The organism is Acidovorax sp. (assembly GCF_046291265.1).
In the GTDB taxonomy this organism is placed as follows: Bacteria; Pseudomonadota; Gammaproteobacteria; order Burkholderiales; family Burkholderiaceae_C; genus Acidovorax.
On the sequence record NZ_JBKBTV010000006.1, the window covers coordinates 56,808 to 112,752 of the forward strand.

The 55,945-nt window shown below is 62.6% G+C and carries 51 protein-coding genes and 2 tRNA genes (1 of these 53 running past the window's edge); 28 read left to right on the forward strand and 25 right to left on the reverse strand.

What is annotated here, in order from left to right; genetic code table 11:
- Positions 1-37 precede the first annotated feature (37 nt).
- A complete protein-coding gene (locus ACK41V_RS04025) occupies positions 38-643 on the reverse strand; it encodes a chromate transporter (RefSeq protein ID WP_409778147.1) in 606 nt (201 codons plus the stop codon).
- A complete protein-coding gene (locus ACK41V_RS04030) occupies positions 640-1,239 on the reverse strand; it encodes a chromate transporter (protein ID WP_409778150.1) in 600 nt (199 codons plus the stop codon). Before ACK41V_RS04030 ends, ACK41V_RS04025 begins: the two co-directional genes overlap by 4 nt.
- Before the next feature lie 466 nt (positions 1,240-1,705).
- On the opposite strand from ACK41V_RS04030, the gene ACK41V_RS04035 reads away from it, so the two are divergent.
- Entirely contained in the window at positions 1,706-2,551 is an 846-nt protein-coding gene (locus tag ACK41V_RS04035) for a fumarylacetoacetate hydrolase family protein (protein WP_409778153.1), read from the forward strand.
- Positions 2,552-2,581: 30 nt separating this feature from the next.
- On the opposite strand, the gene ACK41V_RS04040 is transcribed toward ACK41V_RS04035, so the two are convergent.
- The 4 genes from ACK41V_RS04040 to ACK41V_RS04055 form a co-directional block, all read right to left on the reverse strand.
- Complete coding sequence (locus ACK41V_RS04040) at positions 2,582-2,866, reverse strand: DUF6150 family protein (RefSeq protein ID WP_409778156.1); 285 nt, start codon at positions 2,864-2,866, stop codon at positions 2,582-2,584.
- A 337-nt stretch (positions 2,867-3,203) separates the two neighbouring features.
- Entirely contained in the window at positions 3,204-4,289 is a 1,086-nt protein-coding gene (locus tag ACK41V_RS04045) for a diguanylate cyclase (protein ID WP_409778158.1), read from the reverse strand.
- Between the two features lie 99 nt (positions 4,290-4,388).
- Positions 4,389-5,720 (reverse strand): type II toxin-antitoxin system HipA family toxin, encoded by a 1,332-nt coding sequence (locus tag ACK41V_RS04050; protein ID WP_409778161.1) that lies wholly within the window; start codon positions 5,718-5,720, stop codon positions 4,389-4,391.
- A gap of 15 nt (positions 5,721-5,735) precedes the next feature.
- Positions 5,736-6,038 carry a helix-turn-helix transcriptional regulator gene (locus ACK41V_RS04055; RefSeq protein WP_010458494.1) on the reverse strand — a complete coding sequence of 101 codons (303 nt, stop codon included), beginning with the start codon at positions 6,036-6,038 and terminating at the stop codon, positions 5,736-5,738.
- A 637-nt stretch (positions 6,039-6,675) separates the two neighbouring features.
- Between ACK41V_RS04055 and ACK41V_RS04060 the strand changes: the two genes are divergently transcribed.
- Positions 6,676-7,266, forward strand: coding sequence for a hypothetical protein (locus ACK41V_RS04060; protein WP_409778165.1), 591 nt, complete (start codon positions 6,676-6,678; stop codon positions 7,264-7,266).
- Between the two features lie 310 nt (positions 7,267-7,576).
- Here ACK41V_RS04060 and ACK41V_RS04065 read toward each other — a convergent pair whose 3' ends face one another.
- The 4 genes from ACK41V_RS04065 to ACK41V_RS04080 form a co-directional block, all read right to left on the reverse strand.
- The gene (locus ACK41V_RS04065) at positions 7,577-7,963 is read right to left on the reverse strand and encodes a DUF5071 domain-containing protein (protein ID WP_409778168.1); all 387 of its coding nucleotides are present in this window, start codon (positions 7,961-7,963) and stop codon (positions 7,577-7,579) included.
- Between the two features lie 554 nt (positions 7,964-8,517).
- Positions 8,518-8,727 carry a hypothetical protein gene (locus tag ACK41V_RS04070; protein ID WP_409778171.1) on the reverse strand — a complete coding sequence of 70 codons (210 nt, stop codon included), beginning with the start codon at positions 8,725-8,727 and terminating at the stop codon, positions 8,518-8,520.
- Between the two features lie 26 nt (positions 8,728-8,753).
- Positions 8,754-9,173, reverse strand: coding sequence for a hypothetical protein (locus ACK41V_RS04075; protein ID WP_409778174.1), 420 nt, complete (start codon positions 9,171-9,173; stop codon positions 8,754-8,756).
- A gap of 580 nt (positions 9,174-9,753) precedes the next feature.
- Positions 9,754-10,716, reverse strand: a complete 963-nt coding sequence (locus tag ACK41V_RS04080; protein WP_409778177.1) for a LysR substrate-binding domain-containing protein — start codon at positions 10,714-10,716, stop codon at positions 9,754-9,756.
- 96 nt (positions 10,717-10,812) lie between these two features.
- On the opposite strand from ACK41V_RS04080, the gene ACK41V_RS04085 reads away from it, so the two are divergent.
- Genes ACK41V_RS04085 through ACK41V_RS04100 form a run of 4 tightly spaced genes read left to right on the forward strand, consistent with a single transcriptional unit; the run spans position 10,813 to position 15,992 of the window.
- Positions 10,813-12,177 (forward strand): D-serine ammonia-lyase, encoded by a 1,365-nt coding sequence (locus ACK41V_RS04085; protein ID WP_409778180.1) that lies wholly within the window; start codon positions 10,813-10,815, stop codon positions 12,175-12,177.
- A gap of 59 nt (positions 12,178-12,236) precedes the next feature.
- Positions 12,237-13,223, forward strand: a complete 987-nt coding sequence (locus ACK41V_RS04090) for a Bug family tripartite tricarboxylate transporter substrate binding protein (protein WP_409778183.1) — start codon at positions 12,237-12,239, stop codon at positions 13,221-13,223.
- A 43-nt stretch (positions 13,224-13,266) separates the two neighbouring features.
- A complete protein-coding gene (locus ACK41V_RS04095) occupies positions 13,267-14,826 on the forward strand; it encodes an amidase (RefSeq protein WP_409778186.1) in 1,560 nt (519 codons plus the stop codon).
- Positions 14,827-14,846: 20 nt separating this feature from the next.
- Positions 14,847-15,992, forward strand: a complete 1,146-nt coding sequence (locus ACK41V_RS04100; RefSeq protein WP_409778189.1) for an NAD(P)/FAD-dependent oxidoreductase — start codon at positions 14,847-14,849, stop codon at positions 15,990-15,992.
- Positions 15,993-16,040: 48 nt separating this feature from the next.
- Here the strand turns inward: ACK41V_RS04100 and ACK41V_RS04105 are convergent, their stop codons facing one another.
- The 3 genes from ACK41V_RS04105 to ACK41V_RS04115 all read right to left on the reverse strand — a co-directional run bounded on the left by ACK41V_RS04105 (position 16,041) and on the right by ACK41V_RS04115 (position 18,485).
- Positions 16,041-16,256 carry a YjfB family protein gene (locus tag ACK41V_RS04105; RefSeq protein WP_409778192.1) on the reverse strand — a complete coding sequence of 72 codons (216 nt, stop codon included), beginning with the start codon at positions 16,254-16,256 and terminating at the stop codon, positions 16,041-16,043.
- A gap of 91 nt (positions 16,257-16,347) precedes the next feature.
- Positions 16,348-17,763: a dihydrolipoyl dehydrogenase gene (locus ACK41V_RS04110; protein ID WP_409778195.1), complete on the reverse strand. Its 1,416-nt coding sequence runs from the start codon at positions 17,761-17,763 to the stop codon at positions 16,348-16,350.
- 119 nt (positions 17,764-17,882) lie between these two features.
- A complete protein-coding gene (locus ACK41V_RS04115; protein WP_409778198.1) occupies positions 17,883-18,485 on the reverse strand; it encodes an IMPACT family protein in 603 nt (200 codons plus the stop codon).
- Positions 18,486-18,700: 215 nt separating this feature from the next.
- Between ACK41V_RS04115 and ACK41V_RS04120 the strand changes: the two genes are divergently transcribed.
- Entirely contained in the window at positions 18,701-18,889 is a 189-nt protein-coding gene (locus tag ACK41V_RS04120; RefSeq protein ID WP_409778201.1) for a hypothetical protein, read from the forward strand.
- Positions 18,890-19,150: 261 nt separating this feature from the next.
- Here the strand turns inward: ACK41V_RS04120 and ACK41V_RS04125 are convergent, their stop codons facing one another.
- Positions 19,151-20,101: a GNAT family N-acetyltransferase gene (locus ACK41V_RS04125; RefSeq protein ID WP_409778204.1), complete on the reverse strand. Its 951-nt coding sequence runs from the start codon at positions 20,099-20,101 to the stop codon at positions 19,151-19,153.
- A 191-nt stretch (positions 20,102-20,292) separates the two neighbouring features.
- Here ACK41V_RS04125 and ACK41V_RS04130 point away from each other — a divergent pair, with 191 nt between their 5' ends.
- Positions 20,293-22,716, forward strand: coding sequence for a YgiQ family radical SAM protein (locus ACK41V_RS04130; protein WP_409778207.1), 2,424 nt, complete (start codon positions 20,293-20,295; stop codon positions 22,714-22,716).
- A gap of 136 nt (positions 22,717-22,852) precedes the next feature.
- Here ACK41V_RS04130 and ACK41V_RS04135 read toward each other — a convergent pair whose 3' ends face one another.
- The 4 genes from ACK41V_RS04135 to ACK41V_RS04150 form a co-directional block, all read right to left on the reverse strand.
- Positions 22,853-25,285: an EAL domain-containing protein gene (locus ACK41V_RS04135; RefSeq protein ID WP_409778210.1), complete on the reverse strand. Its 2,433-nt coding sequence runs from the start codon at positions 25,283-25,285 to the stop codon at positions 22,853-22,855.
- 344 nt (positions 25,286-25,629) lie between these two features.
- Positions 25,630-26,091, reverse strand: coding sequence for a hypothetical protein (locus ACK41V_RS04140; protein WP_409778213.1), 462 nt, complete (start codon positions 26,089-26,091; stop codon positions 25,630-25,632).
- A gap of 197 nt (positions 26,092-26,288) precedes the next feature.
- Positions 26,289-26,981, reverse strand: a complete 693-nt coding sequence (locus ACK41V_RS04145) for a DUF1294 domain-containing protein (RefSeq protein WP_409778216.1) — start codon at positions 26,979-26,981, stop codon at positions 26,289-26,291.
- Between the two features lie 19 nt (positions 26,982-27,000).
- Positions 27,001-27,891: a CoA transferase gene (locus ACK41V_RS04150; RefSeq protein WP_409778219.1), complete on the reverse strand. Its 891-nt coding sequence runs from the start codon at positions 27,889-27,891 to the stop codon at positions 27,001-27,003.
- 178 nt (positions 27,892-28,069) lie between these two features.
- Between ACK41V_RS04150 and ygiD the strand changes: the two genes are divergently transcribed.
- Positions 28,070-28,933 carry a 4,5-DOPA dioxygenase extradiol gene (gene ygiD / locus ACK41V_RS04155; RefSeq protein WP_409778222.1) on the forward strand — a complete coding sequence of 288 codons (864 nt, stop codon included), beginning with the start codon at positions 28,070-28,072 and terminating at the stop codon, positions 28,931-28,933.
- Between the two features lie 107 nt (positions 28,934-29,040).
- Here ygiD and ACK41V_RS04160 read toward each other — a convergent pair whose 3' ends face one another.
- Positions 29,041-30,237: an amino acid aminotransferase gene (locus ACK41V_RS04160; RefSeq protein ID WP_409778225.1), complete on the reverse strand. Its 1,197-nt coding sequence runs from the start codon at positions 30,235-30,237 to the stop codon at positions 29,041-29,043.
- A 105-nt stretch (positions 30,238-30,342) separates the two neighbouring features.
- On the opposite strand from ACK41V_RS04160, the gene uvrB reads away from it, so the two are divergent.
- The 16 genes from uvrB (at position 30,343) to ACK41V_RS04240 (ending at position 42,848) form a co-directional block, all read left to right on the forward strand.
- On the forward strand, positions 30,343-32,433 hold the full coding sequence (gene uvrB / locus ACK41V_RS04165; protein WP_409778228.1) for an excinuclease ABC subunit UvrB: 2,091 nt from the start codon (positions 30,343-30,345) through the stop codon (positions 32,431-32,433).
- A 242-nt stretch (positions 32,434-32,675) separates the two neighbouring features.
- Complete coding sequence (gene iscR / locus ACK41V_RS04170) at positions 32,676-33,212, forward strand: Fe-S cluster assembly transcriptional regulator IscR (RefSeq protein WP_409778231.1); 537 nt, start codon at positions 32,676-32,678, stop codon at positions 33,210-33,212.
- A 108-nt stretch (positions 33,213-33,320) separates the two neighbouring features.
- Positions 33,321-34,541 (forward strand): IscS subfamily cysteine desulfurase, encoded by a 1,221-nt coding sequence (locus ACK41V_RS04175; RefSeq protein ID WP_409778234.1) that lies wholly within the window; start codon positions 33,321-33,323, stop codon positions 34,539-34,541.
- Positions 34,542-34,580: 39 nt separating this feature from the next.
- Positions 34,581-34,991, forward strand: a complete 411-nt coding sequence (iscU, locus tag ACK41V_RS04180; RefSeq protein WP_409778237.1) for a Fe-S cluster assembly scaffold IscU — start codon at positions 34,581-34,583, stop codon at positions 34,989-34,991.
- A 5-nt stretch (positions 34,992-34,996) separates the two neighbouring features.
- Positions 34,997-35,320, forward strand: coding sequence for an iron-sulfur cluster assembly protein IscA (gene iscA, locus ACK41V_RS04185; RefSeq protein ID WP_056168867.1), 324 nt, complete (start codon positions 34,997-34,999; stop codon positions 35,318-35,320).
- 94 nt (positions 35,321-35,414) lie between these two features.
- The gene (gene hscB / locus ACK41V_RS04190) at positions 35,415-35,933 is read left to right on the forward strand and encodes a Fe-S protein assembly co-chaperone HscB (RefSeq protein WP_409778240.1); all 519 of its coding nucleotides are present in this window, start codon (positions 35,415-35,417) and stop codon (positions 35,931-35,933) included.
- 73 nt (positions 35,934-36,006) lie between these two features.
- Entirely contained in the window at positions 36,007-37,878 is a 1,872-nt protein-coding gene (hscA, locus tag ACK41V_RS04195; RefSeq protein WP_409778241.1) for a Fe-S protein assembly chaperone HscA, read from the forward strand.
- 55 nt (positions 37,879-37,933) lie between these two features.
- A complete protein-coding gene (fdx, locus tag ACK41V_RS04200; RefSeq protein ID WP_409778244.1) occupies positions 37,934-38,272 on the forward strand; it encodes an ISC system 2Fe-2S type ferredoxin in 339 nt (112 codons plus the stop codon).
- An 86-nt stretch (positions 38,273-38,358) separates the two neighbouring features.
- The gene (gene dnaQ / locus ACK41V_RS04205) at positions 38,359-39,072 is read left to right on the forward strand and encodes a DNA polymerase III subunit epsilon (protein ID WP_409778246.1); all 714 of its coding nucleotides are present in this window, start codon (positions 38,359-38,361) and stop codon (positions 39,070-39,072) included.
- A gap of 36 nt (positions 39,073-39,108) precedes the next feature.
- Positions 39,109-39,183, forward strand: a tRNA-Val gene (locus tag ACK41V_RS04210).
- A 50-nt stretch (positions 39,184-39,233) separates the two neighbouring features.
- A tRNA-Val gene (locus tag ACK41V_RS04215) sits at positions 39,234-39,308 on the forward strand.
- A 186-nt stretch (positions 39,309-39,494) separates the two neighbouring features.
- Positions 39,495-40,541 (forward strand): histone deacetylase family protein, encoded by a 1,047-nt coding sequence (locus ACK41V_RS04220; RefSeq protein WP_409778249.1) that lies wholly within the window; start codon positions 39,495-39,497, stop codon positions 40,539-40,541.
- Positions 40,538-41,635, forward strand: coding sequence for an NAD(P)/FAD-dependent oxidoreductase (locus ACK41V_RS04225; protein WP_409778251.1), 1,098 nt, complete (start codon positions 40,538-40,540; stop codon positions 41,633-41,635). The genes ACK41V_RS04220 and ACK41V_RS04225 overlap by 4 nt, the downstream gene beginning before the upstream one ends.
- 140 nt (positions 41,636-41,775) lie before the next feature.
- The gene (locus ACK41V_RS04230) at positions 41,776-42,075 is read left to right on the forward strand and encodes a DUF883 family protein (RefSeq protein ID WP_409778254.1); all 300 of its coding nucleotides are present in this window, start codon (positions 41,776-41,778) and stop codon (positions 42,073-42,075) included.
- A gap of 45 nt (positions 42,076-42,120) precedes the next feature.
- On the forward strand, positions 42,121-42,516 hold the full coding sequence (locus tag ACK41V_RS04235; protein WP_409778257.1) for a phage holin family protein: 396 nt from the start codon (positions 42,121-42,123) through the stop codon (positions 42,514-42,516).
- The gene (locus tag ACK41V_RS04240; protein WP_409778260.1) at positions 42,513-42,848 is read left to right on the forward strand and encodes a hypothetical protein; all 336 of its coding nucleotides are present in this window, start codon (positions 42,513-42,515) and stop codon (positions 42,846-42,848) included. Before ACK41V_RS04235 ends, ACK41V_RS04240 begins: the two co-directional genes overlap by 4 nt.
- A gap of 123 nt (positions 42,849-42,971) precedes the next feature.
- Here the strand turns inward: ACK41V_RS04240 and ACK41V_RS04245 are convergent, their stop codons facing one another.
- Positions 42,972-44,024 carry a quinone-dependent dihydroorotate dehydrogenase gene (locus tag ACK41V_RS04245; RefSeq protein ID WP_409778263.1) on the reverse strand — a complete coding sequence of 351 codons (1,053 nt, stop codon included), beginning with the start codon at positions 44,022-44,024 and terminating at the stop codon, positions 42,972-42,974.
- Positions 44,025-44,061: 37 nt separating this feature from the next.
- Here ACK41V_RS04245 and rpiA point away from each other — a divergent pair, with 37 nt between their 5' ends.
- Positions 44,062-44,751, forward strand: coding sequence for a ribose-5-phosphate isomerase RpiA (gene rpiA / locus ACK41V_RS04250; RefSeq protein ID WP_409778266.1), 690 nt, complete (start codon positions 44,062-44,064; stop codon positions 44,749-44,751).
- A gap of 103 nt (positions 44,752-44,854) precedes the next feature.
- Here the strand turns inward: rpiA and ACK41V_RS04255 are convergent, their stop codons facing one another.
- From ACK41V_RS04255 to ACK41V_RS04275, 5 genes are all read right to left on the reverse strand, one after another.
- Positions 44,855-45,496, reverse strand: coding sequence for a glutaredoxin domain-containing protein (locus ACK41V_RS04255; RefSeq protein ID WP_409778269.1), 642 nt, complete (start codon positions 45,494-45,496; stop codon positions 44,855-44,857).
- Positions 45,497-45,574: 78 nt separating this feature from the next.
- Positions 45,575-47,623 carry a M3 family metallopeptidase gene (locus tag ACK41V_RS04260; protein ID WP_409778272.1) on the reverse strand — a complete coding sequence of 683 codons (2,049 nt, stop codon included), beginning with the start codon at positions 47,621-47,623 and terminating at the stop codon, positions 45,575-45,577.
- 67 nt (positions 47,624-47,690) lie between these two features.
- The gene (gene folD, locus ACK41V_RS04265; protein ID WP_409778275.1) at positions 47,691-48,545 is read right to left on the reverse strand and encodes a bifunctional methylenetetrahydrofolate dehydrogenase/methenyltetrahydrofolate cyclohydrolase FolD; all 855 of its coding nucleotides are present in this window, start codon (positions 48,543-48,545) and stop codon (positions 47,691-47,693) included.
- A gap of 72 nt (positions 48,546-48,617) precedes the next feature.
- Positions 48,618-49,244 (reverse strand): response regulator transcription factor, encoded by a 627-nt coding sequence (locus tag ACK41V_RS04270; RefSeq protein WP_409778277.1) that lies wholly within the window; start codon positions 49,242-49,244, stop codon positions 48,618-48,620.
- Positions 49,241-51,802: a PAS domain S-box protein gene (locus ACK41V_RS04275; RefSeq protein ID WP_409778280.1), complete on the reverse strand. Its 2,562-nt coding sequence runs from the start codon at positions 51,800-51,802 to the stop codon at positions 49,241-49,243. The genes ACK41V_RS04270 and ACK41V_RS04275 overlap by 4 nt, the downstream gene beginning before the upstream one ends.
- Positions 51,803-51,969: 167 nt before the next feature.
- On the opposite strand from ACK41V_RS04275, the gene aceE reads away from it, so the two are divergent.
- Both aceE and aceF read left to right on the forward strand, forming a co-directional pair.
- On the forward strand, positions 51,970-54,693 hold the full coding sequence (gene aceE, locus ACK41V_RS04280; RefSeq protein WP_409778283.1) for a pyruvate dehydrogenase (acetyl-transferring), homodimeric type: 2,724 nt from the start codon (positions 51,970-51,972) through the stop codon (positions 54,691-54,693).
- Between the two features lie 17 nt (positions 54,694-54,710).
- Positions 54,711-55,945, forward strand: partial view of a dihydrolipoyllysine-residue acetyltransferase gene (gene aceF / locus ACK41V_RS04285; RefSeq protein ID WP_409778286.1) — the 5' portion only. It continues 442 nt past the right edge of the window; only the first 1,235 of its 1,677 coding nucleotides appear in the window; its start codon is at positions 54,711-54,713; the stop codon falls past the right edge of the window.

The following is a 55,945-nucleotide window of genomic DNA, read 5'->3' on the forward strand; positions in this document are numbered from 1 at the left end:
ACGGACCGGTATCAGTGCCCCAAGCGCTGTGCGGCTTTCACACCAACCCCAGCGCCCCCAGCACCGCCCCGGCGCCCAGCATCCACAGCAGGTGCAGTTTGGTACGCCACACCAGCACCATGGTGGCGGCGGTCAGCAGCCACAGCGGCCAGTCTTGCGCGGGGTCGCCATGCGCGCGGGCCAGCACCCAGGATGTGGCCAGAAGCAGGCCAATCACCACGGGCGCCATGCCTTGCTTGAAGGCACGCACCGCGCGCCGCTCGCGGTTGCGGTGGCCCCAGCGGGTCGCAGTCCAGGTCAGCAGGCTGCTGGGCAGCATCACGCCCAGCATGCAAACCGCCATGCCCAACGCGCCCAGCAGCCAGCCTGCCGCGCCGGGGCCGCCTGCGTTCAGGCCCACGTTCCAGCCCAGCAGCGCCACAAACAGCACATTGGGGCCCGGGGCCGCCTGGGCAATGGCGATGGAGGCGCTGAACTGCGGGTCGGTCAGCCAGGCCTGGCGCTCGACCAGAAAACGGTGCATGTCAGGCGCGGTGGCAATGGCGCCGCCCACGGCCAGCAGCGACAACGACATGTAGTACAGAAACAGGTTGAGCCAATCGGCGACACCGAGGGCGGCCACGTGTTGCGCTGCGTCGGTCATGGTTTGATCTTTCTGAAAGTCAGCACGCAGGCCGCGCCGCCCAACACCGGCAAGATCCAGAACAGCGGCAGCCGCAGCACCGCCATGGCCACAATGGTCAGCCCCGCCAGCGCCACACACAGCGGTCGCCCCAGCGGGTGGTTCTTGATGGACACAAACAGCTTGATGCCCACGCCCGCAATCAGCCCCGCGGCCACCGCGCCCATGCCACGCAACGCGCCCGCCACGGCAGGGTGGCTGGCAAACTGGGCATACACCACCGCCAGCGTCAGCACCAGCATGAGCGGAAACGTGAGCATGCCCGCCAGCGCCGCAAACGCACCGCGCAGACCAAAGTAGCGGTCGCCAATCATGATGCTCAGGTTGACCACGTTGGGCCCCGGCATGATCTGCGCCACCGCCCAGTCCTCGACAAACTCTTCGTTCGTCATCCAGCGCTTTTTCTCTACCAGCTCGCGCTGCACCACGGCCAGCACGCCGCCAAAACCTTGCAGCGCCAGCCAGGTGAAGGACCAGAACAGATCGGTCGGGTTGCGGGGCTGGGGCCGCTGCATGGCCAGCGGGTCAGGGGAGGGGGGAAGGGCGTCGTCGGCCATATCAAAATATTGGTCAAAAGTGCCTCTAGCGCTTGATGTATAAGCGCTAGCAGCTATCAATTCAGGAATTTGCGTGAATGCGCTTCGGGTGATGTCACCAGGTCGCGGGCGCTGAGCACACCGCAGGATGTTACGCCGCTGGCCCGCATCCGCTTGGGTCGGCAGGCGTCGTGATGCGGCACGGCACCAGTGCCGTGTTTCGCGCTATCTGGCACATAAAAAGGCGTCTTTTCGCCCTCGGCGGCGTTGCCAATCCTCGCGATACCCGGTATCGCTCCGGTTTGCGCCTTGCCAGTGTCAAAAATCCATCCTTTTTATTGGTGCCATCCAGCGTGAAACACTGCACGAGCGTTTGGCGTCTGCGCGGAGGCGCTGCGGTCGGTATGCTGCGCGCTTTGCGCGACCGGTATTCGCAACCTGTCTGTGCCACCTCTCTGCGCCATAGCTTCACCCCTCAAGGATTTCCATGAAACTCATCCGCTACGGTCAGCCCGGTGCCGAGCGCCCCGGGCTGGTCGATGCCCAGGGCACCCTGCGCGACTTGTCCATGCTGCTGCCCGACATCGGCCCCGCCCAGCTCAACCCCCGCACCCTGGCCGCATTGGCCGCCATCGACGCCTCCCGCTTGCCCGCGGTGGAGGGCTCGCCCCGCCTGGGCAGCCCAGTGGGTGGTGTGGGCAAGATCGTGTGTGTGGGCCTGAATTACGCAGACCACGCCAAGGAGGCCGGCATGCAGCCGCCCGCCGAGCCCGTACTGTTCATGAAAGCAGTCACCGCGCTCAGCGGCCCCAACGACGACGTGCGCATTCCGCCTGGCGCGCTCAAGACCGATTGGGAGGTCGAGCTGGGCATCGTCATCGGCACCCGCGCCAGCCACGTGACCGAGGCCGACGCGCTGGCGCATGTGGCCGGGTATGTGCTGGCCAACGATGTGTCAGAACGCGCCTGGCAGATGGAGCGCGGCGGCCAGTGGGACAAAGGCAAAAGCTACGACACCTTTGCCCCCATCGGCCCCTTGCTGGCCACGGCCGACGAGGTCCCGGACCCGCATGCCATCGACCTGTGGCTGGAGGTGAACGGCCAGCGCGTGCAAAACGGCAGCACCCGCAACTTCATCTTTGGTGTGCCCACGGTGGTGTCGTACATCAGCCAGTTCATGACGCTGGAGCCCGGTGACCTGATCCTGACCGGCACGCCCGCAGGCGTAGGCCTGGGTCAGAAACCCGCGCCGTGGTTTTTGAAGGCGGGCGATGTGGTGCGGTTGGGCGCTACGGGGCTGGGGGAGCAGGTGCAGACGTTGGTGGGTGGGTGAGCAGCAACCTTGTTGTCTAAACGCGAGAGGTCACCCCAGCTTGCCCTTGAGCGCATGCCCCGTGGTGCGCCAGCCCGCCTGTTCGGGGTACTTCACCCTGAAGACTTTCAGGTCTGCCTGGGTTTCGTACTTCACTTTGAAGATCCGAAAGCTGGCCTGCTTCTCGTACGCAACAAAGAACCAGGCGATATCGCCGACGGCCTGGGTGTCGTAGGCCACTTCGTGGAAGCACAGGTCGGCCTGGCTCTCGTAGGCCACTTCGCAGACGCGGGCTTGGGCCTGGTTTTCGTATTTCACTTCCAAGATCTTGGCCACAGGGCTCCCTTTCTGGCGGTTGCGCGATGAGGGTGGGTGATGACCGGTCCAGCGGACCGGTCGCACAAACGCTCTGAGGTTATCCAAAAACGCGGTCTGCGGGCTGGCTAGGGTGCTTGTGAATGTAAGTTTTTGAGCCAAATTGGCCTCTAGCGCTTGGTGGATAAGCGCTAGTAGCTATCAATTTTCATAATTTAGTGCCCTCCAAGGATGCGCGGCCACGCGTTTGATGTCGCAATACTTTTATTGCGACATCAACCGATGCATCGCGCCGAATCGGCTGCGCCCCAGCGAGTTGGATGCCTGGCGACGCGGGTGGAACTGACATGACCGTCGTCTACCCCATCACCACCCGGTTTCGCCCCTTCGCCTTCGCGTCGTACAGCGCGGCATCTGCGCGCGAATAAAGGCGGCTCGCAGATTCCTTGATCTGCAGGGTGGCAACGCCAATGCTGATCGTCGCCGGGTTCGCGAGCCACTTGGCCTGGGCCACTGTGGTGCGCATGCGTTCGGCGACCTCCAGCGCGCCGTCGGCGTCGGTGTTGGGCAGGATGACCGCGAACTCCTCGCCACCCACCCGGGCCACCACATCGACCACCCGGGCGCAGCCGTTCAGCATCTGGGCGATGGCGATCAGCACCTTGTCGCCCGCGTCATGGCCGAACTGGTCGTTGATGCGCTTGAAATGGTCCACGTCCAGCATCAGCAGGCTCAGGGGCGTATTTCTGCGCTCCACAATGGCCATCTCCAATTGCAGGCCGTGATCGAATGCCCGTCGATTGTTCAGACCCGTCAACGCGTCGGTGGTGGCCAGTTCGCCAAGCTCCCGGTTCAACTCATCCACCCGCTTGACCTGCTCCAGCAGCTGCTGGTTCAGTGCCTCGGCCTTCTGAAGTGCCTGGCGCAGCCGGATCTCGCGCAGAGCGGAGTGGGCCAGCTCCACGAGGATTTCAATATCCCGCTCGCTCCACTGTTTGGGTTTGAAATCCACCGCGCAGAAGCTGCCCAGCACTTCTCCTTCTTCTGTTTTGAGGGGGATGCCCGCATACGCCCTGATCCCCAACGATGCCACCGTGGGCACGTCCTGAAACACCGGAAGTTGCGTGGCATCTTCGAGAATCAGTGCGCCCCCAGACACCAGGGCGTAGTGGCAAAAGGTGCGCCCATTCAACTCGCGGGCGGTGGACAAGGGCTCGCCCATGCCAAAGGTGCTTTTGTAGAAGTCCCGGTTTGCATCCACCAGCGATACGAAGGTGACCGGCGCCCCGGTCAGCTTGGCCGCCAGGCGGGTCAGCCGGTCAAAACTTTCTTCGGGCGGGGTGTCCAGCAGACCGGTACTGAACACTGCAGCCAGACGCTGCGGGTCCGCCAACGCAGTCTGGACGAGTGCCTCATCGGCCGGGATCGGGGGCTGTGATTCCATGGCGCATCGTATCCATGTGTAAAAAACCCTTTGCGGGCGCAGAACGAATCCGCAGCCAGGCAGCGTCGCTGGCCTTGAACCCGTCAGCGCGTCAATGCGTCAGCGGCCCAGAGCAACGCCCCCTGCCAACCTTTGCGTTACAACGCTGCGCACGGATTGCGGCGCATCTTGCAGCAGCGCAGGCCAATCGGCTTGCGCCTGCTTTACCACCCCGCGCAGCAGCGCCAGGTGCCGCGGCACGCGCAGCAGCCCGGCGGATTTCATCAGGCCTTCCATGTCGTCCCAGGTCAGCGCCTGCAGGGTTTTGTCGATGGCGCGGTTGACCGCGTATTGCGGCTCGGGCACGCCGTCAAAAAACGCGGCCACACACACGGGGTCGTACACCGGGGCCAGCTGCGGCACGCGGCCATCGGGGTAGACCAGGGCCCAGTTTTTGAGGTGCGCATCGGTGTTGCCCATCAGGATGAACGCCACCATGCGCGCCAGAAACTCGCGCGTGTCCTGCACCGGCTGGCGGCTCAGGCGGTTGAGCACGCGCAGCATGGTGGCCCAATCCTGCAGCGCGCCCTTGCCATGGGTTTTGCCGTATTTCTGGCGCGGCGTGTAGCCCAGCACCTGGTTGAACTCTTCCATGTGCACGCGCGCGCCGCCGGGCAGGTGGTCAAAACGCTGCACGGCCAAAATTTCGTTGAAGGGCACGGCATCGGGCAGGTCGGCCTCGGCGCGGGTGATGACGCGCACATCGGCGCAGTGCAGACCCAGCGCCTTGCACAGCTGGTAGCCGGTGAACTCGTTGGCCACCAGGTCGGGGTGGGCGGTGGTGGGCAGCTTCAAGATCACGCTGCCCGCCGCGCCCTTGCGGTGCACCGTGTAGCGGCGGCCATCCTGCACCGCGCTGAACTTGGTCACCACGCCGGGCAGCGATGCCGCGTCTTCTACGGGGAATTCCACAAACCCCGGCTCCAGCACATCCAGCCCCTGCGTGGTGTGCCAGTGCCGCACCACGTCCGGGATGCCGTCTTGCGCGGGCACGGGCTCCACCTCCAGCGCGCCCATCAGGTCGTGGCCTGCGGCGGCCAGCAGCTCGAACTCGTCATCGGGACTGCAGCCGCGCTCGCGCGCGAGCCGCTCGCGGTTGTGGCCTTCGGGCAGCAGGTTTTGAAAGTACACCGGCCAGCGCCCATCGGTGCGCACCAGCCGCGCATCGCGTGCCGATGCCAGGATCTGCTGCGTAGCGGCCTCGTCGGCACCCTGAAAGCTGAGCGACAGGGTGGGGCGCTGCGGGTTGCGGATGTAGCTTTCGTCAAACGACACGCGCAGGATGTCGCCGTATTGCGAGAGGTAGCCAATCGGCTCGCGACCGCCCGCCGCTCCGTCCGCCTTCGCCGGGCGGTGCAGGTACAGGCGCAGGTAGCGGATGGAGGTGCTCATGGGGTATGGCTACGGTCAGCGGCGCAGGCCGTCCACCACCGAGGGCGGCGCATCCACACCCTCCGGCTGGCCCAGAAACTTGCCCCCCGACTGAATGAACGCCTCCAGGCTGGGCCGCAGGCTGCTGGGCACGGCGATGATGTCCATGCCCAGCACCCGCGCCATCTCGGCCAGGGTGGAATAACGCGGGTCCAGGTCGCCGCCTTCGGTGCGCTGCACCGTCATGCGGCTGAGGCCTGCGCTTTCAGCGAGCTGGGCCTGGGTCATCTGGTGGGCCTTGCGGGCGGCGGCGAGGGTGGGGATGAGGTCGGTAGACATGATGTTATTTATACTCTTAGTATTTAAAAAAGAGTATATATTTTATCTTTTCGCTAAGTTTTTTGACCCAGCGAGAGCGGAAAGTGGCGGGTATGCCGCGATAGGTCAGGCCCAGTCTGGGCCACTGTTCCGGCGGGACTGCCCGGAACGGCCGCAATGCAGCGATTGCTGTCATCCAAACCGTGCCATCTAAGGCGCACTATCGGGCAAGAGCTGCCGCTGGCGGTTTGATAAAGCACTCGCTGAATGTTTGCATTCACTGGCAGCAGCAGGCCCTGAGTTCGCATGACGAGTCATGCGCCTTGGGCTTCGCTCCATTTGCCATCCGGTTTACAGCGTCGCGTATCGCGTTTGGGCGACAGCGCGGCTCCTCTATCCGCGAGCTTCAGGGTATCTGGTCACAACGATGCCGAGCACTCTGCGATTAGTCCTCTGAACCAAAGCTGGGCGGGATGCGAGTCATTGCGTCGATGCCAAGTCAGGTCGAATACGATTTCAGGAAATGCGATCGGAGGCTGAAAAAACGCCAACTGGCGATCAGCCGGCGCCGGGCATGCTCGTCCGCCCCGGTCAGGCTAGCCGCCTTGCGGCCACCGCTTCAGGACGAGCGCATCTTGCCGATAACCAGAAGGTTACGATGAAAAGCCTCCTCGCTCTGCTGCTGGTCAGCGCCTGCTTCCAGGCGCAGTCCGCCGACCTGCCTCCCTGCGACAAGGCGGTGCGTTTCACTGCGGCTTGGTTCGCCGACCCGGAAGTGGACAACGCCAAACCGACCGCCGAACTGACGAAGATCGGCGCGGGCGCCGGCCGCAGCGGTACGCAACTCGGCCACGTCGTTGTCGAGACCAAGCTGGCGGTGATGCCGCAGACCAGTTGCCAGGGCGTCGTCGTGCGGCTGGATTACATCAAACCGGTGCTGCGCGTGGCCAGCGAGCTCCCGCCGGGCAGCTGTGCCTATGCGCACGTGATGAAACACGAGCAGACGCATGTGCGCATTCACCGCGACATCGCGCGCCAGTTCCGCGAGCTGGACTATCCCTGGGCCTCGGGCGGCAACAGCGCGGGCATCCTGCTCTACGCAAAACAGGAACTCGACCGCCTGATGCAAGCCCAGGTGCTGTTCGACAACCCCGAGGAATACGCTCGCAACTTCAGCGCGTGCGGTGGTGAGATCGCGCGGCTGGTGAAGCCCGCGGCGTCTACCAAGTCGGGGCAGACACCGGGTTGAGGCAACCGCCTTCCGCGAAGGCTTATTGGTCGCGCCTTGGGCTGGACCAGACTGATGCCGAGACCGGAGTGAGCCACCGCGCCGACCTTCGACTGCGCCACTTGTTCCGCCCCCGCACCCAACAGCCGTGTGGGGATAGAGCCACTCGCGTGGCTCACGAGGTCGTCGGTACATGAGTCAAAAGTGGCTTACTTCTGCATCGGTGCCAACAGCCATTGCAGCGGGCCCTGGGCCAACTGCGCTGGCGGGTCCAGGGAGTTCAAACGTTGATCACTCGCTTTTACTTGCCCCACTGGCTGCTCCTGGCCGGCTACGGAATCGCGATCAAGGCACTTGCGATTGAATCCAATTCCTCCGCAGCTTCGCTCGCAGTGGGATACCTAGCCAAACGTTCGAGGTCAGGCAACAGTAGCCTCTTCATTTCAACTGAATCAGCAACGATTGTCTGAAGAAGAAAGTGCTTCCAGGTGTCATCGACTCCGTTCAGGATCAGCCGGACGTGGGGGACAAGATAGGGGCCGATATCTGCTAGAAGTGGCGCAAGCACTCGAGCAACGGGCCAGTTGCCATCCTGAGTCCATCTAAGAAGCTGCGGGAGTACTGGCTCGATCGCTGGATAGCCCAGTTGAACCAAAGCTTCGGCGCGCTGCACATCGTGCTTATCGCGTGGAAGCATTTTCAGTAATTCAAGGCTCATTTCTTCGTAGATTCAGCAGTGCGAACCTAAACGCTTTTGATGTGCCAACAGCGGCGACGTCCGATGTTGGCCGTATGTTGCCAGTTATGCGCCGATCACTCTACTGACCGGCGAGTGTGAGGAGCGTAGGACCCAACAGGAAGGCTCCGAGCAGCAGGCAGACGGGTACGCCAATAAAGAACCAGAACATCAATCGCCCCTCCCTCTTGAAATGGTGGTTGACGCTCCTTGTTTTGGCTGTTGTGACTGATTCGTTGTGGGACTTTTTAGGGTTGCTCACTTGGTGCTTTCGTAGCGAATCATTTGACCGCTATTGGCCGATAGTACTCATTCGCGACAGTGGGGCGTACGTCCGCAACCAACCTAAAGCGGCTTCCCATCTCTCTCCATACCTTCGCGATCTGAAAACAGAAAACGCTTTCACTGCTGCGTGTGGACATCAAGCAAATCGGTGCACTACCGATTTTTTTTAGATTACAGAGATTATTTTTACGATCAGGGCCCGTTATGGGCGGTCGCCAATGGCTGGTGTCACGCCGTATGTTTGGCGGAGCTCAATCCTTGAGGTTCACTCCCAGAATATCCAGCTTTTTCGCATACGAGTCCCTGCGTTTTGCAGCCTTTGCCGCTGTTTCTGTGGCGGCTTGGATGGCCTTGGGCCCTTTATTCGCAGCCGCCTTGATCAGCCCGAACTTGTGATCGGCATCTGCTTCGACCCGCTTGAACGTGGCGATGAGTTCAGCATGCGCAATGGATGAATTCACACTTACTCCCATACCGATCAGCGTTGTTACTCTTGAATTTTGACGTTGGCGCGAAGCAAGGCTGTTCTTAATTCGCGAGTCGCAGGTTTGGAAATATCCACCTTTTGCGCCGCCAGGTCGAACGAAGAGCCTGGCTTGATGCTGGTTGGCAATATCTTTTTTGCTGGAAGCTTGGCCGGGTAAGTACCTTGACCTGGACACATGCGAACGGAAAACCCGAATTCTTCGAGCAGGCCTTTCGCATACAACTCCGCTAATTGGTGAAACGACACGAAGGTGGAGCGTTTCACGTCTTTGAATCCTGGCTGACTGACGTCGCGAACGAGTTCGAATTTGCCAAGCGAATCGCGCTGTGTATCGGTAAAAGGATGCAGCAAGAAAGTCTGACGAACGCCATCCTTTTTGGACACCAAAGTGTGCTCGACGGCTATATCGGTTAACAGCATATTGTTTTTCTAGCTTCGCGAGCTGCAGTTTGCACGGCCGCATCAGCCGACGTACCTCCCAAAGTCGCAGATTTTGTTTTCAAACCCCGTCACCGGGAGCCAATGCCACTTCGGATGTGAGGTGCGCGATGCGGGCAAAAATCACCCGAAGGGCGAGGACTTTAACTGAGCGGCAGCCAATGGCCGATCCCTGTTGCATGGCAAACAGACCGCTTCGGGTCAAAAACTGCCTGCCAATGGTGGTCGAGTGAAAGTCCGAAACCAGCCTGAAGCGGTCGTCCTCGTTATCTCAGACATTGCCGTCGCGACTGCTGGGGAGTGATCTGCTGGCGAGCTACTCTCCCAGACTTTCCCAGTGAATGAGCGGGCCGCGTCACAAGGCCAGTTGTCTCAGGATTCATGGGCCGTGAACAGCCAAGAATCGTTCAAAAACAATAGCTGCTCGCGCTTTCTCAATAAGCGCCAGAGGCCAAAAACACCGAATATCTAGTCACAGTATTCGCGTTGACTCACTGGGTATAACCTGACACCTCGCTGCTGGCTAGTGCGCCGGTTGGGCGGCGTTACCTGACCTACCCAGCTACCTGACATCCAGCGGCGCTGGCAACACCTGCGCCCGCTCGCCACAAAACCTCTGCGCCTCATCCCCCAACCAATCCCGCACCAACTGCATCGCCGGACTGGGGTGCGTCGTGGTCACAAACGAATACGCCGCCCGCGACAACACGCTGCGCCCCAGCAGCGGCACCAGGCGCCCGGCCTTCACATCCTGCAGCACCAGCGCCGCGCGGCCCATCGCAATGCCCTGACCTGCGAGCGCGGCGCCCAGGGCCAGTTGCGACAGGTTGAACTGCTGGCCGCCGGCCCAGGGCGGGGGTGTGGCGCCCACTTGGGTGAACCAGTGCTGCCACTCTTCGTACGTGTCTGCGCCGTCCCAGGCGCTGCCGTCGTGCAGCAGCCAGTCGCCGTGCAGGTCTTGCGGCTGGGTGATGCTCGGGTGGCGGGCCAAAAACTCGGGGCTGGCGACGGGAATGAGCCATTCGTCCAGAAACACCGTGGCGTTCAGGTCGCGGTAGCCGCCCAGGTCAAAGCGCACGGCGGCTTCGATGCCATCGCGCACCATGCGGGTGCGGTCCAGGGTGTGGAACTCGCCAAACACGCGCAGGCCGGTGTGCGGGTGCTGGCGAAAGAAGTCTCCCAGCCGGGGGGTGAGCCAGCTCATGGCAAACGAGGGTGAGCAGCTCAAGGTGGCTGTGGCCGCCTCGGGCGGCTGCCGCATCTGGGCCAGGGTGCTTTCGATGGCGTCAAAGCTCTCGCGCAGCACCACGGCCAGCCATTTGCCCTCGGGCGTGGGCACCAGGGCGCGCGGGGTGCGCAAGAACAGCGGGCGGCGCAGCCAGTCTTCGAGCTGCTTGACCTGCTGGCTGACGGCGCCCTGGGTGATGCACAGCTCGGCTGCCGCCTTGGTAAAGCTGCCGTGGCGGGCCGCTGCATCAAAACTGCGCAGCCAGGCCAGCAGGGAAGGGGAGAGGCGAATGTCCATTATTAATACTAATGCTGCGCTCACTATAAATGGCTTGTGACAGCGGCGTGACCGGCGAAGAATGCAGTCAAGACTTCAACGACTGAATGAATCTGTATGACGCCTGCTGACCGAATGCCTACTGTGGATGCGCTGCTGGCCACCCGCTTGTGCAATGCCCAGCCCGCGCTGTGGACCAACCCGGCCCGGCAGGCGCAACCGCCAGTCGCTTTGCAGGCGCTGGGGCGCAGCATTAGTCTGGATGATACGCAGGCCGCCGCCGCCCGGTTGGCCCGTTTTGCAGGCCTGCTGGCGCAGGTGTTCCCTGAGCTGGCCGCCACCGGGGGCGTGGTGGAGTCGCCTCTGCTGCCCGCCGCCGCGTTGCAACCCGCGCTGGGTTTGGCCGAGGGGCTGGGGCGTTTGTTCATCAAGGCCGACCACAGCCTGCCGGTGGCGGGCTCCATCAAGGCAAGGGGCGGCATGCACGAGGTGCTGGAGTTTGCCGAGCGGCTGGCGCTGGAGCACGGTCTGGTCGAGCCCGGTGGTGACTACCGTGCACTGGCCACCCCGGCCGCCCGCGAGGTGCTGGGCCGCTATCAGGTGGCGGTGGGATCCACGGGCAACCTGGGGATGAGCATTGGTGTGGTGGCCTCGGCATTGGGCTTCAAGGCGGCGGTGCACATGTCGGCCGACGCCAAAGAGTGGAAGAAGGACCGCCTGCGCCAGCGTGGTGTGCAGGTGGTGGAGCACACCGGCGACTATGAGCGCGCCGTGGCCGCAGGGCGGGCCGAGGCGGCCCGCGACCCCCTGTGCCACTTTGTAGATGACGAGCAATCGTTCTCGCTGCTGCTGGGCTACAGCGCGGCGGCGCTGCACCTGCAAAAGCAACTGGCAGCGCAGGGCGTGGTGGTGGACGCGGAGCACCCGCTCATCGTGTACCTGCCTTGCGGCGTGGGCGGCGCGCCCGCGGGCATCACGTTTGGCCTGCGGCAGCTGCTGGGGCCGCATGTGCATTGCTTTTTTGCGGAACCAGTGCAATCACCGTGCTTTTTGGTGCAGATGCTGGCCGATGCCACGCAGGGCGAGGGGCAGCACCCGTCGGTATACGACTGGGGCCTGACCAACCGGACCGAGGCCGATGGCCTGGCCGTGCCGCGTGCGTCGCTGCTGGCGGCCGAGCTGATGCGCCCGCTGCTGTCGGGCGTGTTCACCGTGGCCGACGACACCTTGTTTGCGCAACTGGTGCTGGTGCTGGATGCCTTGGGCGAGCGCATCGAGCCCTCGGCTGCCGCAGGCTTCAGTGGCCCGGCCATGTTGACCGGCACCACCGCCGGACAGGCCTGGCTGCGCAGCACTGGCGTGGATGCGGTGCTGCACAACGCCACCCACCTAGTGTGGACCACGGGCGGCCTGCTGGTGCCCGATGCGCAGTACCAGGGCTTTGTGCAGCGCGGGCGGGCTGTGCTCGCGGCCCAAGGCTGACTTTTCTCATCCCCCGATTCGTCGATTCCCCCACCTTTGTGACCTTTGGAGAGAACCCCATGAACCGCAAGCAACTGCTTTTGTCGTCCGCCGTAATATGTGCTCTGGGGGCCGCTGCGTGGGCCCCTGCCATGGCGCAAGAGGCGGCTTTCCCCACCAAGCCCATCACGCTGGTGATTCCGTTCCCGCCTGGTGGCGCCACGGATGTGCTGGGCCGCCTCATCGGCAAGAAACTGGGTGACAAGCTGGGCCAGAGCGTGGTGATCGACAACCGCGCGGGGGCGGGCACCACTATCGGCGCGGCATATGTAGCCAAGGCGGCGCCGGACGGCTACACGCTGCTGATGAGTTCGGGCACCACCTTCACCGTGAACCCCGCCGTGCGCGCCAAACTTCCGTACGACCCGGTCAAGAGTTTTGAGCCCATCGGCATCGCAGGGCGAACCAGCCTGATCCTGCTGGCCAACAAGGATGTGCCGGTCAGCGACGTGAAGCAGTTTGTGGCCATGGTGAAGGCCGCGCCCGACAAGTATTCGTACGGCTCGTATGGCGCGGGCACCACGTCGCAGTTTGCGGGGGAATTGTTCTTCCACGCGGCGGGCCTCAAGATCCAGCACGTGCCCTACAAAGGCAGTTCGCCCGCCATGGTGGATTTGATGGGTGGGCAGATCCCGTTCACGGTCGACACCGTGTCGGCCGCGCTGCCACAGCTCAAGGACGGCAAGATCAAGGCCATTGCCGTGACAGCGGGCAAGCGCTCGGCCCTGTTACCCAAGGTGCCCACGCTGGCCGAAAGCGGCTACCCCGGCGTGGAGATGGACACCTGGCTGGCCATGATGGCGCCACGCGGCTTGCCGCCCGCCGTCAAGGCACGGCTGGAGTTGACGCTGGCGCAGGTGGTGGCAGACCCTGAAACCCGCGACAAACTGATCGCCGTGGGGTTTGAACCCACCTATGCTTCTGCCAAGGCCGTGAGCGATTTGATAGACAAAGAGCTGCCTCTGATGCGTGCCGTTGCCCAGCGGGCGGCCATCACGGCAGACTGATCGGTCCTCGCAAGGTCAACAAAAAAAAGGAGATAAATTCAACATGACGACTTCACCTAGCACCCTGGTCGAGCTGACCGCCAACGAACTGCGCCACCGCATCGGTACGCGCGAAATTTCTCCGGTGGAACTGCTGGATGCGTGTATTGAACGCATCGAGGCCGTCAACCCGCATGTGAACGCCATCACCGCCACCTGCTACGACCGCGCACGCTCTGAGGCTCAGGCGGCTGAGCAGGCGGTATTGCGCGGCGAGCCGCTGGGCTTGCTGCACGGCCTGCCGATGGGCGTGAAGGACCTCGAAGCCACTGCCGGGCTGCTGACCACCTACGGCTCGGAGATCTACCGCAGCCACATTCCGGCCGAGGACAACGTGCTGGTGGCGCGCCTGCGTGCGGCGGGCGCCATCATGGCGGGCAAGACCAACATCCCCGAGATGGGTGCGGGCGCCAATTCGCGCAACACGGTGTGGGGTGCCACGGGCAACCCGTTCAACCCCAACCTGAACGCCGGGGGCTCGTCGGGCGGCTCGGCCGCTGCGCTGGCGTGCGACATGCTGCCGGTGTGCACGGGGTCGGACACGGGCGGTTCGTTGCGCATACCGGCGTCCATTTGCGGCGTGGTGGGCTTTCGGCCATCGCCCGGTGTGGTGCCCAGCTCGCGCAAGCTGCTGGGCTGGACTCCTATTTCGGTGGTGGGCCCCATGGGCCGCACAGTGGAAGAAGCCTGCCTGCAACTGGCTGCCACGGCAGGCATGTCGGCGGGCGACCCGCTGAGCTACCCGCTGGACCCGATGAGCTTCTTGTTGCCCGAAACGGTGGACCTGAGCCGCCTGCGCGTGGCATACACCGAGGACTTCGGCGCCTGCGCGGTGGACAACGGCATCCGCGCCGTGTTCCGCCAGAAGGTGCAGGCCATGAAGCACCTGTTCGCCAACTGCGACGCCATTGACGTGGACCTGGGCGACGTGCACCGCTGCTTTGACGTGCTGCGCGCCGAAGCCTTTGTGGCCAGCACGCGCGAGGCCTATGAGCGCGACCCCGCCAGCCTGGGCCCCAACACCCGCGCCAACTACGAGATGGGTGCTGCCATGACACTGCTGGACAGCGCCTGGGCGCAGGCCGAACAAACGCGCATCCTGGCGCGGTTCCAGAAGCTGTACGAGAACTACGACGTGATCCTGGCGCCCACCACGCCGGTGTCGCCTTTTGCATGGACGCAGCTGTTCGCCAGCCACATCAACGGCGAGCCGCAGGCCAACTACTACCGCTGGCTGGCGCTGACCTATGTGAGCACGCTCACCACTCACCCAGCGCTCAGTCTGCCCTGTGGGTTGGACGATGCAGGAATGCCCTTTGGCCTGCAGATCGTCGGGCGCTTTCGGGCCGACCGCCACATGCTGGGCGTGGGCCATGCGCTGGAGCAGGCGTTCAAGGGCATCGCCGGGCTGGCCCGCCCACGGCCTGACATCGCCAAGCTGATGCAAACAAATGCCGAGCCCGCGCTGACCTCCATCGTGACCGGCGCGCCCGATCTGCGTGATGCCCGGAGCCTGCCGCGTGAAGACCGCGCGGCATCGGCGGCGCAAGTGTCAGCGGTCTAAATAGAGCCAGGAGACAAACCATGCAATCAGTGGACACCATCGTCATTGGCGCGGGCATTGCAGGTGCCTCGGTGGCCTGGCAGCTTGTGCAGGAGAGAGTCGGGAGTGAGGGCGCCAGCGTGCTGCTGCTGGAGCGCGAATCGCAGCCCGGCTACCACACCACCGGCCGCTCGGCAGCGCTGTACATGGCCACCTACGGTACACCCAACATCCAGGCGCTGACGCGGGCGAGCCGCGCGTTTTATGACGCACCGCCGCCGGAGTTTGGGGCCGACCCCATCCTCTCGCCCCGTGGCGTGGTCTATGTGGCCGGGCCGGATCAGCTCGACATGCTGAAACAGGCCTACGCAGAAGCCCATGCGATCTCGCCCAACGTGGAATGGGTGGAGCAGGGCGCATTGCTGGCCCAGCTGCCCTGCCTGAAGCCCGAGGCCGTGGCCGCCGGCATGAGCGAGCCTGAGGCGTCCGACATCGACGTGCATGTGCTGCATCAGGGCTACCTGCGCGGCCTGCGCCAGCGTGGCGGCCAGGTGCTGACGAATGCGGAGGTCACGGCCTTGGAGCGCAATGGCGACGGCTGGCAGGTGACCCTGGCCGATGGCCGGGTGCTGCAAGCCAAAACCATCGTCAACGCCGCCGGTGCCTGGGCCGACGTGGTAGCGGGCCTGGCAGGCGTGCCGCCCATCGGCCTGGAGCCGCGCCGCCGCACTGCCTTTACCTTTGCGGTGCCCGAGGGCATGGACGCGACCCACTGGCCTGCAGTGATCAGCATCGACGAAACCTTCTATTTCAAGCCCGACGCGGGCCAACTGCTGGGCTCGCCCGCCAATGCGGACCCGACGCACCCGCACGATGTAGTGCCCGAAGAGCTGGACGTGGCCACCGGGATTTATCACATTGAGGAAATGACCACCTTCCAGATCCGCCGCCCGTCGCACACCTGGGCGGGCCTGCGCTCGTTTGTGCCCGACGGCGACATGGTGATTGGCTGGGACAACCATGTACCCGGCTTCTTCTGGCTGGCCGGGCAGGGCGGGTATGGGATTCAGAGTGCTGCGGGCGCCTCGTTGCTGGCGCGGCAGCTATTGCGGGGTGAACCGCTGTCCGATGATTTGGTGCGCGAGAAGGTAGATGTGGCGGGACTGTCGCCTGCGCGCATGCGGTAGTGGGATAAGGCTGAAGAGCCTTGCCTGACCGCTATGGCCTGAATACCTTCAAGCGAAGGTGTTGACCTGGGTGCCCAGCGTGCCACTGGTCGCCAGCGCGGGCTGGGGCATGGATTGCTGCATGGCGTTGAGCAGGGTGGCGGCCGACGAGGCCTGGATGTCGATCGCTTTCTTCAAAACCACCATGTTCAAGGCGTCAGACGTTTTGGCGCTGGCCAGCGCGGTGGCAGTGCTGACGATGCTGTTGGAGAGTGCGACGTCCATGGCGATTCCTTGAGGCGATGGTGGTTTATCGGCAGTTTGTCGGTGGGGTTGAGGGTTGTTACATCTTCGGCAAGGGCTCTTGATCCTGACCTCACTCCAGCGCCGAGACACCGATGGCGTTGCACGCCGCCAGATCGGACTCGCGCACCTCTGGCAGTTGCCGCGCAGCGTCCCGTAGGGCCGTGCGCAGGCCTTCCTCTAGCGTAGGGTGATAGAACGGCATGCCCAGTAGCTCATGCACCGTCAGTTTCTGGTGAACGGCCAGCGCCAGCAGATGGGCCATGTGCTCGGCATCCGGTGCGCACATTTCTGCTCCTTGCAGACGGCCGGTGGTTTTGTCCGCATATATATACAAGCGCCCGTGGTTGCGCTGGGCGGTGCGTGCGCGGCCCTGGTTGCCGTAGCTGACGGAGCCGGTCACCGTTTGATTGCGATCCATGTCGGCCAGGCGCTGACCCACGGTGGCGATGTTGGGGTCGCAAAAAACAATGCCCAGCGGCGTGCGGCGCTTGAAGCGGGTGGGTGTGTCCGCCAATGCGTTCATGCCCGCAATGTGGCCTTCGTCGGCCGCTTCGTGCAGTAAGGGGGTGTGGGTGTTGGCGTCCCCGGCCAGAAACACGGGCAAATCGCCAATTTGCTGGGTTTGTGGGTCGACCGTGGGCATGCCGCGCTTGTCCAGAGGCACTCCCAGCGTTTCCAGGCCCAGGTACTGGATATTGGGCACGCGGCCCATGGCAGCGACCACCTGGTCCACCACCACGCGGTTGCCGCCGCTCGATACCTCAATGCCTCCCGCAACCTCGCGCAACTCGGCGGGGGCGCCGGTGTGCAGCACCATTTCTTTTTTGAGCAGTGCGGTCAGTTCGGCATTGAGGGTAGGGTCACTCAGGCCCGCCAGGGTGTCGCCCGTGGTGAACGCCGCCACCTGCAGACCCAGGCGCGCCAGCGCTTGCGACAGCTCCACGCCAATGGGGCCCATGCCGATGACGGCGATGCGGGGCCCTAGGGTGGGTTGCTCAAACAGCGTGTCGGTGGTCAGCATGCGATCGCCAAACGCCAGCCACTCCTCTGGCACGCTGGGGCGTGAGCCGGTTGCGATGATGATGCTTTTGGTGGTGTAGGGGGTACCGTCAATGTCGACGGTGCGGGGGCCCAGCAAGGTGGCGCGGCCTGCCATGCGTGCGCTGCCGAGGTCGTCCGTGGCCTTGATGGCGCCCGCCACAAAGTCGTTACGCAGGGCGCGCACGCGCTGCAACACGGCGGGAATGTCTACCGTCAACTGGTCAGCGCCGCGCAGGCCGAATTCTTCGAACGCGTGGCGGCGATGAAATGCATTGGCCGCCTCGATCAGTGTTTTGGAGGGCATGCAGCCCACCCGTGCGCAAGTGGTGCCCCAGGGGCCATCGTTCACGATGAGGTATCGGTCCGTGCGCTTGCGAACCTCGCGCAAAGCTGCCAGCCCTGCGGTGCCAGCGCCGATGATGATGGTGTCGAGCGGTTGGCTCATGGGGCGTCTCCTCGTATCCCACCCATATCAGGTGAGCCGCCAGTGTGCGGGCCAAGCCGCAAAGCGCTTGTAGGCGCACAGGCATTTGTAGGAATGCGGGGCAGGGTGGTGATCAGCCTTCATTCCCGATGATTTTCCGGGTCAGTCCAGCCCACGCGCCCCTGGCCGCTGTCGTTGATGTGTTGAACAAAGGCGGTTGCCAGCGTCTCGGGCAGGCGCAGTTGCACGACCACCAGCGTGCCGTGTTGCACGTCCACCAGTTCTGCGTTGGCTGCTTCGATCTCGCGGCGCAGCAGGCCTTCCAGCGCGTAGGGCACATGGCACTGCAGCGTTTTCATGCGCTGCAGCGTCACTTTGGGCGCGGTCAGAAGAGCCTGGGCAATGGTGTCGGTGTAGGCGCGCACCAAGCCACCAGCGCCCAGTTTGACGCCGCCAAAGTAGCGCACCACCGTGGCCAGAACACCCTCCAGGTCCTGGTGGCGCAGCACGTCCAGCATGGGGCGCCCCGCAGTGCCACCCGGTTCGCCATCGTCCACGGCTGCCGATTGGCCCCCTGCCAACAAGGCCCAGCATATGTGGGCAGCGCTTGGGTGCTGCTTCCACAGCGCATCGACGGTCGCCTGCGCGCTGGCCCGGTCGGCGATGGGTTGCACACAGCCGATGAAGCGGCTTTTCTTGATGATGATTTCGCTGTGCGCGGGCGCAGCCAGGGTGTGGGGCATGGGGGGAGGAGTTTACGGGGGCGGCGCGAGGCAGATTTACGACGCTCCTCCTACCGTTTATCGGTACGAGCACGCCCTTGATGACAAAACGATGTTGTTTGTGCGTTCTGTCACACCTGCAAAAGACATCCGTTCCTACACTGGACGCTTGTTGCTGTGGCCTACGCTGTTGCTACTCATTTAAAAGCACTCAGGCCATCAGAAAAGGAACTGCCATGTTTGCCACCCCGTTCTCCGCTCCCTTGCACGAAACGCTTGCCAGCCATGTGTTTGGCCGATTTTTGCCGCAACGGGCACCGGTCGTGGCGACCTTGGCAACTGCGGCACCGGTGGTGGATGCAGCGGCGGTAGAAGAAGAACCGTTTGACTTGGCTCAGCGTGTGCGGGAAGTGGGGGAGTGGTAGTCGTGTGGATCACCATGCAACGGTGAGGCGTCGCGCCTCCATACAAAAAATGGTCCTGCGGGGCCATTTTTTATGGGCCATCCACAATGGCTACGTGACATCTGCATGCGGGTGCTGTTGGCCAGTGGCCGCCGGTCACATTCACCCACCACCCGGTATCCCCACCACTCGCACTTTGCAGTGTGTGCTGCAGCGAGCTCGGCGGTGTCCAGTGCCAGCGCATCTGCACTGCGAGCGATTTTGCTGCGCAGGCCCTGGGGACTACAGCCTCAACTCCCACGTTTCCCCCACCAACTGCTGGCCAAAACCCTCATAGGGTTCGGACTTGGCCAGCTTGAACCCCCGTTTGGCATAAATACCCCGCGCCGCCGTCAGGCAGCTGTTGGTCCATAACACCATTTTTTTGTAGCCCTTGGCACGCGCAAACGCGATGCACTCGTCCGTCAGCCGCGCGCCCAGGCCCAGGCCGCGCGCCTTGGGCGACAGGATCAGCATGCGCAACTGGGCCGTGGTGGCCGATTTGCGCACCACAAACACGGCGCCTACGCGTTCACCGTCCAGTTCGGCCACCCAGCAGCGCTCCCACGCGGGCTGAAACTTGCGCACGAACTGCGCGGCAATGTCCGCCACCAGGGCTTCAAAGCTGCTGTCCCAGCCGTATTCGCGCCAGTAAATCTCGCCGTGCTGCTGCACCACCCAGCCGATATCGCCGGGAACCGGGTCGCGCAGCACGGCCATGCGGGTTGCGGTGGGCGTGGCGCTGGCAGGCTCCAGCAAGGCCTCAATGCGTTCCATGGCGGCCACCAGCTCCTGCTGACGGGCGGGGGGCAGGGGGGCCAGCAGGGCGGCTGCCTCATCACGCGAGCGTTGTTGCAGGGGTTCAAACGCCTCGCGCCCGGCGGGCGTCAAGGTCAGCACGTTCTGCCGCGCGTCTTGGGGACTGGCGCTGCGCTCCATCCAGCCCGAAGTTTCAAACCGGCGAAGCACACGGCTCAGATACCCCCCGTCCAGGCCCAGGTCCCGGGCCAGTTCGCTGGCCACAGGGGCCTCGCGGTGGGCCAGTTCGTACAGCACGCGCACGTCCGTCAGCGATAGGTTGCTGCCCAGGTACGGGTCCAGCACACCCACCTTGCGGGTCATGAAGCGGTTGAAGCGCCGCACGGCTTTGACGGCACTGGCGGGCACGGTTGCGGATGCTGTGGGGATGTTCATGATTGCCTTTGTCATCTAATTAATTGACAAAAGCAATTATATGTCTGTTGCAGGTCATGCCCTGGCAAAGTCAGGGGCAAGCGCCGAACAGCGACAAAATGACCCTACGGCCGTAAAATCGCGGGTTAACCACCACAGCCGCGCCCCACGAGGCCCTTGACGCACAAGGTCCGGCCGCGAAACTCCTCTGCATGAACGCCCCCGTTGACGTCTCCTTTTTTGCGCGCGCCGCAAAGCCATTGACCAGCTACCGCCCGTACTGGGCCAAGCGCTTTGGCACGGCCCCGTTTTTGCCGATGAGCCGCGCCGAGATGGAGAAACTGGGCTGGGACAGCTGCGACATCATCCTGGTGACGGGTGATGCGTATGTAGATCACCCCAGCTTCGGCATGGCCGTGATCGGCCGCACGCTCGAAGCCCAAGGCTTTCGCGTGGGCATCATTGCCCAGCCCGACTGGCAAAGCGCCGAGCCCTTCAAGGCGCTCGGCAAACCCAACCTGTTCTGGGGTGTGACGGCGGGCAACATGGATTCGATGATCAACCGGTACACCGCCGACCGGAAGATCCGCAGCGACGACGCCTACACCCCCGGCGACATTGGCGGCAAGCGCCCTGACCGCGCGGCCATCGTCTACAGCCAGCGCTGCCGCGAAGCGTTCAAGGATGTGCCCATCATCCTGGGCGGCATCGAAGGCAGCCTGCGCCGCATTGCCCACTACGACTACTGGAGCGACAAGGTGCGCCGCTCGATCGTGGTGGACGCCAAGTGCGATCTGCTGCTGTACGGCAACGCCGAGCGCGCCTTGGTCGAGGTAGCTCACCGCATCGCGGCGCGCGAACCCGTCGAGCAGATCACCGACGTGCGCGGCACGGCCTTTGTGCGCCGTCCTGATGACGAAAGCGGCAAGGGATGGTTCGAGATCGACTCCACCAGCGTGGACGAGCCCGGCCGTGTCGAGGCGCACGTCAACCCCTACATGACGACCAGCGAGCAGGCTGCCGCCCAAGGCAGCACCTGTAGCAAGGAAGATGGCACTGGGAGCGTTGCTCCTGATTCCGTAGCTGCTAGCGCAGGTGGAATAAGCGCTGGAGGCCAAAAAGACCCAAAATCTGCCGAGCCGAACCCCGCCATCCAGCCCATGCTGTTTGTGGCCAATCCGGCGCTCAAGGCCAAGCTCAAAGTGCCGCCGCGCGACAAGAGCGTGATCCGCCTGCCCAGCTACGAGCAGGTGCGTGCCGACTCGGTGCTCTACGCCCACGCCAACCGCGTGCTGCACCTGGAAACCAACCCCGGCAACGCCCGTGCGCTGGTGCAGGCGCATGGCGAAGGTGTGACGGCGCGTGATGTGTGGATCAACCCGCCGCCCATCCCGCTGACCACGGCCGAGATGGACTATGTGTTCGACCTGCACTACGCCCGCGGCCCCCACCCGAGCTACGCCGACGAGAACGGCAGCCACGACCACAGCACCAAGATCCCCGCATGGGAGATGATCCGCTTCAGCGTGAACATCATGCGCGGCTGCTTTGGTGGCTGCACCTTCTGCTCGATCACCGAGCACGAGGGCCGCATCATCCAGAGCCGCTCCGAGGACTCGATCATTCAGGAGATCGAAGACATCCGCGACAAGGTCAAAGGCTTCACCGGCACCATCAGCGACCTGGGTGGCCCCACCGCCAACATGTACCGCCTGGGCTGCAAGAGCCCCGAGATCGAGGCCGCCTGCCGCAAACCGAGCTGCGTGTACCCCGGCATCTGCTCCAACCTAGGCACCAACCACGATCCGCTGATCAAGATCTACCGCCGTGGCCGCGCTTTGAAGGGCATCAAGAAGATCCTGATCGGATCGGGCCTGCGCTACGACCTGGCCGTGAAGAGCCCCGAATACGTGAAAGAGCTGGTGCAGCACCACGTGGGCGGGTATCTGAAGATCGCGCCCGAGCACACCGAGCAGGGGCCGCTGACCAAGATGATGAAGCCGGGCATCGGCAGCTATGACAAGTTCAAGCAGATGTTCGAAAAGTTCAGCGAAGAAGCGGGCAAGAAGCAATTCCTGATCCCGTACTTCATCGCTGCACACCCAGGCACCAGCGACGAGGACATGATGAACCTCGCCATCTGGCTCAAGAAGAACGGTTTCCGCGCCGACCAGGTACAGACCTTCTACCCGAGCCCCATGGCCACGGCCACCGCCATGTACCACAGCAACAAGAACCCGCTGCGCAAGATCACGCGCGACAGCGAGGCAGTGGACATCGTGCGCGGCGACAAACGCCGCCGATTGCACAAGGCCTTTCTGCGTTACCACGACCCCAACAACTGGCCGCTGCTGCGCGACGCGCTCAAGGCCATGGGCCGGGCGGACCTGATCGGCAACGGCAAGCACCACCTGATACCGACATTTCAGCCATTGACCGATGGCGGCTACCAGAGCGCGCGGCGCAAGAATTCGACCCCGACCGGGGCCAAGTCCGCCGTGGCGCCTGCGTCGCGCACGGTGCAGCAGCCCACCAAGGGCCGCATCCTGACACAACACACGGGCCTGCCACCGCGCGTGACCGGGGGCGCGGCCAAGCCGGCGACTGGCGGCAAACCGTTCAAGAAAGCGCGATAGTCCGCTGCCTGCGTGGCGGCGGGCAGGGCGTCCATTTGCCCATTGCATCTGCAGGCTGAAACGGCGGGCTGGGATGCCGCGCCAACGGCATTGGCGGGGTGGCCGGACTCAGGCGTGCGCCAAGCCCGGGCGGTGGTCAGGCGGTCGTGTAGCCCCCGGCCAGGCATTCCGAGAGTGGCACGGGCTTTGCCACCGCATAGCCTTGGGCGTAATTCACACCGATGATCCGCAACGCGTCCACGATGGCTTCGGACTCGGCAAACTCGGCAATTGTCTGCTTGCCCATCACATGGCCAATGCGGTGGATCATTTCCACCATGGCATGGTTGGTGGGGTCTAGCAAGATGTCCTTGACGAAGGCGCCATCGATCTTGAGGTAGTTCACTGGCAGGTGCTTGAGGTAGGTGAAGGACGACATGCCCGCGCCGAAGTCGTCGAGCGCGAAGCGACAGCCCAGTTGCTGCAGCTCTTTCATCAGCCGCACCGCGTTGGGCAGGTGGGAGATGGCGCTGGTTTCCGTGATCTCAAAGCACAGCAGCGCAGGGTCCAACCCGGATTCGGTGAGCGCGCTGCGGATGAACTTGAGCAGGCTGTCGTCGCCCAGGCTGGTGCCCGACAGGTTGATGGCGCAGGTGTGCAGCGGCAGGGCGCCAGGGGTGCGCTGGTGCTGCGCCAGCGCCTGCAGCGTGTGGCGGATCACCCATCGGTCGATGGACGGCATCATCCCGTAGTGCTCGGCGGCCGGAATGAAGCTGCCTGGCGCCACGAGCTGGCCCCCTTCCTCCTCCCGCAGGCGCAGCAACACCTCCATGTGCAGGCCTTCTTCGTCGGTGCCTTGCAGCGCGCGAATGGCCTGCGCATGCAGCTGAAAGCGGTTGTGCTCCAGCGCCAGGCGCAGGCGCCGCACCCAGTCCATATCGCCTTCGCGCCGGGTCATCTCGATGTCTTCGGGCTGGTAGATGAACACCCGGTTGCGCCCACCTTCCTTGGCGCGGTAGCAGGCCATGTCGGCCACGCGCATGGCTTCCTGGATGGAAGTGAGTGCGGGAATGAGCTGCACCATGCCGATGCTGAGGCCTGTAGTGAGCTGTCGGCCCTCCCATTCCAGACGCAGTTCCTGCCCAGCCTGGCGCAATTGCTCTGCGATGCGGGCCGAGGGCCCTGCAGGGCAGTCCTTGAGCAGGATGCCGAACTCGTCCCCGCCCAGCCGCGCCAGCGTGTCTCCCTCGCGCAGATGGCTTTGCAGCATGCGGCAGACCTCGCGCAGCATCTCGTCACCGGCCTGGTGGCCGCAGGTGTCGTTGATGAGCTTGAACTGGTCCATGTCCACGTAGAGCAAAGAGCCCTCGCGGCCGAGCTGGCGTGGTTGGCTGATCAGGGCTTCGAGCCGGTGCTCGAACTCGCGCCGGTTCACCAGGCCCGTCAGCGCGTCGTGGCTGGCCTGCCACGAGAGCTGCTCCACATAGTGCTGCTCGCGCGTGACGTCATGCAGTGCCAGCACCGCCCCGGTCTGCACGCCCCGGTGCCGGATGGGTGCACCCACCAGCCTGACCGGGACAATGGTCTGGTCTGGGCGCACCAGGGTGCGGTGGATGTTGCCCTTTGCGGCGCCGTTGCCGTGCAAGAGGGCCTGAACCAGGGTGTCGGCGGACAGGGGCGGCGCCTCGCCCTCAAAGACCAGCAGCTGCGCCAGTGGTTGACCGGCCGCCTGCGCGGCGGGGCGGGCCAGCAGGGCCTCGGCAGCGGGGTTCATGTAGGTGACCTCGCCATGGTTGTCGGTCGTCACCACGGCGTCGCCAATGGCGGCCAGTGTGGTGCGCGCGCGCTCTCGCTCGACCTCCAGGGCCAGTTCGACGCTCTGGCGTTGGGCCAGCAGCGTGCGGGTGTGCCACAGCGTCAGCAGGATCAGCGCCAGCGCCATGCCCACATTGGCCCACATCAGCAGCAGCACGATGTGGCGCGAGCTTTCGCCCAGTGCCTCGCTGAAGCTGCGGGCCGCCGGGGTAACGCCTGCATTGATCTGCCGGATGGTGTTCTGCCATCGCTCGCGCGTGGAGGCGTCCGCGGTGCCTGCACTGGTCCGCTGGTGGATTTCGTGCGAAAGCTCGCGCAGCGCAAGGATGTATTCGTCGCCCACCAGCCATTGGTCCACGGGCTTTTTCACCAGATCGAAGTGGTGGAAGTAGCGAAGCAGCCAGATCAGGCCGTCAATGTCATCGGGGTGGTTGCCGCCGCGCAGAAAGCCTTCGCGCGCCACCTCGGTCTGCACTTGGTCTGCCTCCAGGGCCAGCCGGGCTGCCCGGTCGCCCAACGGGATTTCCATGGCACGGGTGAACCCCTCAAAGGCTTGGGGTGAACCATTGGTGGCGTACTCGTTGAGGAAATAGATGGCGTCCTTCTGCCCTTTGGTCCACAAGCTCTCGCCTGCGACAAAAGCGCGCACGGTAGACAAGACATGCAGGCTGGCCGTGGCACAGGCCGCCAGCAGCAGCACCATCGTGATGAACGGCCAGGTCACCCGCAATGTCAATGGCACAGGGCTTCGCCCGACCGGTTGCAAAACATCCATGGATGGCTCCCTCGCTTGTGCCTAGCCGCACCGCGTGCCCGGGAATCGCCGCCGGTTGCTGCAGTGCGGTGCTTTTGGCTGACTATATAGCGATCAATTCACCAACGCATGCAAAGTTTGGTCGTGTTGAGCCAGTATCGCGCAATGGACTACGGCCACGCCCGCAGATGCGGGCATGGATGCGTGTGCGCTGGACAACTTCTCGGCTTTTGGCGTGGCGCCGTTCACCGGGCGCAAACACTGGGCGGTGCGCCCTGGATGGATCTGCTGGACCGTGCAGCCCCAACCAGCTCGGCCGGCTCAGCCGACGCGCCCTCCGCGCGTGGAGGGCTGAGGGTTGGGGATCAGCCTTCTGCTGCGTGGGTACCCACCACCACCGACTGCGGGCCGTCGTCCGCAGGTTGTGAGATCAGGTCTTCGATGATGAAGGTGCGGTAGTAAAAGGCGGTGACTGCGCCCTCCGGGGCGATGGCGTCTACCAAGGTGTCGGTGTGGTCCTTGTCGGCCATGGCGATCAGCAGGCCGTGGTGGCCCTTGCCTGCCAAGTCTGCAATGCGACGCACCATGTCGCCTTCGGCGCCCACGGAAGGCAGTGGCGCATCTGCCGTACCCAGGGTGTGGACGATCTCTTGCAGGATCACTTCGGGGCTGGCGTATGCCGTGTCGCCCTGGTGGCCCGCAGCTTGCAGCGCGGTGGCTGCCTGGCGCACACAGTCTTCGTCAGGAAAGAGCGCGAACACATGGCCAGTGGGGTAGAAAGTGCCGCCCATGTTGGTCATGGAGGAATCAAGAACGAGGGGTTTCATGGGCTTCTCCCGAGGTGTTTTAGACCTTTTCGATTGAAACCTGAGGCCCCGGCGCGTGGTGTAGGCCAGCGGGCAATCTGCGCGTCAGAGCCCTTTGCCGCGCGAGGTATCTACAAAAAATATGAGTCAAAATGGCCTCTAGCGCTTATCCATCAAGCGCTAGCAGCTATCAAATTGATATCTCCTTGAAAGCGCTGCTATGGAAGCCATCCGCCCACCCAGGCCCCGAGCACCGCGCAGTGCAGCACCACGGTGACCCAATACACCGCGCGAAACTCCACCTTGCGGGATTTGTGCCGCAGCCATTGCTGGGCAAACCACGCGCCCGGCCAGCCGCCTGCCAGGCTCAGCAGGTGCAGGTGGCTTTCCTTGGTGCGCCATTGGCCGTTTTGCGCAGCGCTTTTGTCGATGGCGTAGATCAGAAAGGTCAGGAGGTTGACGCCCACAGCCGCGCCCAGCACCCACCATGGGATCCGTCCAGCCCAGAGGCCCCAGGCCAGCAGCGCTAGCCAACCCAGCATCAGTGCCAGCGCCGGGCCTGCAGGGGTGGGCGGGCCGCTGGGCTCTGCAGGGCGCCGACTGCGTTTCGCTTGTGGCTTGGGTGCCCGCTGCGCTGATGGTTCGTGTCGCGCCCTGTGAGGGGTTGATTTGGCCGATGGGCGCGCGTGGGATGCGGTCCCTGGCTGGGCTGCAGGCTGAACCGCCATGGCCCGAGGTCCTTTTCCGCCTACATGGATCTCCTCGTAAACCACCGCCAGGCCCTCGCGGGGCGCAGCAGAACCTTGGTAGTCCCGCACATGAAAGAACACATCGGCGGAGGAGTCCGGGCTGCGGATGAAGCCGAAGGCGCGAGTGGCGTCCCAGCGGATGACGATGCCTTGTTTCTGCATCGGTAAAAAAGAAGGGTTTTCAGGCCAGGGTGTGCAGCGGAATGTCCTGCGCCACCGCCAGCGCATCTAGCTGTGCGCGCGTCTGCGTGCGCAGGAATGCTGCCACGGCCGCGTGCGTGGCGGGGGCGCGCAGCACCTCTGGGTCGCCCGTGGCGGGCAGGCCTGCAGCGGCGCACAGGCTGGCGGCAAAGTGGGGTTCCAGCGCGGCCACCGCCACGCGGCCGTCGGCGCAGGGGTAGATGCGGTAGCCCGCATGATTGCCGCCCACGTCGCCCTCAGGTGTGGTCAGGCCCCAGTCGCGCGGCTGGGCCAGCCAGGCGGCGGCGTCGGCCAGGGCGACTTCGATGCACACGCCGCTGCCGGTGTGGGCGCGTTCCAGCAGCGCCTGCAGCACGGCCTCGCTCGCCATCAGCGCGCCGCCCATGTCGGCGTACAGCGTAGGGGGCATGTCGGTGCCGGTCACCAGCCCGGCGTCGGCCAGGTAGGTGAGGTCGTGCCCGGGCTCTTCGGCACGCTCGGCCGCCGCGCCCACGATGCGCACCAGCGACAGGCGCGGGTAATTTGCTTGCAGCGCCTCCCAGCCCAGGCCCAGCTTGGTGAGCGCCGAGGGGCGAAACGAGGTGATCAGCACATCGGTGCGGGCCAGTTCCTCGTGCAGCGTGGCCTGGCCTTCTGCCGTTTTGAGGTGGGCGTGCAGCACGCGCACGCCGTGGTGAAGCGTGGCATAGGCGGCCGGGCTGTAGATGCCCATGGGATCGGCGCTGGGGTACCCGGCCGGTGGTGGGGGTTCAAGCTTGGTGCATTCGGCCCCCATGCGCGCGCAGCGCATCAGGGCGGCGGGGCCGGGCAAATTGAGCGCGAGGCTCAAGACGCGGACGTTGCGCAGGGGCTGGGGCAGGGCGGTTGTCATGGGCGGGGGGTGTCTCTGGGCTGTAGTTTTGATTGAACGGGCGTAGCGTTGGAACTTCAAGGGGTCGCGCGGGCTCACTCCCGCGTTATACATAATTTGTTACGCTCTCCCGTCACCCATGCAACGCAGAACTTCCCTCTCCGCCTTGGCAGGCCTCGCTACTTTTCCGGGAGCTTTCATGACATCGTCGTTGAGCAGCGCCGCCACATTGCCCGCGCTTCAGGCATTGAAGCCCTCGCCGCGCATGCCGGTGCTGTTTATGGGCCACGGCAGCCCCATGAACGCCATCGAGGACAACGCCTGGCGCCGCAGCTGGCAGGCCCTGGGCACCGAACTGTCGGCGCGCACGGTGCAGCCGCAGCTCATCCTGTGTGTGTCGGCCCATTGGCTCACACGCGGCGGCTGGCAGGTGACCGGCATGGCCAACCCCAAGACCATCCATGACTTTGGCGGCTTCCCGCAGGAGCTGTTCGACCAGCAATACCCCGCGCCCGGCGCGCCGCAGGTAGCGCGCAGCCTGGCGGGGGAACTGAAGTCGCCAGCGACAGGAGGTGCATTGGGCGTAGACGAAGGCGAGTGGGGTCTGGACCACGGCACCTGGTCGGTGCTCAAGCCCATGTTTCCCAAGGCGCAGATCCCCGTGATGCAGCTGAGCATGGACTACAGCCGCGCCCCGGCCGAGCATTACGCGCTGGGCCAGCAATTGAAGGTGCTGCGCGAGCGCGGCGTGCTGATCGTGGGCAGCGGCAACGTGGTGCACAACCTGCGGCTGACCCGCCGTGGCACGCCTGCCAACGAGGCTTACGACTGGGCCACCGAATTCGACACGGTGGTGCAGGAGCAGATCAAGAAGGGCCAGCTCGGCGCCCTGCAGGACTTTCAGAAACTGGGCGCGGTGGCCAAACAAGCGCACCCCACGCACGAGCACTATCTGCCGCTGCTGTACGCGGCCGGGGCTGTGTTACCCAGCGAGATGCCGCGTTTCTTCAACACGGGTTACCAGTCGGCATCGATCTCAATGCGGTCGGTGCTGTGGGGGTAGTGCATCAAAATTCATAGCTGCTAGCGCTTGATGGATAAGCGCTAGAGGCCAAAAAGACCATAAAAAACCGCCCAGAGGCGGTTTTTTGACTGAGGAAGCCGGGAGGCTCAGACCACCTTGGCAATCGACTGGCAGACGTAGTCGATGTTCTTGCTGTTGAGCGCAGCCACGCACATGCGGCCGGTGTCGGTGCCGTACACACCGAACTCGTTGCGAAGGCGCACCATCTGGTCCTTGGTCAGGCCCGAGTAGCTAAACATACCGATCTGGGTGGTGATGAAGCTCATGTCCTGCTTCACACCAGCGGCCTTCAGGCCGTCGACCAGCTTCTGGCGCATGGCCTTGATGCGCACACGCATTTCGGCCAGTTCTTGTTCCCACATCGCGCGCAGCTCGGGGTTGTTCAGCACGGCGGCCACCACCGCGCCACCGTGGATGGGTGGGTTGGAGTAGTTGGTGCGGATGACGATCTTGAGCTGGCTCAGCACGCGGCCGGCTTCTTCCTTGTCGGCGCACAACACCGAGAGGCCACCCACGCGCTCGCCGTACAGGCTGAAGCTCTTGCTGAAAGACGTGGACACAAAGAAGTTCAGGCCAGCGGCCACGAACTTGCCGATCACAGCGCCGTCTTCGGCGATGCCGTGGCCAAAGCCCTGGTAAGCCATGTCCAGGAAGGGGGTGAGGTTCTTGGCCTTGACGGCGGCGATCACCTGGTCCCACTGGGCGGCGGTGATGTCATAGCCGGTGGGGTTGTGGCAGCAGGCGTGCAGCACAACGATGGTGCCGGCGGCGGCCGCGTTGAGGCTGGCCAGGAAGCCGTCGAAGTTCACGCCGCGTTTTTCTGCGTCGTAGTAAGCGTAGGTATCGACTTCGAAGCCGGCATTGGTGAACAGCGCGCGGTGGTTTTCCCAGCTGGGGTCGGAGATCAGCACCTTGGCGTTGGGGCTGAGTTTCTTGAGAAAGTCAGCGCCGATCTTGAGGCCGCCCGTACCTCCCACCGCTTGCACCGTAGCCACGCGTCCAGATGTGACAGGTTCGCTGTCCGCGCCGAACACCAAAGCCTTCACGGCGTTGTCGTACGCCACGATGCCGTCGATAGGCAGGTAGCCACGGGCCGTGGGGGTGGACATCATGGTCTTTTCAGCGGCCTGCACACATTGCAGCAGGGGCAGCTTGCCGTTGTCGTCGAAATAAACGCCGACGCCCAGATTGACCTTGTGGGGGTTGGTGTCGGCGTTGAATTGCTCGTTGAGGCCCAGGATGGGGTCGCGGGGGGCCATTTCGACGGCGGTGAACAGAGACATGAAAATCCTTGAAAGGTTGTCAGTAGCGAAGAATCCGGGCGTGGTGTACTGTGCCGGGTTGCGCCGATTTTAACGGCCCGCCCACCCCACTCGTTGACCGCCCCCATGCCGGATCTCACAGAAGTCATAACGGAAAAGCAAGACGGCGAGTTCGTCCATTTCCCCAATTCCCCCTTTGAACTGTTCCAGCCGTACCCCCCGGCAGGCGACCAGCCTGAGGCCATCAACAAGCTGGTGGAGGGCCTGAACGACGGGGAAACCTTTCAGACGCTGCTGGGTGTGACGGGCTCGGGCAAGACCTTTACGATGGCCAACGTGATCGCCCGCATGGGGCGCCCGGCCATCATCTTCGCGCCCAACAAGACGCTGGCCGCGCAGTTGTACAGCGAGTTCCGCGAGTTCTTCCCCAAGAACGCCGTGGAGTATTTCGTGAGCTACTACGACTACTACCAGCCTGAGGCGTACGTGCCACAGCGCGACCTGTTCATCGAAAAGGACAGTGCGATCAATGAACACATCGAGCAGATGCGGCTGTCGTGCACCAAGAGCCTGATGGAGCGCACCGATGTGGTCATCGTGGCCACCGTGTCGGCCATCTACGGCATCGGTGAGCCCGAAAGCTACCACCGCATGGTGATGACGCTGCGCACCGGCGACAAGCTGGGCCAGCGCGATGTGATCGCCCAGCTGATCCGCATGCAGTACCAGCGCAACGAGGCCGACTTCTCGCGCGGCAAGTTCCGTGTGCGGGGCGACACGATTGATGTGTTTCCGGCCGAGCATTCCGAGCTGGCCATGCGCATCGAGCTGTTCGACGATGAGATCGAGAGCCTGCAGCTGTTCGACCCGCTCACGGGCCGTGTCAAGCAGAAGATCCCGCGCTTCACCGTCTACCCCAGCAGCCACTACGTCACCCCGCGCGACAAGGTGCTCGCTGCGGTGGAAACCATCAAGCTGGAGTTGTCTGATCGGCTCAAGCAATTGCTGGCCGATGGCAAGCTGGTGGAAGCACAAAGGCTGGAGCAGCGTACGCGGTTTGACCTGGAAATGCTCAGCGAAGTAGGGCACTGCAAGGGCATTGAGAACTACACGCGCCACCTCTCGGGTGCCGCGCCCGGCGACCCGCCGAGCACGCTGACCGACTACATGCCCAAGAACGCGCTGATGTTCCTGGACGAGAGCCACCAGATGATCGGGCAGTTGAACGCCATGTATAGCGGCGACCGGTCGCGCAAGACCACGCTGGTGGAATATGGGTTTCGACTGCCATCGGCACTCGACAACCGGCCGCTCAAGTTTGAGGAGTTTGAGCAGCGGATGCGGCAGGTGATCTTCGTCTCTGCCACTCCGGCCGATTACGAAAAGACCCATTCAGGCCAGGTGGTGGACCAGGTCGTTCGGCCTACCGGGCTGGTAGACCCTGAAGTGGAGGTGCGGCCTGCCACCCATCAAGTGGATGATGTGCTTCAAGAAATACGCATTCGCGCAGAAAAGCGCGAACGTGTACTCATTACCACGCTAACCAAGCGCATGGCCGAGCAGTTGACCGACTACCTGACGGACAACGGCGTGAAGGTGCGTTACCTGCACAGTGACGTAGACACGGTGGAGCGCGTGGAAATCATCCGCGACTTGCGGCTCGGGGCGTTTGATGTGTTGGTGGGGATCAACCTGCTGCGCGAAGGGCTTGATATCCCCGAGGTGTCGTTGGTGGCCATTCTGGATGCGGACAAGGAAGGTTTCTTGCGCGCGGAGCGCAGTCTGATCCAGACTATTGGCCGCGCAGCGCGAAATCTGAATGGCCGTGCCATTTTGTACGCGGACCGCATTACTGAGTCCATGAAAAAAGCCATGGGCGAAACGGAACGCAGGCGCATCAAGCAGATCGCACACAACGAGGAACACGGAATTACGCCGCGCAGCATTGTCAAGCGGGTAAGAGACCTGATTGACGGCGTTTACAGCGAGAAGGCTGGAAAAGACGCGGAACGACTGGAGCAGGAAGCTATGCAGCGCGCCAAGGTGGAGGACATGTCCGAAAAAGACGTGGCGCGCGAGATCAAACGACTGGAAAAGCTCATGCTGGAACATGCCCGCAATCTGGAGTTCGAGCAGGCAGCCCGGGTGCGGGATCAGCTTACGCGGCTCAAGGACCAGGCGTTTGGTGCACACGGCAAAGATTCTGTGGCCTTGTAAGGGGTGAGCGAACAATTGGAAATAACTATCAAGTCAATTTAAAACCAGTTGGTTATATAACCCGACAGAATCGATAGGGATTTGTGCTATACTCGCACAAAATACTCAAGAAAACAGCCCAGCGATGAAGGGCTCCGTGTCAGACACCTGTGCGGAGTAAGGGGCGGAGACGGTGCCTCGGCGGCCAACAGCCAGCGGAGGCGGTTTCTACAACGAACAAGCCTTAGCACAAGGAGCTTGCGATGCGTCTCACAACCAAAGGCCGTTTTGCGGTCACCGCGATGATTGATCTGGCCTTGCGCCAGAACAACGGTCCTGTCACTTTGGCGGCCATCAGCCAGCGCCAACAGATTTCTCTGTCGTATCTGGAGCAGCTCTTCGGCAAACTGCGTCGCCACGAACTCGTGGAATCTACCCGAGGCCCAGGCGGCGGTTATACGTTGGCCCGCAAGGCGGCTGACATCACGGTGGCTGACATCATCGTCTCGGTGGATGAGCCCATCGATGCCACGCAGTGCGGCGGCAAAGAAAATTGCCTGGGCGAAGCGGGCCGTTGCATGACCCATGAGCTGTGGGCATCGCTCAATCAGCGCATGGTGGAGTTTCTGGATTCCGTCACCTTGCAAAAGCTGGTGGACGAGCAGATTGCCAAGGGCGTGCAGATCGAAGACAAGCCGGTGGTACGACGCGCCATTTCCACGACGCCCGTGGTCAAACCGATTCGCGTGAATGCGCCGAACTCTGTGTTCGCGCTCGGCAACGTTTTCGCCAAATCCTGATATTTGGGGCTTGTCGCTGGCCTTGGGGTCGGCGTTGCCCTGACGAAGTTTTTCGAATCCACTTTTGTTTACTCAGTTTGCCAGCCAGCAACTACCTCTGAGCCAGCCATGGACATGACCCCGCACTTCCCCATTTATCTCGACTATGGCGCCACAACGCCGGTGGACCCCCGCGTTGTGGATGCCATGATTCCTTGGTTGCGTGAACACTTCGGCAACCCGGCGTCGCGCAGCCATGCCTGGGGCTGGGAGGCGGAAGAAGCGGTCGAGAAAGCACGTGTGCAAGTGGCTGACTTGATTCATGCTGATCCGCGTGAAATCGTCTGGACCAGTGGTGCTACCGAGTCCATCAATCTGGCTCTGAAGGGTGCTGCACATTTCTACAAGGGCAAGGGAAAGCACCTCATCACGCTCAAGACCGAGCACAAGGCTGTGTTGGATACGGTGCGTGAACTGGAGCGCCAGGGTTTCGAAGCCACCTATCTTGACGTACAGGAAGATGGTCTGGTCAATATGGAGGCCTTGAAGGCAGCCATTCGTCCAGACACTGTGCTCATCAGCATTCTGTTCGTGAACAACGAAATCGGCGTCATCCAGGACATTCCCGCCATCGGCGCGCTGTGCCGTGAAAAGGGCATCCTGCTTCATGTCGATGCAGCCCAGGCTACGGGCCGGGTCGACATCGACATGAATGTTCTGCCTATCGACCTGATGAGCATGACTGCACACAAGACCTACGGCCCCAAGGGCGTGGGCGCTTTGTATGTGCGCCGCAAGCCGCGCGTACGCCTAGAAGCCCAGATGCACGGTGGTGGCCACGAGCGTGGCATGCGTTCCGGTACCTTGCCCACGCACCAGATCGTGGGCATGGGTGAAGCCTTCCGCATTGCCAAGGAAGAAATGGCCGAGAGCAACGAAAAAGCGCAGGCCCTGCAGCAACGCTTGCTGGATGGCTTGAAGGACATCGAGCAGGTCTACATCAACGGCAGCATGGAACGCCGCGTGCCGCAGAACCTGAACATGAGCTTCAATTTCGTTGAAGGCGAATCGCTCATCATGGGCATCAAGGGTTTGGCGGTGTCGTCGGGTTCAGCCTGCACCTCGGCCAGCCTGGAGCCCAGCTATGTGCTGCGCGCCCTGGGTCGCAGTGACGAGCTGGCGCACAGCAGCCTGCGCATGACCATCGGCCGTTTCACGACCGAAGAAGAGATCGACTACGCCATCTCCACCATCCGCGAGAACGTGGCCCGCCTGCGTGAACTCAGCCCGCTGTGGGAGATGTACCAAGACGGCATCGACATCAGCACCATTCAGTGGTCGGCGCACTGAATCCCAGAAGATTTTGGAAGAATTGAAGAGGTACACATCATGGCTTACTCAGAAAAAGTGGTTGACCATTACGAAAACCCCCGCAACGTGGGTTCGTTCGACAAGGGTGATGATTCGGTGGGCACCGGCATGGTGGGTGCACCGGCTTGCGGCGACGTGATGAAGCTTCAGATCAAGGTGAACCCAGAAACCGGCGTGATCGAAGACGCGCGTTTCAAGACCTACGGCTGCGGCTCGGCCATCGCCTCGTCGTCGCTCGTGACCGAATGGGTCAAAGGCAAGACGCTGGACGAAGCCGCGGCCCTCAAGAACAGCGAGATCGCTGAAGAGCTGGCCCTGCCGCCCGTCAAGATCCACTGCTCCATCCTGGCCGAAGACGCCATCAAGGCCGCTGTGCTCGACTACAAGACCAAACACGCAGCTACTGCAACCGCTGCCGCTGTTGCCTGAGTGATATGGCCATTACGCTGACAGAAGCCGCTGCGCGGCACGTCAACCGCTACCTGTCTCGTCGGGGCAAGGGCCTGGGCGTGCGCCTGGGAGTTAAAACGACTGGCTGCTCAGGGCTTGCCTACAAGCTGGAGTATGTGGACGACAGCGCACCGGAAGACATCGTGTTTGAAAACCATGGGGTCAAGGTGTTGATTGATCCCAAAAGCCTGGCCTATATCGATGGCACCGAGCTGGACTTTGTGCGTGAAGGCCTTAACGAAGGCTTCAAGTTCAACAATCCGAACGAGCGTGACCGCTGCGGTTGTGGGGAGAGTTTCCGCGTCTGAGCGCTAGCTGCCTTCGTGCCGACAAACCGCCATCGCGCTGCGTGCTGGCGGTTTTTTCTTGGATTTTTTTGCTTTCAATTAGTCACCCCAGCGCATGAACCTGCAATCTGACGACTTCGAATTGTTTGGCCTTGCTCGCCGTTTTGTGCAGGAACGCAGTGCTATCGATGCACGCTGGAAGGAGTTGCAGCGCGAAGCACATCCTGACAAGTTTGCGGCGCAAGGCGCGGCGGCGCAGCGCGTGGCCATGCAATGGTCGGTGCGCATCAACGAGGCCTACCAGCGGTTGAAGGACCCGATGCGTCGCGCTGCGTACCTGTGCGAGTTGCACGGCGCTCCCATCCGCGCTGAGGACAACACGGCCATGCCAGCGGCTTTCCTCATGCAACAGATGGAGTGGCGCGAGGCGCTGGAGGATGCGCGTGCAGAGAGCGAGCTTGATGCGTTGGACGATGGTGTCGCGCAAGCCCGCCGCGCCGCACTGGAGCAATGCGAACAATTGATTGACCAGCAGCGGGACTACGCTGGCGCCGCCCGTGAGGTCAGAGCCCTCATGTTCATTGCGCGTTTTGCCGACGATATTGAACGTCGCAGAGAGCAACTGGGACAATAGAGCGGTTTTGCTATTCCCTTGAGGGCCGAGTCGTTGTGATGGCGGGCCCCACCACGTTGAGACCCGAAATTTCATGGCGCTTTTGCAGATTTCCGAACCCGGCCAATCCCCCGACCCGCACCAGCGGCGCATTGCGGTGGGCATTGACCTGGGCACTACCCACTCTCTGGTCGCCGCAGTGCGCAATGGTGTGTCCGAATGCCTGCCAGACGCGCAGGGCAGGGTGCTTCTGCCTTCGGTAGTGCGCTACCTTGAAAAAGGCGGTCGGCAAATCGGATACGACGCTGTGGCGTCGCAAGCGCAGGATGCGAGCAACACCATCGCTTCGGTCAAACGCTTCATGGGGCGGGGTCTCAAAGATGTGGCCGGAGCGGACCGGCTCCCCTATGACTTTGTTTCTGGCGCCGATGCATCCGTAGAAGGCATGGTGAGCCTGGCGACCGTGGATGGCAACAAGTCGCCGGTGGAAGTCAGTGCTGAAATTTTGGCAACGCTGCGTTACCGCGCCGAAGACACTTTCAACGCCGATCTGTATGGCGCGGTCATCACCGTGCCCGCCTACTTCGACGACGCCCAGCGTCAGGCCACCAAGGATGCAGCCAAGCTCGCGGGCATCCATCTGTTGCGCCTGATCAACGAGCCCACGGCGGCAGCCATTGCCTATGGCTTGGACAACGCCAGTGAAGGCGTTTACGCGGTCTATGACCTGGGGGGCGGTACTTTCGACATCTCCATCCTGCGCCTCACGCAGGGGGTTTTTGAAGTCATTGCGACGGGCGGCGACTCGGCGTTGGGCGGCGACGACTACGATGCGGCACTGGCCGACTGGGTACTGCAGCAGCTGGGGCTCCAAGCGGTCACTGCCTCCGACAAAGCCGCCGTGCGCATGGCAGCTCGCGTTTGTAAGGAGGCTTTGACTGCTACTAATTTGGTAGCATTCAGCGCTTTACTATCAAGCGCTAAGGCCCAATTTGATGTTAAACGGTCGGACTTCGAGGCGATCACGGCCGACCTGACGGCACGCTCCATGGCTGCCGTGCGCCGTGCGTTGCGCGACGCCCACTTGGCCCGCGACGAGGTCCAGGGCGTGGTGATGGTGGGGGGCTCCACCCGCATGCCACAGGTACAGAACGCCGTGGCTAAGTTTTTTGACAAAGAGCCGCTGACCAACCTCAACCCTGATGAGGTGGTGGCGCTGGGCGCCGCAATCCAGGCCAATCAGCTGGCAGGCAACAACACCTCGGGCGACTTGTTGCTGCTGGATGTGATTCCGCTGTCGCTGGGTATCGAAACCATGGGCGGGCTGGTGGAGCGCATTGTGGCGCGCAACGAGACCATCCCTACGGCCAAGGCACAGGATTTCACCACCTATAAAGACGGCCAGACCGCGCTGGCGATCCATGTAGTACAGGGCGAACGCGATCTGGTGCAGGACTGTCGCAGTCTCGCGCGTTTTGAGTTGCGTGGCATCCCCCCCATGGCCGCAGGGGCAGCACGCATCCGCGTCACCTTCACCGTGGATGCCGATGGCTTGCTGAGCGTGAGCGCCCGTGAGCAGGGCAGTGGCGTGGAAGCGCGCATTGATGTGAAGCCGTCCTACGGCCTGTCTGACGACCAAATTGCGCGCATGCTGCAAGATGGTTTCGCCACGGCTGCTCAGGATATGAAAGCTCGAGCTGTGGTCGAGGCGCGCGTGGATGCCGACCGCATGCTGATCGCCACCCAGAGCGCGCTGGACGCTGATGGCGATGTGCTCAGTCCGCACGAACGCGAGGGCATCGATGCGCTGATGGTCGCATTGCGACTCCAGCGCGATGCCGACGATGCCGCCATCATCGAGGCGGCCACCGACGCCCTGGCCAAGGGCACCGAGGCGTTTGCTGCACAACGCATGAACCGCGGCATCCAGCAGGCGCTGGCAGGCAAGAACGTCCAGAACCTCTGAACGCCCCGATCGCCGTAGCGCCAAGCAATACACCCGCAATAAAAGAACCTGCTCCATGCCCGTCATCAAGATCCTTCCTCACCCTGAATACTGCCCCGCGGGCACTGAAATCACGGCGCCTGCGGGCACGTCGATTTGCGAAGCGCTGCTGGACAACAAGATCAATATCGAGCATGCCTGCGACATGAGCTGCGCCTGCACCACCTGCCACGTCATCGTGCGCCAGGGGTTGAGCTCGCTCAACGAGGCTGAAGAAGAGGAAGAAGACCTGCTGGACCGTGCCTGGGGCTTGGAGCCGCAGTCCCGCCTGTCCTGCCAGGCCATCCTGGCGCAAACTGATGTGACCGTGGAAATCCCCAAGTACACGATCAACCACGCCAAGGAGAACCACTAGATGAGCGCAGCGCCGGGCCGTCCCAAGCAAGCTCGCGCCCCCTTGGTGGGTAGCGTGGACACGAAGTGCCGAGCTTGGGGGCACGTATGACCCGCCAGATCGTTCTCGACACCGAAACCACCGGCCTTTCGGCTGAAGGTGGAGATCGCATCATTGAGCTGGGCTGCGTGGAGCTGCTCAACCGCAAGCTCACCGGCAACAACCTGCATCTGTATTTCAACCCCGGGCGGGACAGCCATGAAGACGCATTGAAGGTGCACGGCATCAGCAATGAGTTTTTGAAGGATAAACCGAAGTTTGCCGAGGTGGCCGACGAGATCCTGCAGTACCTGCAAGGGGCCGAGATCATCATCCACAACGCGGCGTTCGACGTGGGCTTCTTGAATAAGGAACTGGAGCTGATCCGGCGTCCTGCCTTCCGTACCTTTGTGGAAAGCGTGACCGACACGCTGGCGATGGCGAAGGAGATGTACCCGGGCAAGCGCAATTCGCTCGATGCCTTGTGCGATCGTTTGGGCGTAGACAACTCTGGCCGTACCTTGCATGGCGCTTTGCTCGATGCCGAGTTGTTGGCCGACGTGTATATCAACCTTACGCGTGGGCAAGATCCATTGCTGATCTCCGACGATGAGCAAGACACTACGGGTAGACTGAAAGTGGCGGCGATGGATTTGCGGGGTTTGACGTTGCCGGTTTTATGGGCAAGCGAACAGGAGCATGCGGCGCATGCCGATGTACTGGCGCAGATCGACAAGGCGAGTGGCGGTAAAACAGTTTGGCGGCCTGCTCAGGCGGCTTAAAAAGCTGTGCCATAATCGAAGGCTGTCAAGCGGCACGGGAGATTAGCTCAGGGGTAGAGCACTGCATTCACACTGCAGGGGTCGCAAGTTCGAAACTTGCATCTCCCACCACGCTCGCAGACAGGCCATGGCAAAGTCCTTCGCACGAAGGATGGCGCTGCGGGAGATTAGCTCAGGGGTAGAGCACTGCATTCACACTGCAGGGGTCGCAAGTTCGAAACTTGCATCTCCCACCAATTTGAAACCCTTGCAGACTCTGGTCTGCAAGGGTTTTTTCGTTTCTGGCCGGAGCTTCAAGCCCTGGGTGAAATGGCTGGACGCGCTAAAGTAATGCGCTTTGCAGAGTCTGCACAGTGGACTCAAAGTCTGAAGCTCTCTCGTGCATCGACAGCCTCGCAACTCCCCCTTTTATCCGCGCTCGCATGATTGCATTCCACAACCCGTTGCATCAACGGCACGCGCCCGTCCATGAGTTCTACCGTGGCGAACGCGTGCCCTGTTTCGAGAAACCCGTCCGCGCCCGGTACGTCGAAGACGCATTGCGCGAACGTGGTCATGGCCTGCTGGTGCCCGATGTGGACAGCACGCCCGTGCTGGCGCAGATCCATGCGCCGCGTTACCTGGCCTTCCTGCAAAGCGCATGGCAGCAGTGGCTGGCGCTGGACCCCGCCAATGCCACGGTGCAACCCTTCCCGTCGGTCTGGCCAGTGCGCAGCCTGCGCAGCGACCTGGAGCCCGATAACTTCGTTGCCAAACTCGGCCTCTACTCCATGGACAACGGCACACCCATGTCCGAGGGCACCTGGGAGGCCGCCAAAGCCGGGGCCGACGCGGCCGCCAGCGCCGCAGCCCGCGTGGCGCAAGGTGCGCGTGCCGCGTTCTGCTGCACCCGCCCGCCGGGCCACCATGCCGGCCCCGACTTCATGGGCGGCTACTGCTTCATCAACAACGCCGCCGTGGCGGCCCAGTGGCTGCGCAACCACGGGTCCGGGCGCGTAGCGCTGCTGGACGTGGACTACCACCACGGCAATGGCACGCAGAGCATCTTCTACGACCGCGCCGACGTGTTGTTCATCAGCCTGCATGGAGATCCACGTACCGAATACCCGTTCTACCTGGGCCATGCCGACGAGACCGGCGAAGGCGAGGGCGCAGGTTTCAACCTCAACCTGCCGCTGCCCGCGGGCACCACTGCCGATGAATGGTTCGCCGCGCTGGAGCAGGCCTGCGTGCGCATCGCGCAGTACCAGGCGGACACGCTGGTGGTTTCGCTCGGGCTCGATGCGTTCGAGGACGACCCGATTTCCCAATTCGCACTCAAAACCTCGGACTTCACGCGCCTGGGCGAGCGACTGGCGGCCCTGGGGCTGCCCACGGTGTTCGTGCTGGAAGGCGGCTACGCGGCGGCGGAGCTGGGCAACAATGCCGTGAACGTGCTCGACGGCTTCGATCACGCGGCGGTGCGATGAGCGATACCGTCGACTGCGTGGTGGTGGGTGCCGGCGTGGTGGGCCTGGCCGTGGCCCGTGCGCTGGCCTTGCAGGGGCGCGAGGTCATGGTGCTGGAGGCGGCCGATGCCATCGGCACCGGCACCAGCTCGCGCAACAGCGAAGTCATCCACGCCGGGCTGTACTACCCCACCGGCTCGCTCAAGGCCCGGCTGTGCGTGCAAGGCAAAGAGATGCTGTACGCCTATTGCGCAGAACGCGGCGTGCCGCACCGGCGCTGCGGTAAGTTGCTGGTGGCGACGTCGCCAAACCAGCTGGCCAGACTGAAATCCATCGAGGCGGGTGCACAGGCCAACGGAGTGCAGGATCTGCAATGGCTGAGCCGCGAGCAGGCACTGGCGATGGAGCCCGCGCTCGAATGTGTGGGTGCCTTGCATTCGCCCAGCACGGGCATCATCGATAGTCATTCACTGATGCTTGCATTGCAAGGAGACCTGGAGCATGCAGGCGGACTTGTAGCATTAAATTCGCCTCTGGCGCTTGCTAGTATTGGGCTAAATGCTATTAATTTGGAAGCAATGGACGGAACCCAGCTGCAAGCCCGCACGGTGGTTAACGCCGCCGGGCTGTATGCGCAGGGTCTGGCAGCGCGTTTTGCTGGGCTCGCTCCGGTGTATGTCCCTGCTACCCACTTTGCCAAGGGCAGCTATTTCACTCTGGCGGGCAAAGCGCCGTTTAGCCGCCTGATCTACCCGGTGCCCGAAGCCGCGGGGCTTGGCGTACACCTGACACTCGACCTGGGCGGGCAGGCCAAGTTTGGGCCGGATGTGCAATGGGTGGATTCGGCGGACGACTTGCTGGTGGATCCTGCTCGTGGCGAAGCTTTCTACGCCGAGGTACGCAAATACTGGCCATCACTTCGCGATGGAGCGCTGATGCCGGGGTATGCCGGTATCCGACCCAAAATCCATGGCGCTGGCGCACCGGCTACTGACTTTGTCATTCAGGGGCCAGCAGTCCATGGTGTTCCAGGGCTGGTGAATCTGTTTGGCATCGAGTCTCCGGGCTTGACAAGTGCCCTGGCCATTGCGGAGCATGTGGCTGCGCTTGTTTGATCTAAGGCAACGCACTTTCAATCGGTAACCTCTTGCGTCCCCGTCCTACGAAGGGATTTTGGTCGGGTGGCTAAGATGAACTGAACCTCGCCCCAGCGGGCAAACACCATTACTTTTGTTTGATTTACAGAAAGGCTTGTATGACTGCTTCTGACACCACCACCCAGGGCGAACTGGAAAAACTCGTATCCGATCTGCGTGGGCTTTTGGCCAACAAGGATTTGGACGCAGTTCCTGAAATCAGGCTGCTGCGTCAGCGGTTGGATGATGGCATGCACAATGCGCGCGAGTCCGCAGTGCGTGCAGCCCAGGACGCGGCCCGACAAGCCAAAGACGCAGCCATCGCCGCCGATCGTTACGCCCACGACGAGCCATGGCGCGTTGCAGGTGCAGCGCTGGCTATAGGAGCGTTGGTCGGTTTTCTGCTTGCGCGCCGCTGATCGACGCAGCGCCTTCCACGTGAAAACACGAGAAGGAGGGGTTGAATGAATTGGCTCTCATTGTTGGGGCTGGATGCCTTGGTCGCCCGCTGGCGCGCCAACGTGATTGAAGGCGCCATCGCGGCAGAGGATCGGATGGACTTGGTCCGCCTTGAATGGGGAGACCAAAAGCAGCGGCTTCAACAATTGCTCGTGCTCACCATCGTGGTAGCTGGGTTGACTGTCGTGGCGTTGATCATGCTGTCGTTGGCTGTGTTGGTCCATTTTTGGGACACACCCAATCGCACCTTGGTGGCTTGGGTGGTAGCCGGTGTATGGACGCTGGGATGGGGCGTAGCGTTGGTGTCGTTGATATCTGTGGCGCAGCGTGCCAGCAATGGTTTTGCGCTCACCCGGCAAGAACTGGCTCAGGACTGGCGCGATATCAAGGAGCGGCTATGAGCCACTCTTCAAATCCTTCAAATGCATCTGTTTCGAAGCCAATCGTGAGCCCAGCCACGCCCGAGCAGCAACGGGTTGTAGAGCGCATTGCCCTGCAACGCGAACGTTTGCGTGCGAGGCGCGCTGCACGTGCTCAGTCGTTGGCTCTGTCCGAACGAAATCCTGGCATCGGTGCCATTGATGAGTCCTTTGCGCTGCGCGCTGCGGGATTTGCGAGGGAACACCCGATTGCTGTAGCAGCGATGGCAGGTGTTGCCTTATTGGCAGGGCCTCGCAGGTTGATACGTTGGGGCGGTGTTTTGTTGCCGATGCTGATGCGACTTCGCCGTTGACCAAGGTCGTGCTGGCTTTTGTCTTTGAGGTACCGGAAACCTGGCAACCTCTTGGTTCAAAAAAACGGAGCCACCTGTTAAAGGTGGCTCCGTTTTACGTTGCGCAAGCGCTTGCCTCTTTGTTCAGGCGAGAACTTTGATGGCCTTGGCTGCCTTCGCAACCAGTGCGGGGCCCTCGTAAATAAGGCCCGTATAGATCTGCACTACATCAGCTCCCGCGCGGATCTTGCTCACTGCGTCGTCCGCGCTCATGATTCCGCCAACGCCGATGATGGGAAAACGGCTGCCTAACGCCGCACGCAGTTGTCGAATCACCTGATTGCTGGCCTCCAGCACCGGTGCACCGCTGAGCCCACCGGTTTCTTCTGCGTAGCGCATTCCCTGCACTGCAACTCGGCTGATCGTGGTGTTGGTGGCAATGACTCCGTCCATGCCATGCCGTTGTAGTGTGGCGGCTATCACTGATACCTGCGTTTCATCCAGATCGGGTGCAATTTTCACAAACACAGGCACACGCCGCGCATGCTGCACGGCCAGGGTTTCACGCCGCTGAGCGATGGCGCCCAACAAAGAATCCAGTGCCGCGTCGCTTTGAAGCGCACGCAGGTTCTTGGTATTGGGTGAGCTGATGTTGATGGTGACGTAGTCCGCATGGGGATAGACGCCGTCAAGACAAGTCAGGTAGTCGCTGGTGGCGTTCTCGATGGGGGTTGTCGCGTTCTTGCCGATGTTCAGGCCCAGCAACATGGGGTGTTTGCGGGGCAGCGATCTGAAGCGGGCTTGCTGCACATTGTGCAGAAATGCCTCCAGTCCTTCGTTATTGAAGCCCAGGCGATTGATCAGCGCCCGCGCTTCGGGCAAGCGGAACATGCGTGGCTTCGGGTTGCCGGGTTGCCCTTTGGGGGTGACTGTGCCGACCTCCACGAACCCAAAGCCCATGGCGCCCAGCGCATCAATGCAGCGCGCGTTTTTGTCCAGACCTGCAGCCATGCCCACACGGTTGGGAAACGTCAGCCCAGCCAGTTCAATGGGGTCGTCCACCGTCTCATTGCACCAGGCCCACTGCAGCGGGGTGCGCTGCCCGCGCGCCAGCATGTCCATGGTGAGTTCGTGGGCGGCTTCGGCATCCATGCCAAAAAGAAAGGGGCGGGTGAGGGCGTAGGGGATGAGGGACATGGAGGGATAATTCGATGATTACCCCTGATTTTCTCCCATGACAACCACTTCCACCCTGACACAAGACGAACTAAAGACCCTGGTCGGCCAAGCCGCACTCCAATATGTGGTGCCCGGCGAAATTGTGGGCGTGGGCACAGGCTCCACGGTCAATAAATTCATCGATGCCCTTGCGGGCATGAAAGACCAGATCAAGGGCGCTGTTTCCAGCTCCGTTGCCAGCACCGAACGCCTCAAAGCGTTGGGCATTGCAGTCTTTGATGCCAACGAAGTCGAGTCCTTGGCCGTCTACATCGATGGTGCGGACGAAATCGATGGAAGCGGCAACATGGTCAAGGGCGGCGGCGCCGCACTGACGCGTGAAAAAATCGTGGCTGCGTTGGCCCGCAGCTTTGTGTGTATTGCCGATGAGTCCAAGCTCGTCCAAGCCCTGGGTCAGTTTCCCTTGCCCGTCGAAGTAATCCCTATGGCGACTCACCATATTACGCGCCGTTTTGAAGCCTTGGGCGCCAAAGCGACGGTCCGCTTGAAGGACGGTGCGCCGCTGGTGACCGACAACGGCCAGCATATTCTGGATGTGAGAGGTCTGTCGATCGCGGACCCTCTCGGATTTGAATCTGAGGTCAATCAGTGGCCGGGTGTAGTGACCGTTGGCGTGTTTGCGCACCAGAAGGCATCAGTGTGCTTGCTGGGTACCGCGCAGGGTGTGAAAACGTTGACGTACTAAACGCCGCCAACGCAAAAGGGCCATTTCAGGCCCCTTTGATCAAAATTTGTCGAATGCGCGTCGGCAAAAAAGCAAGACGTGAACCGTTGATTTCAAAGAATTATCAGAAACGAATCCCTGCTGGGTTGCTCGGGGTAGGGCCTTCGTTGACAGGTGCCGGTGGACGCTGTCTTTGGGAGGCTGAGGGCGCTGATGCAGCTGGTGCCGGCTCTACTGCCTTCACAGCGACCAACGGGGCAGGGGCTGGCGGGCGGTAGGTCGCAGGCAACAGGGATTGTTTAGGGTAGCCGGCCGCATCAAGGTACTGCGTCCATTCCGTATCAGAGAAGCCTGCCAATTGCTGCCCGCCAATGGTGCCGAAGGGCAGGCTGGAATTGCCGCTCAGGCGCTGCAGTGCGGCGATGTCTTCATTGGTGGACACTGTGCGCTCGGTAAACGGAACCCCACGCGAAGTCAGCAGGTTGCGGGCGCTGCTGCAGGGCGCGCAGTCGCTTCCTGTGTAGAGCGTGACCGGAAAGCGGGTGGTGACTTGCCGAAGCTCCAACGGCAGTGCCGCGTTGGCCGCAGCGGGCCCTGTGTTGACCGTGCGGGCGGGCTGCGCACTGGCGTCCGCTGGAGGCCGGTCCGAAAACGTGACCTTGCCGTCAGGACCTACGATGCGATACACGCTTTGCGCCTGCGCATTGACGCTGACCAGTGCCATCAACAACGATGCCAGCAGGGGCGCAACCAGTGGTTTTTGCATGATCAATCTCCTCACTTCAGTACAAAGTACGGTGTTGTCGGGCACTGCGCAACGCGCAGTCTCACCGCCGGTGATTCTTTAAACGCTTGACACTTCTTCAGCCATGCCCTGGTGGCGCAACAGCGCGTCCAGGCTGGGTTCACGTCCGCGAAACGCTTTGAAAGACTCCATGGCGGGGCGGCTGCCTCCCGCTTCCAAGATGGCTTCGCGGTAGCGCCGACCTGTCTCGGTACTGGGGAGGCCATCGCTGCCTGCGGTTTCTTCAAAAGCCGCATAGGCGTCCGCGCTCAACACTTCCGCCCATTTATAGCTGTAATACCCTGCTGCATACCCGCCTGCAAAAATGTGGCTGAAGGTATGGGCCGTGCGGCTGAACGCGGGCGGCGAAAGCACCGACACTTCACTGCGCACTTGGTTGAGCAACGGCATGAAGTCTTGGGCGGGGTCGTGATCGGTGTGCAAAAGCATGTCGAACAGCGAAAACTCGATCTGGCGCAAAGTCTGCATGCCACTCTGGAAATTCTTGGCTGCGATCATCTTGTCGAAGAGTTCGCGGGGCAGTGGCGCACCGGTTTCGACATGGGCAGTCATGTGCTTGAGCACATCCCATTCCCAGCAAAAATTCTCCATGAACTGGCTAGGCAGTTCGACCGCATCCCACTCCACGCCGCTGATGCCAGACACATCGCGCTCGTTCACCTGCGTCAGCATGTGGTGCAGGCCATGGCCAAATTCGTGGAAGAGGGTGATCACATCGTCGTGTGTCAGCAAAGGCGGATTGCCGTCCACGCCTTCGGCGAAGTTGCAGACCAAATGGGCCACCGGGGTTTGCAGAATGCCGGTGTCAGGGCGCTGCCAGCGCGCGCGCACATCGTCCATCCAGGCGCCGCCGCGCTTGCCCGTGCGTGCGGGCTGGTCCAGGTAAAACTGGCCCACCAATTGGCCCTGGCGCTCGATGCGGTAAAACTCCACCGCGGCATTCCACACGGGCGCGGTGTCGCGGCGGATGGACACCTCAAACAGCGTTTCAATGATCTTGAACAGCCCGGCCAGCACCTTGGGTGCTGTGAAGTATTTCTTCACCTCCTGCTCACTGAAGGCGTAACGCGCTTCCTTGAGCTTCTCGGAGATAAAAGGCCAGTCCCACGCCTGGGGTTCGGTGAGGGACAGGTGCTCTGCGGCAAATTTGCGCAAATCGGCCACGTCTTTTTCGGCATAGGGCTTGGCGCGGCGGGCCAAGTCACGCAGGAAACCCGTGACTTCGGCGGGCGATTTCGCCATCTTGGGCACGACCGATACTTCGCCAAAGTTCGCGTAACCGAGCAATTGGGCTTCTTCACGGCGCAGCGCCAGAATTTCGCCGATCAACGCTGAGTTGTCGAACTTGCGCGCATCGCCTTCGGCTTGGTCCGATGCGCGGGTCACGTAGGCGCGGTACAGTTTTTCGCGCAGATCGCTGCGGGTTGCGAACTGCATCACCGGCAAATAACACGGCATCTTGAGCGTGAGCTTATAGCCCGCCTTGCCTTCGGCGTGCGCGGCGGCCAGTGCGGTCTGCTGGACATCAGCAGGCACGCCAGCAAGCTCGTCTTGGGTTGCGTAGTAGGCGTAGGCGTCGGTCGCATCCAGCGCGTTTTCGCTGAATTTTTGGCTCAGCTCGGCCTGGCGCTCCTGGATTTGGGCGAAGCGCTCTTTCGCGGTGCCGGTCAGTTCTGCACCGCTGAGCACAAAGTTACGCACGGCATTCAGATGGGCCTGGCGTTGCTCTGCCGACAGCGAGGCAGAGTCAATGGCCTTGTACTTGGCATACAGGCGTTCATCTGCGCCCAGGCGTGTCCAGAACTCTGTGACACGGGGCAAGGCGGCGTTGTAGGCGGCACGCAGCTCGGGCGTGTCCGCCACGCTATTGAGATGACTGATGGCGCCCCAGGCGGTACCCAATTGTTCCGTGGCCACGTCCAGCACCTTGGCGATGGCTTCCCAGCGGGCCGGAAAGTCGGGCGCGGTGACGGTCTCCAGCGCCGCGTTGGCGCGCTCCAGCAGGACATCGATGGCCGGAGCTACGTCTGGCGGCGTGATGCGGTCGAAGTGGGGGAGGTCGGAGAAGTCGAGAAGGGCGTTGCTCATGCGAATTTAGATGGCGCCAACTGGCGCGGGTTCAAGTTGCAAAGCAGCCGACATCGACGAGATGTTTTCAGCGCCCGGCGGCACGCTCGGCGGCTTCGATGGTGTTCACCAGCAGCATGGTAATGGTCATGGGGCCAACCCCGCCAGGCACGGGGGTGATCCAGCCCGCGACTTCCTTGACGCCGTCAAAGTCCACGTCGCCACACAGCTTGCCGTCCGCCTTGCGGTTGATGCCCACGTCAATGACGATAGCGCCCGGTTTGACCATGTCGGCGGTCAGTGTGTTGGCGCGGCCCACTGCGGCCACGACGATGTCCGCTTGGCGGGTGTGGTACCCGAGGTCGGGTGTGCCGCTATGGGTGACGGTGACGGTGGCGTTGGCCTGCAGCAGCAGCAGGGCCATGGGTTTGCCCACGGTGTTGCTGCGGCCAATGACCACGGCATGCTTGCCCTTGATGGATTGACCGGTGGATTCGATCAGCTTCATGCTGCCGTAAGGCGTGCAGGGCCGAAAGCCGTCCAGCCCTGCCATCAGTTCACCCGCAGACAACACCGAATACCCGTCCACGTCCTTGGCGGTAGCGATGGCTTCGATCACCTTGTGCGGGTCGATGTGTTTGGGCAAAGGCATCTGCACCAGGATGCCGTGCACGCTGGCGTCGACGTTGAGCGCGGCAATGCGCGCCAGCAACGCGTCCTCGCTCAGATCGGCGTCGTACTTCTCAAAAATGGACCGCACGCCGCTGTCTTCGCAGGCCTTGACCTTGTTGCGCACATACACCGCCGAGGCAGGGTCTTCGCCCACCAGGATCACGGCCAAACCAGGCTGGTGGCCACGGGCCGTGAGTGCGGCAGCGCGTTGCGCGATCTCGCTGCGCAGTTGGCGGGAGAGGGCGTTGCCATCAATCAGTTGGGCGGTCATATCAGAAAATATTGGTCAAATTGGCCTCTAGCGCTTTACTGATAAGCGCTAGTAGCTATCAAAAAATGAGCATTAAGCCTTGGGGGCGTTCTGGCCTAGGGCGATCTTCAGCAGGTCGGCCACGGTGTTGGCGTTCAGCTTTTCCATGATGTTGGCGCGGTGCGCCTCGACCGTTTTGATGCTGATCCCAAGATCGTCGGCAATCTGCTTGTTCAGGCGGCCTGCCACGATGCGTTCAAGCACCTGCGCTTCGCGGCTCGTGAGCTTGGACAGCAGCGCATCGCGGCTGGCGGCTTGCTGAAAGCCTGCAAAAGCCTCGCGGGCATGGTCCAGCATGCGCTCGACCAGCCCGACCAGTTCTTCCTCGTCAAACGGTTTCTGAATGAAATCAAGCGCGCCTTTTTTCATGGTGTTCACGGCCATGGGCACATCGCCGTGGCCCGTGATGAACACGATGGGCAAGGGAGACTTGCGTTCGATCAGGCGGTCCTGCAGCTCCAGCCCGGTCATGCCGCCCATGCGGATGTCCACGATCAGACAAGCCACTTCGCGGGGGTCGTAACGCGACAAAAACGTCTCGGCCGAATCAAAGCAACGTACCCGGTAGTCCTTGCCTTCCAGTAGCCACTGCAGGGAATCGCGGACTGCCTCGTCGTCGTCTACGACGTAAACAGTGCCTTTTTTCGGAATCAAGCTCATGCAATTGTCCTTGGGTTTTTTTCGTTTGCTACAGAATTTGTAGTGGCATCAGCAGGCTTGGCGAGCGGCAGCCAGAAGGAGAACCTGCAGCCTGTGACCTCTGATCCATTGTAGAGGTTCTCCGCCTGCATTCGGCCCAGGTGCGACTCGACGATGCTGCGGCACAGGTTCAGGCCCATGCCCATGCCTTCTTCCTTGGTCGAGAAAAACGCTTCGAACAAGCGTTCAAGCACCTCGGGCGCCAGGCCCTTGCCAGTGTCCTGCACCGAGAACTCCACGACTTCGCGGTCTTCGATGTGTTTGGGCACCACACGCAGCTCCACGCTCCGGCCCGCAGCGGGGCGGTTGGCGTGCTGAATGGCTTCCGCCCCGTTTTTCATCAGATTCACCAACACCTGCTCGATCAGAATGGTGTCCGCCATCACGGGGGGCAGGCGTGCCGCCACGTAATGGGTCAGGCGCACGTTATGGCGGCGCAGTTCGATGTCGGCCAGTTCGACCGCCTCGTTCACCATCGATGGCACATCTGCCAGCGTGCGGTTGGGCTCGCTTTTCTTCACGAAGGCGCGGATGCGCTGGATGATCTGTCCCGCGCGCTGCGCTTGGTGCGCCGTTTTTTGCAGGGCCGTCAGCAGCGCTTCTTCGGTCAGTTGCCCGCTCTGGATGCGGGACACCATGCCGCTGCAGTAATTGTTAATGGCGGTCAGCGGCTGGTTCAGCTCGTGCGCCACGCTCGACGCCATCTCGCCCATGGTGATCAGGCGGCTGACAGACTGGGCTCGTTCTGCCTGGCGCGAGGCCAGTTCTTCGGCCTGGCGGCGCGGGGTGATGTCGGTGGCGATCACCATCTGGGCCAGTCGTCCGTCCACCCAGTTCAGGTAGCGTGATCGCACTTCCAGCCACTTGCCCAGGTCGGGTAAATAGATTTCGGCGTTTTCGGTGCGCGCGCTGGTCAGCGGGTCTGTGGGCAGGCCCATCAGGCCGTCTTCATCGTCCATGCCGGTATGGTCGGTGCCAGCAATCGGCACCACCCCCGCCTGCGCCACCAGTTGCAGGTGGCCGCCGGTTTGTGATCCGAACCACTGGCGGTACAACTTGTTGGCAAACAGCAGCTCTTCGCTGCCCAGGGGCGCCACGGACACCGAGGCGTCCAGCGACTCCAGCACGATAGTGAAACGCTCGTGCGACGCCGATAGCTGCTCGCGGATGCGGTTGGGCTCGGTGATGTCGGTCATCGAGGTCATCCAGCCCGTTTGCTGGCCGTGCGCGTCGATCAGGGGCGATACATAGAGACGCGCGTCAAACAGCGTCCCGCTTTTGCGCCGAACCCGAACCTGAAAGCCGCCCGCAATGGTTTTGCCGCTCAACTCGTCGCGCAGCTTGGCGTGCAGCGCTTCATGGTCGGAATCGGGCCAATAGGGGAAGGGCGCCTTCAAACCCACCAGCTCACCATCGCTCCAGCCCGTCATCTGGCAGAACGCGGCATTCACATAGGTGATGCGGCCTTCCATGTCCAGCGCGCGCATGCCAGTGAGGATGGAGTTTTCCATGGCGCGGCGAAAGTTGGTTTCGGCCACCAGCGCTTGTTGGGCCTGCATGCGGCGGCGCGTGTGGCGCCAGGTGGCAATCAGCATCCAGGCGGTCATGGCGCTCAAGGTGCCCACCAGCCAGAAAAGGCCACTGCCCACCACGCCGAGCGAGGTGCGGTAGGCCTGCGCCTTCAGCACCAGGCCATTGCCCACGGGCGACACCGGCACTTCGTATTCGTTGGCGCGCGGGTTCCACGGCAGCAATTGCGTGGCGGTATTGCGGGGCCCCAGGGGCGTGCCGGCCAGCACCTGGTTTTTGCCATCCAGCAAAGTGACCGCGTAGCGCGCCAGCACTTCAGTCGGCGTGCCGTAGCGCAGCAGGCTGTCGATGGAGTATTCGCCCAGTACCACGCCGCTGAACTTGCCTTGGTTGTTCAGCGGCACCTGCAATTGCAACAAAGGGGCGGAATCACCCGAAGTGGCGGTGGGCTGTGCGTACACCGGCTGCTGCAGGTCGCGCGCCAGGCCAAAGGTGTCGGCGGTGTCGCCGGGCTTGAGGACTTCGCCCGCAATGCGCAGCTCGCTGCTGGCCAGGGTGGGCGCTGCGTGGCTGGCGCGGATGCGGCGACGCTCGTCGATCCAGGTAATCGCTTGCAGCTCTGGATACTGGCTGATCAGCGTTTCGGCGCGGCTCACAAAGTCTGCGCGTTCCAGCTCCTGATTGGAGAGGTCACGCGCAATGCGCATGAGCTGTTCTTGCCGTTCCAGCAGCCGAAGCCGCACACGTTGCTGGGCGTATTCCACGTCGCGGCGTAGGGCTTCTTGTTCGCGCTCTGCCTCTTCGGCGCGCAAATACCAGAACGCCGCCACGATGGCGGCCAGAAACATCAGCACCGCAGCCAGCGGCGCCAGAGCCGCAAAACGGTCTTGCCGAGTGGGCGACAAGCCGCGCCACCACTTACGCCACCAGCGAATAGGGGCTGCCACGATCAGCGTGCTGGCGGGCGATGCGGGGGGGAGCGAATCCATCCCGAGAGTGTAGGGGAGCGCTGTTCGGAATTTCGCCTTTTGGTTTATGTGCATTTGCAGCAATTTCTTGCAATATGAAATGCATAGGCACCATTTGAAATTAAAGAAAAATATGCGAAACTAGAGCCAACGTACTAAATTGCTGCCACACCTACAGGAGACAAAGCATGTCAGCTCAGCCCGACCCTCAGGCCGGAAACGGCAACGCGCCCGCTACCGACACCGACCAGCAGGAAACCCGAGAGTGGATGGATGCGCTGAGCGCAGTCATCGACAAAGAGGGTGCTGAGCGCGCCCATTTCCTGTTGGAACAATTGCTGGAGCACGCACGCCAGAACAGCGTGGACATGCCGTTCTCCGCCAACACCGGCTACGTCAACACCATCGAGCCCGGCCAGGAGGCACGCAGCCCCGGCAACCTCGAAATCGAACAACGCCTGCGCGCCTACATGCGCTGGAACGCCATGGCGATGGTCGTCAAGGCCAACCGCCACCACCCGCCCGAAGGCGGTGACTTGGGCGGTCACATCGGCTCTTTTGCCTCGTTGGCCAGCATGTTTGGCGCGGGCTTCAACCACTTCTGGCATGCCGAGAGCGAAAACCATGGCGGTGACCTGCTGTACATCCAGGGCCACGTGTCGCCCGGCATTTATGCCCGCGCCTACCTCGAAGGCCGCCTGACAGAAGACCAATTGCTCAACTTCCGCCAGGAAGTGGACGGCAAGGGCTTGTCGAGCTACCCGCACCCCAAGCTCATGCCCGAGTTCTGGCAGTTCCCCACCGTGTCGATGGGCCTGGGCCCGCTGATGGCCATCTACCAGGCGCGTTTCCTCAAGTACCTGCACGCCCGTGGCATCGCCAACACCGAAAACCGCAAGGTCTGGGTGTTCTGCGGCGACGGTGAGATGGACGAAGTCGAATCCCTGGGCGCCATTGGCTTGGCCGCGCGCGAAAAGCTCGACAACTTGGTCTTCGTCATCAACTGCAACCTGCAGCGCCTGGACGGCCCCGTGCGCGGCAACGGCAAGATCATCCAGGAGCTGGAAGGCGAGTTCCGCGGCTCTGGCTGGAACGTCATCAAGCTGATCTGGGGCAAGGGCTGGGACGCGCTCCTGGCCAAGGACCACGACGGCGCGCTGCGCAAGCTCATGATGGACACCAATGATGGTGACTACCAGGCCATGAAGGCCAATGACGGTGCCTATGTGCGCAAGAACTTCTTCGGCCGCGACCCGCGCACCCTGAAGATGGTAGAGCACATGACCGACGACGAGATCTGGAACCTGCAGCGTGGCGGCCATGATTCGCAAAAGGTTTATGCCGCGTTCCATGCCGCGCAGAACCACGGCGGCCAGCCTTCCGTCCTGCTGATCAAGACCGTCAAGGGTTTTGGCATGGGCAAGATTGGCGAGGCCAAGAACACCGTCCACCAGACCAAGAAGCTCAGCGACGAAGACATCAAGGCCTTCCGCGACCGTTTCAACATCCCGATCCCGGACAGCCAACTCGCCGAGCTGCCGTTCTACAAGCCGGCCGACGACACGCCTGAAATGAAGTACCTGCACGAGCGCCGCAAAGCCCTCGGCGGCTACCTGCCCAAGCGCCGCGTCAAGGCTGAAGAGAGCTTCACCGTGCCCGCGCTGGAGACCTTCAAGGCCATCACCGAGCCCACGCCCGAAGGCCGCGAAATCTCGACCACGCAAGCCTATGTGCGCTTTCTCACGCAGCTGCTGCGCGACCAGGCCCTGGGCCCGCGCGTGGTCCCCATCTTGGTGGACGAGGCCCGCACTTTCGGCATGGAAGGCCTGTTCCGCCAGATCGGCATCTACAACCCCGCAGGCCAGCAGTACACCCCGGTCGATAAAGACCAGGTCATGTACTACAAGGAGGACAAGGCGGGCCAGATCCTGCAAGAGGGCATCAACGAAGCCGGTGGCATGAGCAGCTGGATCGCGGCGGCCACGTCGTACAGCACCAACAACCGGATCATGATCCCGTTCTACGTGTATTACTCGATGTTCGGTTTCCAGCGCATTGGCGACCTGGCTTGGGCGGCGGGCGACATGCAGGCTCGTGGATTCTTGCTGGGAGGCACCTCGGGCCGCACCACGCTCAACGGCGAAGGCCTGCAGCACGAAGACGGTCACAGCCACATCCTGGCCAACACCATCCCCAACTGCGTCAGCTACGACCCCACCTTCGCCCACGAAGTCGCGGTGATCATGCACGACGGCATGAAGCGCATGGTCGAGCGCCAGGAAAACGTCTTCTACTACCTGACGCTGCTGAACGAAAACTACCCCATGCCTGGCCTGCAGCCCGGCACCGAAGAGCAGATCATCAAGGGCATGTACCTGTGCAAACAAGCGCCCGCACTGCCCAAGGATGCGCCCACCGTGCAATTGCTGGGCAGCGGCACCATCCTGCGCGAATCGTTCTTTGCACAAGAGCTGCTTGAAAAGGACTGGGGCGTAGCCGCTTCGGTGTGGAGCTGCCCAAGCTTCAACGAACTGACCCGCGACGGCCAGAACGCCGAGCGCTGGAGCCTGCTGCACCCGACCGAAGAAGCGAAGGTGTCGTTTGTCACGCAGCAACTGTCTGCATCACAAGGCCCGGTGGTCGCGTCCACCGACTACATGAAGGCCTATGCCGAGCAGATCCGCCCCTTCATCCCCAAGGGCCGCACCTACAAGGTGCTTGGCACCGACGGCTTTGGCCGCAGCGACTTCCGCAGCAAGCTGCGCGAACACTTCGAGATCAACCGCCACTACATCGTGGTGGCGGCCCTCAAGGCGCTGAGCGAAGACGGCGTGCTGCCCGCCACCAAGGTGGCCGAGGCGATTGCCAAGTACAACATCCAGGCTGACAAGATCAACCCGCTGTACGCGTGAACCGAACGGAGACAACAATGGCATTGGTCAACATTCAAGTCCCGGACATCGGGGATTTCGACGAAGTGGGCGTGATCGAGCTGCTGGTCAAGGTGGGCGACACCGTGAAGGCCGAGCAGTCGCTCATCACCGTCGAATCGGACAAGGCATCGATGGAGATTCCGTCCAGCCACGCAGGCGTGGTGAAGGAACTCAAGATCGCCATTGGCGACAAGGTCAAGCAAGGCTCGGTGATTGCGGTGGTGGAAGCCGCTGACTCGGGCGCTGCTGCTCCCGCCGCTGGGCCTGCACCAGCGCCTGTGGCGGCTGCACCCGCCCCGGCGGCTGCAGCCGTGCCAGCTCCGGCCGCAGCCCCTGCAGCTGCAGGCCCGGTAGAAGTGCGTGTACCCGACATTGGCGACTTCAAGGACGTTGCCGTCATTGAGCTGCTGGTCAAGGTCGGCGACACCATCAAGCTCGAACAGTCGCTCTTCACCGTCGAATCTGACAAGGCCTCCATGGAGATCCCGTCGCCCGCCGCTGGTGTGGTCAAGGAACTGAAAGTCAAGATCGGCGACACCGTCAACATCGGCGACTTGGTGGCCATGCTGGAAGGCAGCGCTGCTGCGGCTCCGGCAGCGGCACCGGCACCCACCCCTGCGGCTCCGGCAGCCGCTGCGCCAGCGCCCGCAGCCACCCCAGCACCCGCTGCTGCAGCTGCTGCACCGGCCACCGCCTCGGCCTCCGTGCCCGCCCACCAGCCGGGCACGCCCACGGCGGGCTTGCCGCACGCATCACCCTCGGTGCGCAAGTTCGCCCGCGAGCTGGGTGTGCCCATCGACGAAGTCAAGGGCAGTGGCCCCAAGGGCCGCATCACGCAAGACGACGTGCAGAGCTTCACCAAGCAGGTGATGGCGGGCGCCGCGCAAACCAAGGCGCAGGCCGCCAAGGCACCTGCAGCGTCCAGCGGCTCTGGCGTGGGCCTCGACCTGCTGCCCTGGCCCAAGGTCGACTTCACCAAGTTCGGCCCCGTCGAGCGCAAGGACCTCTCGCGCATCAAGAAGATCAGCGGTGCCAACCTGCACCGCAACTGGGTCGTCATCCCGCACGTCACCAACCACGACGACGCGGACATCACCGACCTCGAAGCCTTCCGCGTGCAGTTCAACAAAGAGAACGAGAAGGGTGGCGTCAAGGTCACCATGCTCGCCTTCATGATCAAGGCCGCCGTGGCCGCGCTCAAGAAGTTCCCCGAGTTCAACAGCTCGCTCGA

Excerpts from the sequence above, each read along its gene's own strand:
- ACK41V_RS04025 (WP_409778147.1), bottom strand. The coding sequence starts at position 643 with ATGACCGACGCAGCGCAACACGTGGCCGCCCTCGGTGTCGCCGATTGG.
- ACK41V_RS04030 (WP_409778150.1), bottom strand. The coding sequence starts at position 1,239 with ATGGCCGACGACGCCCTTCCCCCCTCCCCTGACCCGCTGGCCATGCAG.
- ACK41V_RS04035 (WP_409778153.1), top strand. The coding sequence starts at position 1,706 with ATGAAACTCATCCGCTACGGTCAGCCCGGTGCCGAGCGCCCCGGGCTG.
- ACK41V_RS04045 (WP_409778158.1), bottom strand. The coding sequence starts at position 4,289 with ATGGAATCACAGCCCCCGATCCCGGCCGATGAGGCACTCGTCCAGACT.
- ACK41V_RS04050 (WP_409778161.1), bottom strand. The coding sequence starts at position 5,720 with ATGAGCACCTCCATCCGCTACCTGCGCCTGTACCTGCACCGCCCGGCG.
- ACK41V_RS04055 (WP_010458494.1), bottom strand. The coding sequence starts at position 6,038 with ATGTCTACCGACCTCATCCCCACCCTCGCCGCCGCCCGCAAGGCCCAC.
- ACK41V_RS04060 (WP_409778165.1), top strand. The coding sequence starts at position 6,676 with ATGAAAAGCCTCCTCGCTCTGCTGCTGGTCAGCGCCTGCTTCCAGGCG.
- ACK41V_RS04065 (WP_409778168.1), bottom strand. The coding sequence starts at position 7,963 with ATGAGCCTTGAATTACTGAAAATGCTTCCACGCGATAAGCACGATGTG.
- ACK41V_RS04075 (WP_409778174.1), bottom strand. The coding sequence starts at position 9,173 with ATGCTGTTAACCGATATAGCCGTCGAGCACACTTTGGTGTCCAAAAAG.
- ACK41V_RS04080 (WP_409778177.1), bottom strand. The coding sequence starts at position 10,716 with ATGGACATTCGCCTCTCCCCTTCCCTGCTGGCCTGGCTGCGCAGTTTT.
- ACK41V_RS04085 (WP_409778180.1), top strand. The coding sequence starts at position 10,813 with ATGACGCCTGCTGACCGAATGCCTACTGTGGATGCGCTGCTGGCCACC.
- ACK41V_RS04090 (WP_409778183.1), top strand. The coding sequence starts at position 12,237 with ATGAACCGCAAGCAACTGCTTTTGTCGTCCGCCGTAATATGTGCTCTG.
- ACK41V_RS04095 (WP_409778186.1), top strand. The coding sequence starts at position 13,267 with ATGACGACTTCACCTAGCACCCTGGTCGAGCTGACCGCCAACGAACTG.
- ACK41V_RS04100 (WP_409778189.1), top strand. The coding sequence starts at position 14,847 with ATGCAATCAGTGGACACCATCGTCATTGGCGCGGGCATTGCAGGTGCC.
- ACK41V_RS04105 (WP_409778192.1), bottom strand. The coding sequence starts at position 16,256 with ATGGACGTCGCACTCTCCAACAGCATCGTCAGCACTGCCACCGCGCTG.
- ACK41V_RS04110 (WP_409778195.1), bottom strand. The coding sequence starts at position 17,763 with ATGAGCCAACCGCTCGACACCATCATCATCGGCGCTGGCACCGCAGGG.
- ACK41V_RS04115 (WP_409778198.1), bottom strand. The coding sequence starts at position 18,485 with ATGCCCCACACCCTGGCTGCGCCCGCGCACAGCGAAATCATCATCAAG.
- ACK41V_RS04120 (WP_409778201.1), top strand. The coding sequence starts at position 18,701 with ATGTTTGCCACCCCGTTCTCCGCTCCCTTGCACGAAACGCTTGCCAGC.
- ACK41V_RS04125 (WP_409778204.1), bottom strand. The coding sequence starts at position 20,101 with ATGAACATCCCCACAGCATCCGCAACCGTGCCCGCCAGTGCCGTCAAA.
- ACK41V_RS04130 (WP_409778207.1), top strand. The coding sequence starts at position 20,293 with ATGAACGCCCCCGTTGACGTCTCCTTTTTTGCGCGCGCCGCAAAGCCA.
- ACK41V_RS04135 (WP_409778210.1), bottom strand. The coding sequence starts at position 25,285 with ATGGATGTTTTGCAACCGGTCGGGCGAAGCCCTGTGCCATTGACATTG.
- ACK41V_RS04140 (WP_409778213.1), bottom strand. The coding sequence starts at position 26,091 with ATGAAACCCCTCGTTCTTGATTCCTCCATGACCAACATGGGCGGCACT.
- ACK41V_RS04145 (WP_409778216.1), bottom strand. The coding sequence starts at position 26,981 with ATGCAGAAACAAGGCATCGTCATCCGCTGGGACGCCACTCGCGCCTTC.
- ACK41V_RS04150 (WP_409778219.1), bottom strand. The coding sequence starts at position 27,891 with ATGACAACCGCCCTGCCCCAGCCCCTGCGCAACGTCCGCGTCTTGAGC.
- ygiD (WP_409778222.1), top strand. The coding sequence starts at position 28,070 with ATGACATCGTCGTTGAGCAGCGCCGCCACATTGCCCGCGCTTCAGGCA.
- ACK41V_RS04160 (WP_409778225.1), bottom strand. The coding sequence starts at position 30,237 with ATGTCTCTGTTCACCGCCGTCGAAATGGCCCCCCGCGACCCCATCCTG.
- uvrB (WP_409778228.1), top strand. The coding sequence starts at position 30,343 with ATGCCGGATCTCACAGAAGTCATAACGGAAAAGCAAGACGGCGAGTTC.
- iscR (WP_409778231.1), top strand. The coding sequence starts at position 32,676 with ATGCGTCTCACAACCAAAGGCCGTTTTGCGGTCACCGCGATGATTGAT.
- ACK41V_RS04175 (WP_409778234.1), top strand. The coding sequence starts at position 33,321 with ATGGACATGACCCCGCACTTCCCCATTTATCTCGACTATGGCGCCACA.
- iscU (WP_409778237.1), top strand. The coding sequence starts at position 34,581 with ATGGCTTACTCAGAAAAAGTGGTTGACCATTACGAAAACCCCCGCAAC.
- iscA (WP_056168867.1), top strand. The coding sequence starts at position 34,997 with ATGGCCATTACGCTGACAGAAGCCGCTGCGCGGCACGTCAACCGCTAC.
- hscB (WP_409778240.1), top strand. The coding sequence starts at position 35,415 with ATGAACCTGCAATCTGACGACTTCGAATTGTTTGGCCTTGCTCGCCGT.
- hscA (WP_409778241.1), top strand. The coding sequence starts at position 36,007 with ATGGCGCTTTTGCAGATTTCCGAACCCGGCCAATCCCCCGACCCGCAC.
- fdx (WP_409778244.1), top strand. The coding sequence starts at position 37,934 with ATGCCCGTCATCAAGATCCTTCCTCACCCTGAATACTGCCCCGCGGGC.
- dnaQ (WP_409778246.1), top strand. The coding sequence starts at position 38,359 with ATGACCCGCCAGATCGTTCTCGACACCGAAACCACCGGCCTTTCGGCT.
- ACK41V_RS04220 (WP_409778249.1), top strand. The coding sequence starts at position 39,495 with ATGATTGCATTCCACAACCCGTTGCATCAACGGCACGCGCCCGTCCAT.
- ACK41V_RS04225 (WP_409778251.1), top strand. The coding sequence starts at position 40,538 with ATGAGCGATACCGTCGACTGCGTGGTGGTGGGTGCCGGCGTGGTGGGC.
- ACK41V_RS04230 (WP_409778254.1), top strand. The coding sequence starts at position 41,776 with ATGACTGCTTCTGACACCACCACCCAGGGCGAACTGGAAAAACTCGTA.
- ACK41V_RS04235 (WP_409778257.1), top strand. The coding sequence starts at position 42,121 with ATGAATTGGCTCTCATTGTTGGGGCTGGATGCCTTGGTCGCCCGCTGG.
- ACK41V_RS04240 (WP_409778260.1), top strand. The coding sequence starts at position 42,513 with ATGAGCCACTCTTCAAATCCTTCAAATGCATCTGTTTCGAAGCCAATC.
- ACK41V_RS04245 (WP_409778263.1), bottom strand. The coding sequence starts at position 44,024 with ATGTCCCTCATCCCCTACGCCCTCACCCGCCCCTTTCTTTTTGGCATG.
- rpiA (WP_409778266.1), top strand. The coding sequence starts at position 44,062 with ATGACAACCACTTCCACCCTGACACAAGACGAACTAAAGACCCTGGTC.
- ACK41V_RS04255 (WP_409778269.1), bottom strand. The coding sequence starts at position 45,496 with ATGCAAAAACCACTGGTTGCGCCCCTGCTGGCATCGTTGTTGATGGCA.
- ACK41V_RS04260 (WP_409778272.1), bottom strand. The coding sequence starts at position 47,623 with ATGAGCAACGCCCTTCTCGACTTCTCCGACCTCCCCCACTTCGACCGC.
- folD (WP_409778275.1), bottom strand. The coding sequence starts at position 48,545 with ATGACCGCCCAACTGATTGATGGCAACGCCCTCTCCCGCCAACTGCGC.
- ACK41V_RS04270 (WP_409778277.1), bottom strand. The coding sequence starts at position 49,244 with ATGAGCTTGATTCCGAAAAAAGGCACTGTTTACGTCGTAGACGACGAC.
- ACK41V_RS04275 (WP_409778280.1), bottom strand. The coding sequence starts at position 51,802 with ATGGATTCGCTCCCCCCCGCATCGCCCGCCAGCACGCTGATCGTGGCA.
- aceE (WP_409778283.1), top strand. The coding sequence starts at position 51,970 with ATGTCAGCTCAGCCCGACCCTCAGGCCGGAAACGGCAACGCGCCCGCT.